The organism is Psychrobacter sp. H7-1, from assembly GCF_904846585.1.
In the GTDB taxonomy this organism is placed as follows: Bacteria; Pseudomonadota; Gammaproteobacteria; order Pseudomonadales; family Moraxellaceae; genus Psychrobacter; species Psychrobacter raelei.
Genome location: NZ_CAJHBH010000026.1, coordinates 1 through 41,931, shown reverse-complemented (window position 1 = coordinate 41,931; position 41,931 = coordinate 1). Strand labels below are relative to the sequence as shown.

34 protein-coding genes and 3 pseudogenes are annotated in these 41,931 nt (G+C 43.2%); 24 read left to right on the top strand and 13 right to left on the bottom strand.

What is annotated here, in order from left to right; translation table 11 throughout:
• Positions 1 to 52: 52 nt before the first annotated feature.
• Positions 53 to 2,284 (bottom strand): TonB-dependent receptor, encoded by a 2,232-nt coding sequence (locus JMX92_RS08855; protein WP_227675325.1) that lies wholly within the window; start codon positions 2,282 to 2,284, stop codon positions 53 to 55.
• Positions 2,285 to 2,439: 155 nt separating this feature from the next.
• Between JMX92_RS08855 and JMX92_RS08850 the strand changes: the two genes are divergently transcribed.
• The gene (locus tag JMX92_RS08850; protein WP_201545251.1) at positions 2,440 to 4,833 is read left to right on the top strand and encodes a TonB-dependent receptor plug domain-containing protein; all 2,394 of its coding nucleotides are present in this window, start codon (positions 2,440 to 2,442) and stop codon (positions 4,831 to 4,833) included.
• 53 nt (positions 4,834 to 4,886) lie between these two features.
• On the opposite strand, the gene recG is transcribed toward JMX92_RS08850, so the two are convergent.
• Positions 4,887 to 7,130: an ATP-dependent DNA helicase RecG gene (recG, locus tag JMX92_RS08845; RefSeq protein ID WP_201545249.1), complete on the bottom strand. Its 2,244-nt coding sequence runs from the start codon at positions 7,128 to 7,130 to the stop codon at positions 4,887 to 4,889.
• A gap of 298 nt (positions 7,131 to 7,428) precedes the next feature.
• Here recG and lnt point away from each other — a divergent pair, with 298 nt between their 5' ends.
• The 4 genes from lnt to JMX92_RS08825 all read left to right on the top strand — a co-directional run bounded on the left by lnt (position 7,429) and on the right by JMX92_RS08825 (position 13,524).
• Complete coding sequence (gene lnt, locus JMX92_RS08840; RefSeq protein ID WP_155587259.1) at positions 7,429 to 9,000, top strand: apolipoprotein N-acyltransferase; 1,572 nt, start codon at positions 7,429 to 7,431, stop codon at positions 8,998 to 9,000.
• Between the two features lie 277 nt (positions 9,001 to 9,277).
• Entirely contained in the window at positions 9,278 to 9,682 is a 405-nt protein-coding gene (locus JMX92_RS08835) for a hypothetical protein (RefSeq protein WP_201545254.1), read from the top strand.
• A 286-nt stretch (positions 9,683 to 9,968) separates the two neighbouring features.
• Positions 9,969 to 11,543 (top strand): peptide MFS transporter, encoded by a 1,575-nt coding sequence (locus JMX92_RS08830; RefSeq protein WP_201545246.1) that lies wholly within the window; start codon positions 9,969 to 9,971, stop codon positions 11,541 to 11,543.
• A 157-nt stretch (positions 11,544 to 11,700) separates the two neighbouring features.
• On the top strand, positions 11,701 to 13,524 hold the full coding sequence (locus JMX92_RS08825) for an aminopeptidase P family protein (RefSeq protein WP_201545244.1): 1,824 nt from the start codon (positions 11,701 to 11,703) through the stop codon (positions 13,522 to 13,524).
• Between the two features lie 134 nt (positions 13,525 to 13,658).
• Here JMX92_RS08825 and JMX92_RS08820 read toward each other — a convergent pair whose 3' ends face one another.
• The 6 genes and pseudogenes from JMX92_RS08820 to JMX92_RS08795 all read right to left on the bottom strand — a co-directional run bounded on the left by JMX92_RS08820 (position 13,659) and on the right by JMX92_RS08795 (position 19,099).
• Entirely contained in the window at positions 13,659 to 15,203 is a 1,545-nt protein-coding gene (locus tag JMX92_RS08820; protein WP_227675324.1) for a phospholipase D family protein, read from the bottom strand.
• A 152-nt stretch (positions 15,204 to 15,355) separates the two neighbouring features.
• Positions 15,356 to 15,937, bottom strand: a complete 582-nt coding sequence (locus JMX92_RS08815; protein WP_201545242.1) for a dihydrofolate reductase — start codon at positions 15,935 to 15,937, stop codon at positions 15,356 to 15,358.
• Between the two features lie 109 nt (positions 15,938 to 16,046).
• On the bottom strand, positions 16,047 to 16,334 hold the full coding sequence (thyA, locus tag JMX92_RS08810) for a thymidylate synthase (RefSeq protein ID WP_320157750.1): 288 nt from the start codon (positions 16,332 to 16,334) through the stop codon (positions 16,047 to 16,049).
• Between the two features lie 206 nt (positions 16,335 to 16,540).
• A pseudogene (locus JMX92_RS08805) lies at positions 16,541 to 16,720 on the bottom strand (restriction endonuclease subunit S); the annotation flags it as partial.
• A gap of 119 nt (positions 16,721 to 16,839) precedes the next feature.
• Positions 16,840 to 18,375 (bottom strand): ATP-binding protein, encoded by a 1,536-nt coding sequence (locus JMX92_RS08800; RefSeq protein ID WP_201545238.1) that lies wholly within the window; start codon positions 18,373 to 18,375, stop codon positions 16,840 to 16,842.
• Positions 18,365 to 19,099, bottom strand: coding sequence for a heavy metal response regulator transcription factor (locus JMX92_RS08795; RefSeq protein ID WP_201545236.1), 735 nt, complete (start codon positions 19,097 to 19,099; stop codon positions 18,365 to 18,367). The genes JMX92_RS08800 and JMX92_RS08795 overlap by 11 nt, the downstream gene beginning before the upstream one ends.
• Before the next feature lie 227 nt (positions 19,100 to 19,326).
• Between JMX92_RS08795 and JMX92_RS08790 the strand changes: the two genes are divergently transcribed.
• From JMX92_RS08790 to JMX92_RS08715, 17 genes and pseudogenes are all read left to right on the top strand, one after another.
• The gene (locus tag JMX92_RS08790; RefSeq protein WP_105244298.1) at positions 19,327 to 19,653 is read left to right on the top strand and encodes a hypothetical protein; all 327 of its coding nucleotides are present in this window, start codon (positions 19,327 to 19,329) and stop codon (positions 19,651 to 19,653) included.
• A gap of 134 nt (positions 19,654 to 19,787) precedes the next feature.
• Positions 19,788 to 20,066 (top strand): hypothetical protein, encoded by a 279-nt coding sequence (locus tag JMX92_RS08785; protein ID WP_093068416.1) that lies wholly within the window; start codon positions 19,788 to 19,790, stop codon positions 20,064 to 20,066.
• A 61-nt stretch (positions 20,067 to 20,127) separates the two neighbouring features.
• The gene (locus JMX92_RS08780) at positions 20,128 to 20,721 is read left to right on the top strand and encodes a c-type cytochrome (RefSeq protein ID WP_105244297.1); all 594 of its coding nucleotides are present in this window, start codon (positions 20,128 to 20,130) and stop codon (positions 20,719 to 20,721) included.
• A gap of 165 nt (positions 20,722 to 20,886) precedes the next feature.
• Positions 20,887 to 21,525 carry a DUF411 domain-containing protein gene (locus JMX92_RS08775; RefSeq protein ID WP_105244296.1) on the top strand — a complete coding sequence of 213 codons (639 nt, stop codon included), beginning with the start codon at positions 20,887 to 20,889 and terminating at the stop codon, positions 21,523 to 21,525.
• Positions 21,526 to 21,619: 94 nt separating this feature from the next.
• Positions 21,620 to 23,326: a copper resistance system multicopper oxidase gene (locus tag JMX92_RS08770; RefSeq protein WP_201545234.1), complete on the top strand. Its 1,707-nt coding sequence runs from the start codon at positions 21,620 to 21,622 to the stop codon at positions 23,324 to 23,326.
• Between the two features lie 25 nt (positions 23,327 to 23,351).
• A complete protein-coding gene (locus tag JMX92_RS08765) occupies positions 23,352 to 24,458 on the top strand; it encodes a copper resistance protein B (protein WP_201545224.1) in 1,107 nt (368 codons plus the stop codon).
• A gap of 95 nt (positions 24,459 to 24,553) precedes the next feature.
• Positions 24,554 to 25,030: a DUF305 domain-containing protein gene (locus JMX92_RS08760; protein ID WP_037059145.1), complete on the top strand. Its 477-nt coding sequence runs from the start codon at positions 24,554 to 24,556 to the stop codon at positions 25,028 to 25,030.
• 145 nt (positions 25,031 to 25,175) lie between these two features.
• Positions 25,176 to 26,519 carry an APC family permease gene (locus JMX92_RS08755; protein WP_227697516.1) on the top strand — a complete coding sequence of 448 codons (1,344 nt, stop codon included), beginning with the start codon at positions 25,176 to 25,178 and terminating at the stop codon, positions 26,517 to 26,519.
• A 129-nt stretch (positions 26,520 to 26,648) separates the two neighbouring features.
• On the top strand, positions 26,649 to 27,302 hold the full coding sequence (locus JMX92_RS08750; RefSeq protein WP_201545222.1) for a methyltransferase family protein: 654 nt from the start codon (positions 26,649 to 26,651) through the stop codon (positions 27,300 to 27,302).
• 112 nt (positions 27,303 to 27,414) lie between these two features.
• Positions 27,415 to 27,693, top strand: coding sequence for a DUF5676 family membrane protein (locus tag JMX92_RS13735; protein WP_223334650.1), 279 nt, complete (start codon positions 27,415 to 27,417; stop codon positions 27,691 to 27,693).
• A 98-nt stretch (positions 27,694 to 27,791) separates the two neighbouring features.
• On the top strand, positions 27,792 to 27,947 hold the full coding sequence (locus JMX92_RS08745; protein ID WP_156770962.1) for a hypothetical protein: 156 nt from the start codon (positions 27,792 to 27,794) through the stop codon (positions 27,945 to 27,947).
• Between the two features lie 138 nt (positions 27,948 to 28,085).
• A complete protein-coding gene (locus tag JMX92_RS08740) occupies positions 28,086 to 30,695 on the top strand; it encodes a copper-transporting P-type ATPase (protein ID WP_201545220.1) in 2,610 nt (869 codons plus the stop codon).
• A gap of 80 nt (positions 30,696 to 30,775) precedes the next feature.
• Positions 30,776 to 31,060, top strand: a complete 285-nt coding sequence (tatA, locus tag JMX92_RS08735) for a Sec-independent protein translocase subunit TatA (protein WP_011959992.1) — start codon at positions 30,776 to 30,778, stop codon at positions 31,058 to 31,060.
• 55 nt (positions 31,061 to 31,115) lie between these two features.
• Positions 31,116 to 31,502, top strand: coding sequence for a Sec-independent protein translocase protein TatB (gene tatB / locus JMX92_RS08730; protein ID WP_036599454.1), 387 nt, complete (start codon positions 31,116 to 31,118; stop codon positions 31,500 to 31,502).
• Positions 31,499 to 32,368, top strand: coding sequence for a twin-arginine translocase subunit TatC (gene tatC / locus JMX92_RS08725; RefSeq protein ID WP_011959994.1), 870 nt, complete (start codon positions 31,499 to 31,501; stop codon positions 32,366 to 32,368). Before tatB ends, tatC begins: the two co-directional genes overlap by 4 nt.
• A gap of 303 nt (positions 32,369 to 32,671) precedes the next feature.
• Positions 32,672 to 33,748, top strand: a complete 1,077-nt coding sequence (locus tag JMX92_RS08720) for a hypothetical protein (protein WP_102076315.1) — start codon at positions 32,672 to 32,674, stop codon at positions 33,746 to 33,748.
• A gap of 188 nt (positions 33,749 to 33,936) precedes the next feature.
• Positions 33,937 to 34,032 (top strand): annotated as a pseudogene (locus tag JMX92_RS08715) (antibiotic biosynthesis monooxygenase); the annotation flags it as partial.
• 137 nt (positions 34,033 to 34,169) lie between these two features.
• Here JMX92_RS08715 and JMX92_RS08710 read toward each other — a convergent pair.
• Together JMX92_RS08710 and JMX92_RS08705 are read right to left on the bottom strand one after the other, a co-directional pair.
• Complete coding sequence (locus JMX92_RS08710) at positions 34,170 to 34,760, bottom strand: recombinase family protein (protein ID WP_189586930.1); 591 nt, start codon at positions 34,758 to 34,760, stop codon at positions 34,170 to 34,172.
• Between the two features lie 267 nt (positions 34,761 to 35,027).
• A pseudogene (locus JMX92_RS08705) lies at positions 35,028 to 35,102 on the bottom strand (IS1 family transposase); the annotation flags it as partial.
• A 76-nt stretch (positions 35,103 to 35,178) separates the two neighbouring features.
• Between JMX92_RS08705 and JMX92_RS08700 the strand changes: the two are divergent.
• Both JMX92_RS08700 and JMX92_RS08695 read left to right on the top strand, forming a co-directional pair.
• Positions 35,179 to 36,009 (top strand): cation transporter, encoded by an 831-nt coding sequence (locus JMX92_RS08700; protein WP_087814222.1) that lies wholly within the window; start codon positions 35,179 to 35,181, stop codon positions 36,007 to 36,009.
• Between the two features lie 549 nt (positions 36,010 to 36,558).
• Positions 36,559 to 37,410, top strand: a complete 852-nt coding sequence (locus JMX92_RS08695; protein ID WP_201545216.1) for a thymidylate synthase — start codon at positions 36,559 to 36,561, stop codon at positions 37,408 to 37,410.
• A 171-nt stretch (positions 37,411 to 37,581) separates the two neighbouring features.
• Here the strand turns inward: JMX92_RS08695 and JMX92_RS08690 are convergent, their stop codons facing one another.
• From JMX92_RS08690 to JMX92_RS08680, 3 genes are read right to left on the bottom strand one after another with little or no spacing between them, the layout of a single operon-like run.
• The gene (locus JMX92_RS08690) at positions 37,582 to 38,094 is read right to left on the bottom strand and encodes a hypothetical protein (protein WP_201545214.1); all 513 of its coding nucleotides are present in this window, start codon (positions 38,092 to 38,094) and stop codon (positions 37,582 to 37,584) included.
• Positions 38,091 to 40,199 (bottom strand): site-specific integrase, encoded by a 2,109-nt coding sequence (locus tag JMX92_RS08685; RefSeq protein ID WP_201545212.1) that lies wholly within the window; start codon positions 40,197 to 40,199, stop codon positions 38,091 to 38,093. The genes JMX92_RS08690 and JMX92_RS08685 overlap by 4 nt, the downstream gene beginning before the upstream one ends.
• Positions 40,199 to 41,704: a tyrosine-type recombinase/integrase gene (locus JMX92_RS08680; RefSeq protein ID WP_227675323.1), complete on the bottom strand. Its 1,506-nt coding sequence runs from the start codon at positions 41,702 to 41,704 to the stop codon at positions 40,199 to 40,201. The genes JMX92_RS08685 and JMX92_RS08680 overlap by 1 nt, the downstream gene beginning before the upstream one ends.
• Positions 41,705 to 41,931: the final 227 nt, after the last annotated feature.

Below are 41,931 nucleotides of genomic sequence, written 5' to 3'. Positions count from 1 at the left end.
GACAGTTATGAGGCTATTGTCGATGCCACTTGCTTGGCTTGGAATAATTTGCTTAAACAGCCACAAAGAATTCGGTCGTTAACTGCTCGTGCTTGGGCGCAACTTTAATTGTTGGGTTTGGTATAATATAATCATTTAGATAATAGCGTGCTTTAATCTCACCGCCATAGTGTTTGGCATCTGATTGATGATAATCAACCAACCTAAAGCCTTTCGACTCCCCTTCGGTCACTAAGTCTTGAGTTTTTGCATAGATATAGTCGTCTGTATCGTTATAAAACACAGAGGTACTCAGGTCAAAGTTTTTATTATTGTCATAGCGCAGGCTAAGCTCGATACCATCGGTAGACTCTTTATCCAGCTGTAGATTACCACGCTCCCAAGTATTGGTAGCCAAGTGAGCACCATTGGCATACAGCTCTTGTGAGGCAGGCAATCGTTCAGAGTGGCTAACGCGAGCGGAGATTTGGGTCGTCGGTGTCAGGTAACGCCCAGCTTCTAAACTCAAAGAGTGTGCGCTATCAGATTTGGAGATATTGTTATCCATATCTTCGATTTTTTGAATATCTTGACGGCCGCCAAACTGTACATACCATAAGTCTTTACCCTGCTTTGCAAGCTTGGCAGCGGTACTGTCGGTAGGCAGAGTGCTGCTGCCGTGATTATGACCCAGATGATCTTGCTGTGTCTTAGAAGATTGGGCACCTAATCTGCCGGCGTCATTAATTTGGGCACCAGAATAAGTCGGTGTTAAACGCTCAATAATATAAGTGTCTAGTTGATTGCGTCTGGTCTTTGGTAAATAGGCTTCTAGCCCCTCTGCGGAGAATTTGCTATTGGCATAATCGACACCAATGATTCCTTTCATATAACCTAAATTACCGACCTGATGGGTGGCATGAGTGGCCTGAACGGTCGCCCCAAAGGCCTTGTTTTTGAATGTGGTACCGACAACCCCTTCATCAATTTCATCATGCTGATAATCGGTATAACTAAACTTTGTTGCCAGTTTATCAATACCGGTTAAGGGTACCAAATGCTCGGTTTGAATCTGATACACATCGGATTTTAATTTAACGTAAGGCAGCTCGCCATGTTCATGGTGATGCTCATGCTCGTCATGGTCATGGTCATGGTCGTGTTCGTCATGTTCGTGTTCATGTTCTTGGTGTTCATGCTCTTCATGTCCATGTTCGTCATGGCCGTGTTCATGTTCGTCATGTCCATGTTCGTGCTCTGTATGCCCATGTGCTTCGTGTCCGTGCTCTTCATGGTCATGATCGTGATGCTCATGCGCCCCATGCTCGTGCTCATCTAAGCCGCACGTCAGTCTATTTATACGGTGCTCATCTGGCTGACAGTGGTTATGCACATGAAACGGCAGACCATAGTCTGAGTCTTGACGCTGATAAGAGAAGCCAACATAGTCAAGCTCATCCACATAGGTAAAGCCAATACTGGCATTGTCTTGCTTATACCAGCTGTTCTCGACTTTGTCATAACGTGACTTGGGTACTTTCACATCATCTAAATCGGTCTTTTGAAAACGCCCCGTCCACTGCCAATTGTCATTTAGCTGACCATTTAACTGGGCGTAGCCTAGATAGCCGTCTGTGGCTTGCTGCCCAATCAAGCCAAATTGGCCACTGACTGTGTCATTCATCGGCTCGGAGGGGATGGTGTCATCGACCACATTGACCACACCGCCAATAGCACCGCCGCCATACATTAGGGCAGAGCTGCCTTTGATTACCTCAATCTGTTTGGCGCCAAGCACAGGCACAGAGACTTGGTGATCGGGTGATATTTGTGACGCATCTTGTACCAGCATGCCATTTTGAGCCACTTGTACTCTAGGTGCAGTTTGACCTCGGATGATAGGGCGTGTGGCACCTTGACCAAAGGTATCTGAGTTGACACCGGGCTCATTTGCTAGTGCATCGCCCAAGGTGGATTTGCCTTGCTGCATAATCTGTGACTGGGTGATGACGCTGGTTGCGGTCGCCATATCCCCCGCTTGTGGCTCAAACGCACTGGCGGTAACCACAACGGGCGCCAGCTCAACCGAAGGCTTATCTTCTGCTAATGCCGCTGTGCTATAGGCGCCCAGTGCTGCTAATGTGGCTGCTTGGAGCAAATACGGCAGCTTGGCAGATGCAGCGGGCAACTTACTGTTTTGGATACAGATCGCTTGGGTATATAGACGGATACTCATCATTAGTGGCGATAAAGGGCGGTTGGTTCGGTTTTGTTGGCATTGGTGGTTTTGATAGTTTGTGAGCATGGGCTTACCTAAACAATAAAAATGAATGCCGCTAGGCAGGTTAGAGTACATTTCGGTAAAAATGTTATGTTATACTATAACATAACGTTTAAAAAGGTAACAATAACTTACACCGTCTATTCGCCCCATTATTGTTTTTAAGGTACCCACTAACCATGCAATACCGTTATCTATCCTTGATGATTTTAGTTATTTCTCACTCTTCTTTCGCACAAGATGACATGCCTCACACACCGCCTATTAGCGATAACGACATCACTCACCCCGAAGTCGTACTGCCGACCATCACCGTAAAATCAGCAGCCAGTCCAGTCTCTACCCACACGGTCACAATACAGGATCAACAGATTGATACGCATACATTAGGCGAGGCGTTAGAGAAGATATCAGGGGTTCACTCTGGCAGCTTTGGCCCACACTCAGGCTCGCCTATTATTCGCGGGTTACAAGGCAATCGCGTTAGTATCAATGAAGATGGTACGAACGTTAATGGGCTCAATGCCATCAGTCCGGCGACCAACTTGCTGTTTGATCCGGTCTTTAGTCACCAGATTACAGTGAATAAAAACAATTCAGTGATCGAATCAGGCGGGCGTGCCATCGGCGGCAGTGTGGACATTGACAGTGGATTAATCTCACGGCAAATAGAGGACAAACCTCAAAATCTCACGTTGGCTATTAAAGATGGAACCAATGCCCCTCGCTCACAGGGCATAAAAGCCAATATGAATAACGAGGACAACCTAAGCATTAATCTGTTGTACTCGGCGCAGCGTCAAGGGCATTACGATATTGCTGGTGATAGCAAGGCGAAGGTCTGTCAAACAGACTTGGTTCGCAGCAATGAATACGGCTTGGGGGTAAATACAGTATTAGCAGACGCCTGCCAAAAGCATGTCGAAAAAACCACCACCTTTAATCCCAAATCGAGACAGTATTTTTATACCGATTATGTTGACCCGAGCACGCTTGAATATACGCAGACCTATTATGACTATGGTTTATCGCCAGGGGATGTTTATACCAATTATGGCGGCTATGGTACGGCAGAGAACCCACAATACGAGCCAGATCAGCCCGAATATGCAGAGCGCATTAGCAAGATTAGCGATGTGACAGAGAATTATCATAATAAGCTTGGGAATAGCCATTTAGACAATCGCCGCTTGGGGATATCGGGTAGTTATTTTTTTGATAATGGCTATATTGCTGCTGCTTTGGATAACAAAACCAGCCGTTACGGCTTGCCTGGGTTCTCAATGTCCAATCTAAATTACAATCAAGATTACACCGCAAATGTCCCGGTGCAAATCGATGCGGAGCAGACGAAGTATTTGCTAGAGTCGCAAGTTGATTTGACGTATGACTGGTTCAATCAGCTTAATGTGAATATGGCCCATATCAAGGAGCGTAATGAGGAGCTGCTGGGTGATGATGTCGCCAATCATTATGACTTTGATACTTATAATGCCACTGTAGTCACTCAGCATCAGCCAAGTCTAGGTAAGCTTGGCGTGCTATCTGGAAAGCTGGGCGCTGATTTGTCGTATCGTGATATTAGGGGTAGGGGCGAGCAGCGTTATTTGCCCGATGTCGATACCCAAAAGCAGGCACTGTTTGTCAAAGAAAGTCTGCCGTTAGATTATCTGACATTAGGGGCAGGCTACCGCTATGAGAAAGTGACACACAAGATTCAAGGCAGCGATTTTAAACCCTCTAGCAAGTCACCGAATTATGAAAAACTGCTCGATACGAATTTTAATCTAAATAGTTATGAGCTGTCCGCCAAGCTGGATGTTAATGACTATTTGGCATTTAATCTGCGTTATACCAACTCTGAGAGAGCCCCTGAGGTGAATGAGCTGTATGCCAGTCAGGCGCACTTTAGCAGTATGGCGCATGAAGAGGGTAATCAGACACTAGATTCAGAAAAGGTCGCCAGTACCGAGCTTAGTGCACTGATTAACTATCAAGATATCGACGTTGTCGCCACTGCGTATCAACATGATTTTGATGGTTATTATTCGCTTAGACCCTCAGGGACGACCTTTTTGGCCAATCGGTTGCCTTTAAAGTATTGGCAACAAATAGACACTAAGGTGAGCGGCTTTGAGATTGATGCAAGCAAGCGCTTTGATTTTGATCAGTATGGTGATGTGACGGCGCATCTTTTTGCTGATTTGGTGAAGAATAAGCCCAAAGACGGTGAGACAAATGGCGAGTATCTCACCAATATCCCAACCGACCGTTATGGCATTGGTCTTAATTGGCAAAACAACAGCTGGGAGAGTGAGATAAACTTTGTGCACTACGCTAAGCCCAAGTATTTAGGGAAAGAGATTAACACTGAGGTGGCGCTGCCCAGCTATAACATGATGGATGTGAGTATCGCCAAAACCATTAATGGTTGGGCCGATTCTAGGGTTAAGCTTTTTGCTAATGCCAGTAACTTATTGGATGAAGAGGCCAGACCGCACGCATCGCCTCTAAGATACATTGCTCCATTACCAGGGCGCAGTATCAATGCCGGCATTACGGTTGATTTTTAGGGTTTGGCTAAGTTGGCTAAGTGCTTTAAACCAAGCGCATTAAAGCAAGCCAGCTACACATTGGTATATTTGCTCGCCTCAGGCATCCAGCGGTGAATCAGCTGGGTGACCTCCGCCTTACGATTGTCATCATTAATTAGGCGTTTAGCCAAATGACTGGCGATCATCAATAGGTTTTCATCACGGGTCAAATCGGACACATAATAGCCAATATTACCGGTTTGACGCTTGCCAAGCAGCTCACCTGGGCCACGCAATTGTAAGTCTTTTTGAGCAATCACAAAGCCATCATTACTGTCACGCAGTACATTGAGACGCTCGATGCCAGTTTCTGATAATGGGGTTTGGTATAGCAGCACACAGAAGCTTTTGGTCGAGCCACGCCCAACACGGCCACGCAGCTGATGCAGCTGTGATAACCCCAAACGCTCGGCGTTTTCTATCACCATCAATGAAGCGTTAGGCACATCGACGCCGACCTCAATCACGGTCGTTGCGACCAATAAATCAAGCTCGGCGTTCTTAAATGCAGCCATAATCTCTTGCTTTTCTTTTGATTTCATTTTGCCGTGTACCATGCCGATACGGATATCCAAACGCTCGCTTAAATCGGCAAAAGTGGCTTCAGCCGCTTGCGCATTTAAGGTACTTGAATCATCAACCAGTGGGCAGACCCAGTACGCTTGCTTGCCCTCTTTACAGTTAGCGGCGATGCGCTCAATCACCTCATCACGGCGGGCACGGTCAATGGTAACCGTGGTAATCGGGGTACGCCCTGGCGGCAGCTCATCAATAATAGAGGTGTCCATATCGCCATAGGCACTCATCGCCAGCGTACGCGGAATCGGAGTGGCTGTCATAATCAGCTGGTGCGGGGTGCTATTGGCCACGCCTTTGTTGGTCAATGCCATACGCTGCTCAACCCCAAAGCGGTGCTGCTCATCAATAATCGCCAGTCCCAATTTGGCAAATACCACCGCATCTTGAAACAGTGCATGGGTACCGACCACAATCTGAACCTCATTCTCGGCGACATCAGCCAGTGCTTCACGGCGCTGCTTAGCGGTTTGCTTGCCAGCCAGCCAACCCACACCGATGCCTAATGGCTCAAACCAAGCCTTAAAGTTAATCAGATGCTGCTCGGCTAAAATCTCAGTGGGCGCCATGACCGCCACCTGCCAGCCACTATCAAGGGCATAACAGGCTGCCAATGCCGCGACTAAAGTTTTACCAGCACCGACATCACCTTGTACCAAGCGCAGCATTGGAATGGAGGTCGCCATATCACTGGTAATCTCCTTAATCACTCGGTCTTGCGCACCGGTTAAGCTAAAGGGCAGGTTGGCTAGCAGCTTCTCAGCCAGTGGGCTATCACCATCACATTTAGGCGCTTTGTGTTGATGCAGCTGCTTACGGCGATATAGCATGCTTAATTGGTGTGCGGTCAGCTCCTCCACAATCAGTCGCTGGCAGGCAGGGTGAGTGCGCGCTTTTAACTGCTCAAGCTGCGCCGCTTGCAACGTAATATCGGTATGCATCGGCGGGGTATGGATTAAGGTCAATGCCTCAAACAACGTTAAATGCTGCCAACTTGGGGCGCTGTTGGGTGATGGGCTGGTTTGCTGAGATGCTGCCGAGCTAGGCAGGCCATAGCTATTGGTCGGTAGCGGTGCTGGCAAGTGATTAACGGCTTGCCAGTCGGCCTCATCAAACACTGTTAAAGGCAGGCCTTGCTGATGAACGGTCTGTAGTGCCAGTTTGACCAAGGTACGTAGTTTGTTTTGATGCAGCCCCTTAACCGCAGGATAAATGGGCTGTAGGCCGGTGTTTACCACAGGCGCACCGGCCGTCACCATATTGTATTCAGGGTGGGCCATCTGCATGCCGTAGCGGCTGATTTTGACTTCACCAAACAGCCTGAGCCGTGTGCCGAGCGTCATGGTCTGTACCAAGCTTGCATAGACCTTAAAAAAGCGCAGCTGAATGGCGCCAGTGGCATCTTCAATGACCACCGTCATACCGCCACGTTTGTTATCCACATAAGTGACTTGCCCTTCTATAAGCGCCGACTGCCCGTCTTGTAAGTCGCTGATATTGACCAAACGGCTGCGGTCTTCATAATCACGCGGCAGATGCAGTAGCAAATCAAACAAGCGTGACACACCCAGCTGCTCAAGCTGACCCTCAATTTTACTGCCCACACCAGCCAACACCTGAACAGGCAAGTCGACAGCGGTTTGTCTTTGGTTCACGGGTGTGTGCGAGGCGGGCGTATGAGTGTTTGAGGGGATTGGCATAGTGCGTCTCTCGATTGGCAAAATTTAAGAGCTATTGATTAAAAATGGGGTAAATCTGTCGCCTTATAGCCCCTTTATCATAAGATTATAGAGGATATTTTACCGGTTCATCAGGGCTTATTATATATACTGTATCTGGGCTAAGATTTTTTGAGTCCAGACTGTTATCATACGCATATTATTGGCTTTATGAATAGTGGTTTTGATAAGCGCTGTTTTTTGCGTCCGCTTTGTGTGAGCTTACCATCTCAATCCGCCAGTTTTTCCCCTTATAAAGATACCCGTTACCGGAGCCGTCATGCGAGCCTCAACCCAACATGTGCAAGACAGATTAAACCAACCTTATGATCACCAGCGCAGCTCACAGTTGCCTATCGGTACAGCAGTGATTGTGGCTTGGCTGGCTGGGGCGATGTTTATGCTGTCTTTGGCGCCCTATGGCTACTGGATTATCGCACTGATTTCCCCCGCTTTACTGTATGCGCTACTGCTTGGTGATATGAGCAATAAGCGTGCTTTTATTATCGGTGAAGCGTATGGCATGGGGCTTTGGTGTGTGGGCGCATTCTGGCTATACACCTCGATCCATGATTATGGGGATGTGCCCATGCCGCTGGCCCTATTGGCCATTGCGGTGATGGGGCTGGGCATGGGGCTATTTCATGGTTTTATGGCGCTGATATTTAACCGCTTTGTCGGTAAGCAGCCGCTGGCCTTTGCTGCGCTTTGGGTGCTGCAAGAGTGGATGAAGACTTGGCTACTGACAGGTTTTCCTTGGCTATTTGTCGGATATGCTTTTACCGAGCAACACTGGTTGTCATCATTAGCGCCTGTGGCTGGTGTATTTGCCATCTCTTTTGTGGTTGTTTTACTGGCAGCAAGTTTAGTCGATTTGTTCCGCAAGCGCGGCGGTTATCTGCTGGTTTCGATACTATTTTTAGCGTTAAGTATTGGTTTGTGGTTGACAGATCCGGCGTGGACGCAGCCTAAGCCCAATACCCCCAATCTGAAAGTCTCCTTAGTACAAGGTAATATTCCTCAAGATTTAAAGTGGCTTACCGAATACCGCTATAAGACGCTTGAGATTTATGCCAAGCTAAGCAGTACGGAGTGGGACCAGGATATGGTGGTATGGCCAGAGTCCTCTATTCCTATGTTCCAGACAGAAGCTTGGCCATTTATTGCCGAGGTGGTCAAAGTCGCAAAAGACACGGACACCACTTGGGTCACTGGCATTCCTTACAAAGATGAGTCGGCTTATAATCCTGAAACGGACAAATACGCACCGTTTTATAACAGCGTGATTGCGCTTGGCGCTCAGGCTGATGGGCTATATAAAAAGCAAAATCTCGTACCCTTTGGTGAATACATCCCTTTTCAAGGGGCGCTGGATTTATTCCCCAATTTGGCCGGTAGCAATGAAGTATTAAGCTATAGCCGTGGTCCAAAAGACCAATTGCCTCTAAAAGTGCGCGGCCACAATCTTGGCGCTGCCGTGTGCTATGAAGTGGCCTATCCAGATACCACGCGCCGCAATGCGCAAAATACCGACTTTTTATTAACCATCTCCAATGATGCTTGGTTTGGTACTTCAGCGGGCCCCTTGCAGCATTTACAAATGGTGCAAATGCGCTCGCTTGAGACCGGCCGCTGGTTTATGCGTGCGACCAATACCGGAGTGACTGCCATTATTGACCATAAAGGTCGTATTGTGGCACAGGCTCCCCAGTTTGAGCGTACGGTGCTGCGTGGTGAGGTGCAGTCGCGTACCGGCATGACGCCCTATGTTCGCTTTGGTAATTATCCTATTTTGATACTTATTGGGCTGTTTTTAGTGTTAAGCTATCTGGCTAAGCGCGCGCAACAATAAGCGTTAATTAGGATGAATTAATACTTCAATCCTTGAGTGTGATGTGTAAAAATATACTGCTAATCCACAAATAGGATGGGGCGTTTTCACAAAAGGTAGCAAATTGCGATATAATAGCAAGAAACGTGACCGGTTCTGACGGTAATATGGCGCCATAGTCTAGAGATTACAGGGAGTTGACTCATATTAGAGCTTAGCTACTTAGTTTCAAAAAGTACCATATTACAGAGGAACTTACTCTCTTAAACCTTTATCAAATTATACAGATAGGTGACCTATGGCAGATGCAAGCCAAAATAAACCGAAGAAAGAATTTATGTATGCTCTAGTGGGCACTGCTGCTTTTTTGGCTATCGTACTTCTTATTGGTATCTCAGCCTTCTTACGCCCAGCAGGCCATCATGTGGCCCCTGAAGCTGCTGTAGAAGAAACCACTGAAGAAGCCGCGGCACCTGAAGCTGCTGCAGCACCTGCCACAGAAGCCGAAGCTACTGCTGAGGCCGACCCTGCTACTGCCGAGACCGCTACTGCTGAAGCGCCTGCCGCTGGTACCGAAGCTGCACCTGCTGCAGATACCGCTACTACCTCAGACACTAACGCTGAAGCTGAAGCTGCTGCGCCTACAGCTACTGATGCCGCTGAACCTGCTACTGATACAGACACACAAAAGACTGCTCAGTAATTTTTTTAGATAGCTGCTAAACCCTTATAGAACCAGCGTTAAAGCCCGTTCAGTCTTTATGACTGTACGGGCTTTTTTGGGTAGTATTAAAATTTTTTTTCTTTACCCTGCTGTAAGTCCATGAAACAATACTGCAGTTTTTTTTATGAAACTGAAAGTTATCTCCCTATTAACTTTTGATAACCTGAAGACATAAAATTACGCTAACTTCAAAACAGAGTGAGACGATGGCTCTCCCTGATTGTTAGAGTCAGCTTCTCTGTTATAGATCTAAGGAATAGAAATTATGAGTAGTGTAAACTCTCAAAACACAGAGTCTTCTGCTGAATTTAAGGGACTAGACAATGGCTTTATGGGGCATCCCCAGCCGCTACGTTCCTTATTCTTCACCGAAATGTGGGAGCGCTTTTCTTACTACAGTATCCGCCCTTTACTGGTGCTGTTTATGGTGGCCTCTATTAGTAATGGCGGCTTTGGATTCGATGATACCACTGCGACTGCCATATATGGTATTTTTGCCGGAACTTTGTATCTTGCTGCGGTACCAGGTGGCTGGCTTGCTGATAATTGGTTAGGTCAAGAGCGTGCCTTATGGTGGGGTAGTATCATCATTGCGCTGGGCCACTTATGTATCGCTTTGTCTGCCTTATTTGGCATGTCTATGTTTTTTATTGGTCTGGTCTGTATTGTGCTAGGTTCAGGCTTATTTAAAACCTGTATTTCAGTGATGGTCGGCGCTTTATATCCCAAGGGTGACTCGCGCCGTGACGGTGGTTTTACCCTGTTTTATATGGGCATTAACATTGGTGCCTTATTGGCTGCACTGATTGTTGGTGTGTTTAAAGAACAGCAAATGTGGCATGTTGGCTTTGGTGTCGGTGGTTTGGGTATGTTGGTGTCGTTATTGGTATACCGTTTTGCTGCCCGCAAAAACCTAAAGCGCTTTGCGAAAGCCAAAGGCATCACCCCTGAATGGGAAGTGGCCAACGATCAGTATCAAAATGTCGGCCGCTGGGTGGGTCTGTTTTTAGCGATTTTAATTGCGCTCATTGTGCTTGTGGCTACTGGTGTTATGCCTTTTAACCCCAGTCTGGTTGCCGAATACATGACCTATATTATTGCCGCCACTGTGCTGCTGTATTTTGGTTATATGTTTGTCTCCCCTAAGCTTGATAAGACCGATAAGCTGCGTTTGCTGATTTGTTTTATTTTAATCATCGGCTCAACGTTATTCTGGTCAAGCTTTGAGCAGCAGCCCACTTCATTTAACTTGTTTGCCGATCGTTATACCGATCTTAATGTCATGGGCTTTGATGTACCAAGCATTTGGTTCCAGTCATTAAACCCCATCTTTATCCTAATGCTGGCGCCCATTGTGAGTATCATTTGGGTGTGGTTAGGTAAGCGTAATCTTGAACCTAACAGTATGGCCAAGTTCTCTTTGGGTATGCTATTGGCGGCAGCAGGGTTTGGTTTGATGACGATGGCCTCTAAACTGGTGGTCGCTAATCCAGACACTCTAGTATCGCCTTTGTGGCTCACAGGCAGTTTGTTGTTATTAACTTTGGGTGAGTTGGCATTAAGTCCTGTCGGTTTATCTTCAATGACTAAGCTTGCGCCAAAAGGCATGCAAGGTCAAATGATGGGTCTGTTCTTCACTTCTGTGGCCATGGGTAACTTAGTTGCTGCCTTCTTTGGCGGTCATGTGTCAGCAGATACCATTGATGGCTTGCCTGGCCTGTTCACCACCATGACCATCTTCTTGGTAGTGACCGCTTTAATCTTGCTGGCTTTATCAAAACCGGTCAGAGCCATGTTAGACCGCAGTGAAGCGGAAGATGAACGCCGCAATGCTGTTTAAATAAGCTTTAGATTCATGGTAAGCTTTTAAGCTGCTTACTAACTGAAAACGGTTCAACAAATCAAACGTGTTACCATAATCTGGTAGCACGTTTTTCACATTTGAAATTGGCAAAAAAACCACAATAAAAAACACACCATTTATCCCGAGGAACATTATGAGTAAGTCTGTCATCCAAGAGCGTATCCATCAATTACGCCAAGTTCTAAAAAATAACGAAATCAGCGCCCTGATCATCCCATCGGCTGATCCTCATTTATCTGAGTATCTGCCTGAGTATTGGCAGGGTCGTCAGTGGCTATCGGGCTTTACAGGCTCTGTGGGTACTTTGGTTGTGACTCATGACTTTGCAGGTCTGTGGGCGGACAGCCGTTATTGGGTACAAGCAGCGGCACAATTAGAGGGGACTGGTATTACCCTACAAAAACTACAACCAGGCTCTCCTAATCACGCCCAGTGGCTGGGTGAGTATTTAAAGGCCGGCGATAGTGTGGCCATCGACGGCAATGTGTTGTCACTGGCTGAACAAGATCGCCTGTTAGATGCTTTCGATGAGGCGGCTGAAAGTGAAGAGGAGGGTATCCGTCTGGTCACTGAGCTGGATTTATTAGGCGAGATTTGGCAAGACCGTCCGGCGCTGCCTGTGGCTCAGCTTTATCCCCATGATACGCAGTTTGTGTCACAGTCGGCGCAAGAGAAGCTGGCCGAAGTGCGGGCGCATATGGCGCAAATTGGCGCCACCCATCACCTCATCTCAAGCTTAGATGATATCGCATGGCTGACCAACTTACGTGGCAGTGATGTCGATTACAACCCTGTATTTTTGGCACACATGATAGTCACTGCAGATAAGGCAACGCTTTATATTGACAATGCCAAAGTGGGCGAGGATATCGCCAAATTATTAAGTGACGCCGGTATTAGCGTGGCAGATTATGATCAAGTTCAAGGTGCTTTAAGTGAGCTAACGCCAGAGGATTTATTGTTATTAGATCCCAATAAGGTGGCAGTAGGCACCTTAAATGACTTAGGCGATGACATTGCTATGATTGAGCAAGTTGCGCCAAGCACATTGCTAAAATCCGTCAAGTCTAAAGAGGATATCGAGCATGTGCGTGAGGCCATGCGTCAAGATGGTGCGGCATTGTGTGAGTTCTTTAGCGAGTTTGAAGCACGTTTACATCAAGGCGAACGCTTAAGCGAGCTTGATGTGGACAGTATGTTGATTGATGTGCGTAGCAAACAGCCGCACTATGTATCACCAAGCTTCCCAACCATTGCCGGCTTCAATGAAAATGGGGCGCTGCCACATTACCGTGCCACAGAAGATAAATTTAGCTACCTTGACGGTGATGGACTGTTATTAATTGACTCTGGTGCTCAGTACCAAAACGGCACCACCGACATTACCCGTGTGATTGGTATTGGCCAAGTTAATGAGACGCAAAAACGTGACTTTAGCATGGTGTTAAAAGCACACATTGCCTTAGCCAAAGCCTGTTTCCCAGATGGGATTGCTTCACCACTGATTGATGCGATTTGCCGTGCACCACTGTGGCAAGCCCAAATGGATTACGGTCATGGTACCGGCCATGGTGTTGGCTATTTCTTAAATGTGCATGAAGGCCCGCAGGTCATTGCTTATGCGGCGAGCAACCCACCAGAGCGTGCCATGAAGGTGGGTATGATCTCAAGTAATGAGCCTGGTTTGTACCGTGAAGGCCGCTGGGGGATTCGCATCGAAAACCTAGTGGTGAACCAGCCTGTGCCAACACCGCAAGAGACTGAGTTTGGTCATTATCTAAACTTTGAAACGGTTACGTTATGCCCAATTGATACCCGTTTGGTAGAGCCAAGCTTGCTTAACCAAGACGAAATAGAGTGGTTGAACGACTACCACAGCCACGTATTCAATGAGCTAAAAGACCGTGTTTCAGGGGCGGCTTTGGCGTGGCTGACTGAGCGCACAAAAGCCATCTAACCCCTCACTTCATTTAAGGCTGTGGCGTATTGACGTCACGGGATGTATAAAGTAAAAAATCCGCCCAACTTATGTGTTGGGCGGATTTTTTAGGGCTTGTCTTTTGCTTCAAGGCTTCAGCCGGTATGTAAGCCCTACAATAGCCACTCAATAGGCAGCAAAGAGCACACCCAAACGCCAAGTCGAGAAAATAGGCTACTGTGTGGCTCGTTATCATACTCGACAGTATTACCGTTATCTAAGGTCTGCCAGTGTAATTTACCTTGCGGGGTTTTGCTCACCTTATAACTGTACTCCATTTGTTTTTGCTTCATATTGTCTGCCAGATAACTTGCCATCTGCTCGCTATCAAACACCAAGCCCATTTCTGTATTTAATGCAGCAGAACGAGGGTCCATATTAAAAGAGCCCACAAACAGCGTTTTATTATCAATAATAAAGGTCTTAGCATGTAAGCTGGCACCACTGCTTTTGAGAATACCGCCATGATTTTTGGTGATGACTGTGGCCTGCGGTTTAAGCTCATATAAGGCGATGCCGGCGCGTAACAGTGGTTTGCGATATTTGGCATAGCCGGCATGTACCGGAATAACATCGGTTGCGGCTAGAGAATTGGTGAGGACGGCGACTTGTTTGCCCTGTTTGGCCAGGCGCTGAAACAGAGCAGTACCTTGCTTGGCGGGTACGAAATAGGGAGAGATTATCAGTAGCTCCTCACGGGTGCCCTGCATTAAGGGAACAAGATGAGCCAGTACCGAGTCCGCCTCTTTCGATTTTTGTAATCCCTTTGCAGGATCATCACTAATCAGCCGTACCTGAGTCCAAATTAGCGGCAATGAGCCTTCACGAAGTTGTTTGACAAAGCTGGACTCTCCCAGCTCTTTTAAGAAAATCTGCGTTTGTTTATCGGTTGCAGGTGTGGTATCAAAAGGCGCGGGGGCGTGTTGCTTAATGATGCTTTGGAGCGGATAAGCAGACTGACTTGCCCAGTAGCGGTCAAAGTCTTGCTCCACATCTTCGGCCACGGGTCCAACAGCCGCCATGTCTAAATCTGCAAACATTACCCCGCTACCAAAGCCAAAATATTCATCACCGACGTTACGCCCGCCCGCTATGGTCACCAGACCATCTGCTGTAAAAGACTTATTGTGCATGCGCCGATTTAGCCTAAAGAAGTCACTAAGATAGCCCAAAGGCCGAAGGGTACGCTGCATAAAGGGGTTAAATAGCCGCACCTCAATATTGGGATGCGCATCGATGCTGGCCAGCAGCGGATCCATGCCGCCAGTGTTATTGTCATCGAGCAACAAACGCACCTGAACTCCGCGCTCAGCGGCTTGGTACAAGCTTTGCATGAGCAAGTGACCTGTGGTGTCATCATGCCAGATGTAATATTGCACATCTAAGGTGTCTTGTGCAGACGCTGCCAATGCCAATCGGGCCAAAAAGGCCTCGTGGCTATCATCCAACAAATAAATGCCACTTAAGCCCGGATGCTGCTGCAATAAAGGCAGTAGCCGCTGTGCCAAAAAGCTACTAGGGTCGACAGCTAAATGGCGAGAGGCGGTGTGTGACTGATGGTCAGGCAAGCTTTGATGAGTCACTAGTGCCAAAAGGCTCAAGAGCGCAATGAAACCCACACTAAATAGCAAGATTGTTTTTAACGCCTTTATTAACATAAGGTGGCTCTTTTGGGATAACAGACAGTGTGGTGTGATAAAAGAAGCGGGGCTTGAGTCATAATAGCAAAAGGGTGGTCATAAAAAAGCCCGCTAGAGCATAGCGGGCTTCAGACAATAGCTGTCTTTAGAAGCAAACAACTAAAGAAGGGTTAGCCCTTTTTGACCATATAAGTCATAAACTTATAGCTCAGGCCACTTTTTTCATCAGTAAATGACTCAGATTCTTGAGTGAGTTCAAAGTCTTCGGGTATCTGTGGGTAAAACGCATCGCCGTCTTCAATGTCGGTATCGACAACCGTTAGCTCAATGCGGTCGGTGAACATCATGGCACGTTTAAACACACGCTCGCCGCCGATAACCCAAATAGTTTCAAACTTTAAGCCATGAGCGACGTTGGCTGCATGGGTTAAAGCATCATCCAAGTTATGCACCACATGCACATCTTTAAGACCTTCTAGCCCTTTTTGCTGCGCATAGTCCATTTGAGTGGTGACAATGAAGTTCACTCGTTTTGGCAGCGGCTTTGAGCCCATCGATTCAAAAGTTTTACGGCCCATAATGACAATACCTTTTAGGCCTGTATCTACATAAGCATCGGTCTCAGCGGTGGTCATGGCCTTAAAGTGTTTTAAATCATTGGGGATATGCCAAGGCAAATCGTTGCCCTTGCCGATACAGCGGTTGCGGCTAATGGCCACAATTTGGGCAATTTGAGTGTGGGCGTAGCTCATACAAATATCCTTAATCAATAATAACCAATTGTCTGATAAACGGCTTGGCGTATAGCGGCTAAGCTATCTATTTATGCTGTAACTATCTATTGATGCCGCGACGGGCTATTTATACCGCGACGGGTGCTTTAATCGCTGGATGCGACTGATAGCCCTCAACTCGGATATCATCAAAAGTAAAATCAAAAATATCCTTGATTTCAGGGTTGAGCCATAATTTAGGTAACTCATAAGCCTCGCGAGACAGCTGTTCATTGACCTGCTCAATATGGTTTTGATACAAGTGACAATCACCACCTGTCCAAATAAACTCACCCACCTCTAGGTCACAAACTTGAGCAATCATATGTGTTAATAAAGAGTAGCTGGCAATGTTAAAAGGCACCCCTAAAAACATTATAACCCCTAATTTATGCACAAGACGCCTAATAACATAGCCTTAACAGCTATAATAGCATTGTGCACTTTTAATTCTGCACAATATGGGTTATACATACAAGGTTATTATACCTGATTTTAAAATATCACTGCTAATAGAAGGTATTGTTTATTTCTTTTAGTTGTACTAAGGCATATAAAACGTGATTGCTCCAACATTAAAACTCACCCTAAAGCCCTATCAATCAACGCATCGGTAAGCTGAACCTGTGTCTCTTGAGACTGCTGTAGCTTAACTTTTAACTGATCGCAAATAGCCATTAGTTCATCGACTTTAGCAACGATACGGTGTTGTTCAGCTAGAGGAGGTATAGGAATTAAAAATTTTGATATATTTCCCATGCTAAGATTAGCTCTTGCATTGTCGAGCCTTTCCTAAAAAGTGTGTAACTATCATTTAGATTGTAGAAGTACTTACACGAAATTTAGGAAAGGCTCGTTCATAGACAGTATGAAGGTATTTACTACCTGGCAATCAACAACTTTACAGCAACCTCAAAAAGACACTCATCTTTGATAGTAATACTAACTTTGCCATTATGAGCATTGGCGATAGCTTGCACAATAGATAAGCCTAAGCCTGTTCCTGAATGCATCGTATTCGTTTTATCATGACGATAGAATCGCTCAAACAGTTTATCGGCTTCAATCTGATTTAATGGTTTGTCTAGACGGTTGGTCATAGTTATTCTTAACCAGAGCTGCTCTGGGGATTGAATATCGTCTTTTGGCGCATTAAGCGAGGTGCTTGAAGTGAGGACAGTAGCGGATATCATAATAGTGCTATTACTAGCCGCATAATGAATCGCATTTGACATCAGGTTGGCAAACAGCCGTTGCAATAAGCCTTTATCACCTAGTACTGTTTTAAAATCACCCGATTTTTCAAAGATTATCTCACGATCCTCAGCAATCATCTCATAATAATCTATAAGCTTTGTGATCAAGCTCTCTATATCGACATGACTGATTTGCGAATCACTCAGCTCTTTTTGAGTTTTTGCCAGTAATAACATATCGTTAATCATGGCGGATAACTGCTTTAACGTATCATGCTGATGATGCAATTGCTCAATGTATTCGTCGCTTTCTCTTGGCTTAGTTAACATGACTTGCGTTTGCGTAATCAGCGTCGCTATTGGCGTGCGTAGCTCATGCGCGATATTGTCTGAAAATCGCGACAACGACTCAAAATTGCTTTCAAGCTTAGCCATCATCGAGTTATAGGATTCTGCTAAAGGTCTTAGCTCTAATGGCATATCACTAACTATTACTCTTTCGCTCAATCTTTCAGGATGAATACCTTTCATCCTTTTCACGATAGTGGATAAAGGGGCAAAACCCCAATACACGCTTAAGGCTGCTATTGAAACCAACAGTAGTGTGATGGCAAATAGGATCAGACTAAGTTGACGGTTAAACTGTAATAAATACTGATGATGCACGTCAATGGGTAAGGCGATAAGGGCAAGCATGTCATCGTTTCCAATAACCATAGCTCGATAACGTCTGTCTTTAATATTTATTACAAACTGTCTGTCATCATGATTTTGCTGTAATGATAATAGGTTAAAGTCGGCACTTAATTCATTAGCAAAGTTTTTGGGAGTACTAGATAGCAATCGCCCCTCTTTATCAGCAATGATAGTTTTTAGATCGTAATCTAGCGCTGATGAATGCAGGTGATCATCATTTTCTGTGGCTATTGTAGGAAGTAGATTTGAAGAAGCTTTCGAGCTTAGCGGTTGTTGAGTGTTTGATGGACTTTGAGGCTTAGGTAGTGTCTGAGAGGCTATTTGGTTATCCGCCTCTGTTACGCGCTTACGTAGATTAAAGGCTGCGTGGGTAATGATTTCAGCATCCATTTGCTCAAAATGGCCTTTAACAGAGTGCTGTACCCAGATATAGATTATCAACTGCGATAAAACGACAAATATCGTCAATAAAAACACAGTTCGCCATAGTAAGGGTAAGCGTCGATTGTCCAATCTATTTATCATATTGGCTATCTTCCGTTTCGCTGGCAGCTTTATTACTAGCTGAAACGTCGACAGCATCTAATCGGTAGCCCATGCCACGCACAGTATGAATTAGCTTGGTATCAAACTCATCGTCTATTTTTATACGCAGACGTCTTATTGCCACATCAATCACATTAGTATCGTTATCAAAGTTCATATCCCATACTTGTGAAGCAATGATTGAGCGTGGTAATACTTCACCGCGGCGCTCTAATAGAAACTGTAATAGGGAGAACTCTTTTGCGGTTAGTTTAATGGGCGTGTCTCCTCTATGTACAGTGCGCTTGGCAATGTCCATTTTGAGATCCGCTATTTGCATGAGCGTACTTTTATAGTCGGCTTGATTGGCGCGTCGTAATAAGCTTTTTATCCTGACTATTAACTCTGCAAAGGCAAAAGGTTTGGTCAGATAATCATCACCGCCAATCTCAATCCCCTTGATTTTGTCATTTAAATCATCTTTTGCGGTTAGAAATAACACTGGCGTATGCTTGCCAGCCGCTCGGTAATTACGTACTAGCTCAAAACCGCTAACATCAGGCAGCATAACATCCATGAGTATCACGCTAAACTCTTCAGTCATCATAGCATGGTAGCCATCTAAACCTGTCAGCTGATGATCAACAATGAAGCCTGCTTCACTTAAGCCTTTTTTTACATATTCGCCGAGTTTTAATTCATCTTCTACTAGTAGTACTTTCATAGTAATCCTTCAATATAACTATGATTTTATAATACCCAAATCAATATAAATGACAAAACGGACTGGTATCTGACAAAGATGTCATGCGCTCGTCATCAAATGGTCAGTCTTCGTTTGTTAATCTATACCTATAGTACATAGCGGCTCATTCTTGATACGAGTAGCTACTATGAATTATTACTACAGGTAATTAGTTTCAATATTTAATAATTTATTAAGGATGTTATATGAAAAGCTATCGTTCATTAAAAAAAGCAGCTTTGCTTTCAGTATCGATGTTAGTGGGCATGTCAGCGGCCAATGCGCATACCACAAACTTAGATGCTTCTGTTCTCGGTAATTGTGATGCGCTCACTAGTTTTGCAAGAAACGCAGATCATAATGATGCACAAATGTCCAAAGAGCAAAAGAAAAGTTATGTCGACGCCAGAGTGGCTTGTCAGGTTCAACATCAAGATCAACATTTGCAGTCTGAAAAGTATTTTGTGAAAAAATATGGTAACGATCGTGATAGCAATGCTGAAGCCATATTAAATGAATATATCGCGCATTAAAATATAAAAGTAGCAAGATGACAATATTGTCATCTTGCTGTCATCTCTCTGTCAGAATCAATAAGTTATGCTTTAGACTGAATTAATATCCTAAAGCTTTATGTACCCTCAACTAAATCAATTAAGGATTAACCATGTCACTCTTTAAATCAAAGTCTTTACCTAAAGCAATCGTAGCCACTGCCGTCGCTCTAGTCGTTTCAACCTCAGCTCTAGCACATGACCCTAAAATGCATGCTGAAAAAGATCAAATGAACTGTGAAAAAATGCAAAAGCATATGGATATGATGGGAAAAATGGATCATAGTAAGATGGACATGAGCGATCCTGCCATGAAAGCGATGATGGCTAACATGGGTAAAATGAAGCAAATGTACCAAAAACACTGCGTTACTAACGACAGTAAATCTTAAAAATTTTAGCTCTGTTAAATAGCAGTCAACACTTAACGGAAATAAATTGTTAGGAAAACATATGAAATTTTTATTGGGTGCGCTCTTTACCGTATTTGTGGCAATCGTTAGCGTGTTTGCGGTTGTTACTAGTGGCGTTGTCAATGTGGGAGCTGACCAAGAGCATAGCCCAATGATGTTTAGCTTTTTAGAAACTGCTCGCAATCGTTCCATAGAAAATGCCAGTAAAGATATTGTGGTACCAGATTTAGAGAAGGCTGAGCTAATCAGTTCTGGTGGCGCGGACTATAAGGATATGTGTGCAGGCTGTCACTTGTCTCCGGGAGTGGCACAAACTGACTTTAGTGAGGGCTTATATCCAAAGCCGCCCAACTTTACCAAGGCTGATATTGTCAAACGTTATCAAACAGAAGACGGTGCAAAGCAAGGCTTTTGGGCAATCAAGCACGGTATTATGGCATCTGGAATGCCTGCGTGGGGCGCGTCCCATGATGACGGTAGAATGTGGGCAATGGTAGCCTTCATTAGATCGTTACCTGAATTAGATGAAAGCCAATACACGATGCTAACCACTAGGATAGATGGCGATATGATGGACATGTCATTTGACGGTGATATGAATATGTCGGATGATGGATCTGGAATGCAGCATTAATACTTTCTAGATATGAAAGCCTCCTAACTCACGGTTGTCGCTATTAATAATGCAGTACTGAACAGTGTTGCATTTAATGTTTTTAGTTAAGTACATAAGAATTCAAATATAGGGTGTAAGTTTTTAGAATATCGAGCATAACAATAGACGTTTAGGAGTAATTTAATGAGACATTACACACATGTGCTTTCTAATGGACATAGCTGGTTATCCAGTCGTGTCCTTTTATTGGTGGTGACATCGTCACTCTCGTTAACGCTAGCCGCTTGCAGCCAATCTAATACCAGTGGCTCTGATTCTCAACCAGTAAAGGTTGAACAGTCTGCTACCCAGAATGCACAAGTACAAAATGAAAGTTCTGCTCCTACAAATGCTCCCGTTAACAGCTCGTCATCATTACTCAAAAACGTCTCAGCCACGGTTTATAAAGATGCCAACTGCGGCTGCTGTAAAGAATGGGTAGGCTATGCCGAAGGTCATGGTCTAAGCGCAACTGCGCAAGACGTTACAGATTTATCTTTATTTAAAGAGCGTTATGGCGTACCACAGCAAATGCGCTCTTGTCATACCACCGTTACCACCGACGGTTTTGTCTTTGAAGGGCATGTCCCTGCTAAACACATGGCTGAATTCTTAGCAAATCCTCCTGCACAAGCTATTGGACTTGCCGTACCGAGTATGCCGGTTGGTAGCCCCGGTATGGAGTATGAAGGTAAATTCATGCCTTATAAGGTAATGCAGCTTAATAAAGACGGCACCACAGAAGTCTATGCTGCTATTGAGTCTCCTCAGCAGCAGCTGTAGTGTTGGCTTAGATGTGAATAGATTCTGTTAAATATCGAAAATGTTATAACTATAAGCTTAACCACCATCTCTCAAATTAAATCAGGTTATCATTATGAATAAAAAGAACATACTGAACCGCCGACGTTTTTTAACCGGATCCTCTGCTGTCCTTGGTGCCTCCTTGATGCCGACTATTGCTAGTAGCGCATTGGGACAATCGAGTCGCTCAGGCAGTCAGGGCGCTACTATTAACAGTGATAAACCCGATCATAAAGTACCCATACTGACAGGCAAAGAGTTTGATCTTTATGTCAGCAAAAAACCCATCATTGTTGATGGCAAGTCAAGCACGGCGACGCTCATTAATGACTCATTACCAGCGCCAACGCTAAAAATGCGCGAGGGCGATACGGTAGTGATACGCGTCCATAACCAAATGAATGAGTCGACCTCTATTCATTGGCATGGTCTACTAGTACCGTTTGAGATGGATGGCGTGCCCGGCATTAGTTTTGATGGTATACCAGCAAATAGCACCTTTACGTATAAATTTACGCTGAAACAATCTGGCACTTATTGGTATCACTCGCACACTGGATTCCAAGAACAAACCGGTATGCGCGGGGCCATCGTCATTGAGCCGAAAGGGCGCGAACGTCATCCTATCGAGGAAGACCATGTCATTTTGCTCAGTGATTGGACGCACCGTGACCCGCACAACTTGGTTAAACTATTAAAGCAACGCGCAGACTTTGATAATTATCATTTACCAGATTTTAAAAAGCTACTGTCCGATATTGCCGCAACAGATCTAAAAGCTGCTTTTGATAAGCGCAAAATGTGGAATCAGATGCGCATGATGCCGACAGACTTTACTGATCTGTCTGGTGAAAAAACCTTTACCTATCTGATGAATGGTAAAACCACAGCGGCTAACTGGACGCAACTTGTCAAGGCTGGACAGCCTGTCAAACTACGTTTTATTAATGGTTCAGCGCAGACGATATTTGATGTACGCATCCCCGGCCTAAAAATGAAAGTCGTCGCGACGGATGGGATTGATGTCAGTCCCGTCGATATCGATGATTTCCGTATTGGGGTGGCCGAGACTTATGATGTCATCGTGACGCCCACTAAAGACGCGCATACCATATTTGCTCAAAACATAGATCGGACAGGCTATGTTGCGACAACGCTTGCTACCAAAAAAGGTGCTCGTCCTGCGATACCTGCTATGGACAAAGTCGAATGGCTGACGATGGCCGACATGATGGGCGCCATGGGATCGAATGGCTATAACGCTAAACATGCCAAAACAGAATATGACTTTAAGTCCGATATGCGTGTGGACAGTCCGCGTATGAACCTTGATGACCCTGGTATTAATCTACGTAACATTGATAGAAAGGTTTTGAATTATAGTCAGTTGCGCTCTGTCGGCGATGAGATAATGGCAGAGCAGCGCAAACCCACCAGAGAGATTGAAATACATCTGACGGGAAACATGGAGCGCTATATTTGGGCTCTAGACGGGGTTATGTTCAAAGATGCCGCACCGGTCAATATTAAGCCGGGTGAGCGCGTACGTATTACCTTAGTCAATGACACCATGATGAATCATCCCATGCATTTGCATGGTATGTGGAGCGATCTGCGGATGCCTTCAGGTGAGTTTCAAGTACGTAAGCATACGATAATGGTACAGCCTGCACAAAAGATAAGCTTTGATGTCACCGGAGAAGCTGGCAGATGGGCATGGCATTGCCACTTGCTCTATCACATGGAAGCAGGGATGTTTAGAGAAGTTGCCGTTGTTTAATAAACCTTCGAATATGAGCCTTATTATGAAAATATATAAAGTAGGTCTACCGTTTATTGGCATGTCATCTTTGATGCTACTAATGTCACCTTTAGCAAACGCTGCTGAGATGTCGAACATGGATCATGGCAGTATGGACATGTCTGGTATGGATATGTCAGATATGGATCACAGCAGCATGGACATGTCTGGTATGGATATGTCAGATATGGATCACAGCAGCATGGATATGTCGGGCAATATGTCAGATATGGACCATAGTGGCATGGATATGTCAGGCGATATGTCGGATATGGATCATAGTGGCATGGATATGTCAGGCATGGACCATGGCAGTATGGATATGTCAGGCATGGACCATGGCAGTATGGATATGTCAGGCATGGATCATGGCAGTATGGATATGTCAGGTATGCAAGGTGGCGAAGCACCAGCCGATGCTCGAAGCCCTGACTACTCGAACGGTGTTCCCTATGGTCGCTTTGGTAAGCCTGTGATGATGGATAGCTTACCGTTATGGGGCGTATCAGTAGACGATTTGGGCTATCAATTTGACGATGATCAAATCAATTATGAGTTTGATACGTGGTACGGTACAGACAGCAACCGCGTAACGCTACGTAGCGAAGGTAGTATCCAAACTAAAGATGATAAAGAAATTGATAGCTTAACCTCACTATCTTACTGGAAGCCACTTAGTATTTTTTGGAATGGGGAAGCCGGTGTTGCTTATGATACCGAAAATGATAAATCTGCCGTGATGGCTGGTATTGCAGGCACTGCACCTTACTTCATCGAAACCGATGCTAGAGCTTATTTATATACTGATGGGCAAGTTCGTCTAGATCTAGGTGCGGAGTATGAGTGGCGCTTAGATCAACATTGGGTAGTGATTCCAGAAGTAGAGCTGACGGCATTTAGCAAAGATGATACAGATAACCATATTACTAAAGGCTTTAATGAGTTTGGGGCTGACGTTAGGCTTACTTACGAGATGTTAAGTCGTCAGCTCGCGCCTTATGTGGGTATCAGCTATGAGACCGCTTTAGGCAACGCAAGAGATTTGCGACGTCAAGAAGACGAAGCTGTTGATTCTAGTAGCGTTACAGCTGGTGTGAAATTTTGGTTCTAGTGTTAACCATGTAAGTAACAACAGTTTATAACACTAGCTCTAAACAAAGGCACCTCTTTATTTAGGTGCCTTTTTACTAAATTAAGGACAAGAATATGAATAACCATATGGATAATAAACAGAAGCAAATGAACCCTTATGTAAAGTTCACAATCATGATTTTAACATCGACAGTCGTGATGTTTATCATGATGTATTTTAATACTTATCAATGGGATCACGTTTATTTTAGCGAAACCAGAGCTTATATGGCGTTATATATGGGCGCTATGATGGCTATTATTATGCTCGCCTTTATGACCAATATGTATAAAAAGACTAAGGTCAATCTAATGGTTTATGGGATTAGTGTCGTGCTATTTGCCTTTGGTTTATGGGGCGTTAGATCACAACAAACGGTCGATCAAGTGGATTGGATGCAGGCGATGATACCGCATCACTCGATTGCTATTTTGACCAGTTCGCGTGCTGATATCGAAGATCCACGTGTACGTCAGCTTGCTGATGACATTATCGAAGCACAAAAGCGTGAAATCGGTGAGATGCAAGCACTTATTGATGAGTTGGAATAATATATTATGATACCAATAAGTAAGCTCTTCTTTAAAAACTATTTACTATATCGCGTCTTTTAATTCTAACTATACCTACTCCTTACTTCAAAAATAACCTGTAAAACTGAAGTTCTACGAAGAAATAGATTAAGGTCGAATAAGTATGAAGCAAGATAGAACGACTCGCTATCAGAAGGATAGTTTGACATTATCAGGAACAGTTATGCTAGGTACCGGTGTCATGATCGGTGCTGGTATTTTCGCTCTGACCGGTCAGATGGCTCAGATGACGGGTTCGCTTTTCCCACTTGCTTTTCTAGCCGCCGCAATCGTTGTTTCTTTTAGTGCCTATTCTTATATCAAAATCTCTAACGCTTACCCGTCGGCTGGCGGTGTTGCAATGTACCTGCATCAGGCATACGGAGATCGTTTACCGACTGGATTTAATGCCCTGCTGATGTATTTCTCCATGGTTATAGCGCAGAGCTTTTTGGCCCGGACGTTCGGGTCATACACTATGCAGTTATTCGGTGGCGATGACAGCGGTCGCATGGTATCCATCCTTGGCGCCGCGCTTATTCTTGCTGCGTTCTTTATCAATTTACTTGGTAATCGTTGGATTCAGGGGGTTGCATCGGTTATCGGTATTATAAAAATTGTCGGTATTCTTATATTCGGGTTGGTTGGTATCTGGCTAGCTGATAGCTTTGCAGTTGATTCTTCTACATTAGGTGACACTAATACTGTTGGTGACTTTCTTGGCGCAACGGCGCTAGGCATACTGGCATTTAAAGGCTTTACCACGATTACCAACAGTGGCTCGGAAGTAAAAAATCCTCATCGCAACGTCGGCCGTGCCATTGTAATATCAATCGCAATATGCGTAGTTATTTACACTCTAGTCGGTTTAGCGGTGTCTAGTAATCTATCTCTTGCCGAAATCATCGAAACTAAAGATTACTCCTTGGCTGCCGCCGCACGCCCAGCACTTGGCGACTATGGTCTATGGTTCACAGTTGCAATCGCAATGGTAGCTACCGCTGGCGGCCTCCTTGCTAGCATCTTCGCAGTCTCTCGTATGCTTGCTATGTTGACTGAGATGAAGCTGGTGCCTCATCGTCATTTGGGAATGCCGGGAAGCGTTCAAAAACATACGTTGGTCTATACTGTGGTGTTGGGTTTAGCTTTTACGACGTTATTTGACTTATCACGAATTGCAGCGCTTGGCATTGTTTTCTATCTAATTATGGATATCGCCATTCATTGGGGTGTTTTGCGATACCTTCGTCAGGATATAAAGGCGGTGATGTGGGTGCCTATAGTGGCCATACTTCTTGACCTGTTGGTTCTCGGCGGTTTTGTCTGGATTAAACTAAACTCAGATCCATTCGTACTTGGCGTAGCAGTCGTCACTATTGTAGTGATTGCTGTGGCTGAGCAGGTTTACCTGAAATCTTCAGCGAGGAAAAAAGCTATCGAAAAAGATACGCTTGCAGACCATCATTGACAGTAACATCAAAGAGTTTACAGAAAATTGTTTGGTTAAAAATTGCATAGATTTAAGCGTCTGCTTACTATCTTCAAGAATTGATTTCATGCAATACGATATTCATAAAGACAACAGGGAAAGTAAGCTATGAATGAGTCATTTAATCACGCTGGAACTTGGGGTCTCGCACTAATTGTTATTGTTCTGATTTCTTGGTTCTTTTACCGTTATTTCGTACCAAAGAACTGGCGTGAATGGGCGGGTGCTGGTGTAGTTCAGGCTTTCATTATTGCACTTTACGCAGAAATGTATGGCTTTCCGCTCACTATATATTTATTAGTACGGTTTTTTGGTTTGGACAGCCAATATGTCAGCGCTAGCTTATGGTCGACCCTTGTTGGTTTAGGTGAGACAGGCATGATGATCTCAATGCTACTCGGCTATGCTATTGCATTTTTAGGAGTCGGTCTTTTTGCTCAAGGTTGGCGCCAAGTCCACAAAGCACGAGGGGAAAATCGTTTAGTAACTGATGGACTCTATGCCTACGTACGTCATCCTCAGTACACCGGGTTGTTTATTGCACTGTTCGGTGAGGGTGTGGTGCATTGGCCAACTCTGTTTTCAATCGGTCTGTTTCCAGTGATTGTGCTTGTATACACATGGTTAGCTCGACGTGAGGAACGGCATATGTTTGAAGAGTTTGGTAAAGACTACCTTACTTACAAACAGCAAGTGCCAATGTTTATTCCTCAATGGGGTCAATGGCGTCAACTTGCCGCCGCCGCACGAGTTAAAAAGTAATATCAATACAGGATAAAGCTTTAATTCATACAAATCCTTAGAGTTAGCATGGTTAGATACGATTGGTTATCTTGAGCTTGAACCACATCATACAATAGTGAGGATTACTAAGATGGTCAAATCAAACTTAACAACAAGTACTTTAAGGATTGCCCCTGTTGGCAACAGTGTATCGTTGTTTCTACTCATTAGTTACCTGTTATGCATAGGCTTTGGCTTACTTGCACCCGAACAGATAGCGATGCACGAAGCTTGGGCACCTCTACTACCTGGCTTTGAGTGGTTGACGTGGACAGGTTTTCTAATTGGGTTTGTCGAATCGTATCTTTACGGTTGGTATTTCGCAATCTTATTCGTGCCATTATACCGTTGGTTCGCCAAAGTGCGCTAAAGATATTGATATATTAACAGTCAGTAAACCTCTTCGGTTCGAGTAAAAATTAATTGAAGAGTTGGAGTGATCACAGTTTAGACTGAGGAGAAATCATAATGAATGGGTCAATGCATGGCATGATGAACGGCTCAATGATGTATGGCATGGGCTGGGTTATGATGCTTATCTGTTTGTTATTCACCCTACTATTTTTCGCAGTACTAGTACTAACAATCATGGCACTGCTCAAGTATTTGCGTGATAAAAACTAAATTCCAATTGAAAAGTATAGAAATTATTTTTTAGAGGTTTTTAGATTAATGATTAGATGAATAGCAATCGAGGATTGATGATAGTGCTTTAATAGTTGTACTTATTATCAATATTTATTGTCTTCAAGGAGTGGTTTTATGAAACATATTGCCGATGAAAAATCTATCAAAGGTGGTCAGTACGATAAAGTACCGGAAAATTATAGCGGTACGGTCTATATTTGTCCTATGCATCCAGAAGTAAGAGATGTTGAAAAAAGTGACTGCCCAATATGTGGCATGTTTCTTAAACCTGAAGACGAGGTTGCTGAATCCAACAACCATGAAGATAGTCATGCGCATTGTCATGGAGCGGATGCTAATAATAGTAATGAGGTAAATTCTGTCGAAGACGATAAGTACGACAAGATACCGGAAAATTATAGCGGTACGGTCTATATTTGTCCTATGCATCCAGAAGTAAGAGATGTTGAAAAAAGTGACTGCCCAATATGTGGCATGTTTCTTAAACCTGAAGACGAAGTTGCTAAAGATGATAGTCACGCTAGCTGTCATGGAAAGGATACTGATAGTAGCGGAGTAAAATCTGTTAAAGGCGGTAAATACGATAAAGTACCTGCTGATTACGATGGCACGGTATATACCTGTCCTATGCATCCTGAAGTGAGAGACGTTAGAAATAGCGGTTGTCCGATATGTGGTATGGCGCTTGAGCCCGAAACGCTTACTATCGGTGAAGAGGACACCTCAGAGCTTGACGACATGACTCGTCGTTTTTGGATATGTACCGTGTTGACTGTACCGCTATTAATATATGTGATGAGCGGTATGTTTGGAGTTGACTTTAGTCAGTATGGTATACCTTCACAGGTTTTACAATGGGCTGAGTTAGTGCTCGCGACCCCTGTAGTGCTTTGGGGCGCCGCCCCGTTTTTCGTTCGTGGCTGGCAGTCTATAAAAAGCCGCAATCTAAATATGTTTACTTTGATTGCGATAGGCGTAGGCGCTGCTTATATTTTTAGTATTGTCGCGACCTTTTTTCCCGATATTTTCCCAGACAGTTTCAGAGATGCCTCTGGTCAAGTCGGAGTCTACTATGAAGCAGCAGCTGTCATTGTAACCTTGGTGCTACTGGGTCAAGTATTAGAGCTCAAAGCCAGAAGCCAAACTTCAGGTGCGATTAGAGCTTTGCTTGAGCTCGCACCACCAACCGCAAGACGTGTCGATGAAAACGGTGAAGAAGTCGAAGTCTCGCTTGATGAGGTCGTCACTGGCGATAAGCTACGGGTTAAACCAGGTGAGAAACTACCCGTAGATGGTACAGTGATCGATGGTAATAGTAGTGTTGATGAATCAATGGTGACGGGTGAGCCAATCCCTGTATCAAAAGTAGCAGGAGATACAGTGACTGGTGGTACGGTAAATGGCACCGGAACGCTATTAGTCGAAGCGGTCAATGTTGGAGCAGATTCAGTATTATCTAAAATTGTACAAATGGTTGCTGAAGCCCAGCGTAGCCGCGCGCCTATCCAGCGCTTGGTAGATCAAGTGGCGGGTTGGTTCGTACCTATTGTTATTGTCAGCTCTATCATAACCTTTATTGTCTGGGCGATATTCGGCCCTGAGCCCGCTATGGCCTATGCCTTGGTTAACGCGATTGCGGTACTGATTATTGCTTGTCCTTGTGCCCTTGGTCTAGCGACGCCGATGTCCATTATGGTTGGTACCGGCAAAGGCGCGCAAAACGGCGTCCTCATCAAAAATGCTGAAGCGTTAGAGAGTATGGAAAAAGTCGATACCATTGTCGTCGACAAGACCGGAACACTAACCGCTGGTAAGCCCGAGCTTACCGCAATTGATGCGCAGGTAGGTCAAGATGAAGACGAGTTCCTCGCATTGGTAGCCTCAGTAGAAAGCGCTAGCGAGCATCCTTTAGCAGAAGCTATCGTTAGAGCAGCTCAAGAAAGATCACTCATTATTCCTAAAGCTACTGACTTTAATTCGACTACTGGCGAAGGCGTACAAGCCGTGGTCGATGGTAAGAAAGTCGCTATTGGTAACTCTAAGCTTATGGAAAGCCTAAATAGTTTTGATAATGAGCTGTCCACTAAAGCTGATGTCCGTAGAAAAGACGGTGAAACGGTAATGTTTGTGGCTATAGACGGTAAAGCTGCTGGTATTATTTCAGTTGCTGACCCTATTAAACCAAGCACTAAAGAGGCTATTTCACTGCTTCATGACGCAGGTTTAAAAGTTGTGATGCTAACCGGTGACAACGAAAAAACCGCGCAGGCAGTCGCCAATAAACTAGGTATTGATGAAGTTCATGCGGATGTCTCACCAGAGGATAAAAACCGTATCGTCAAAGAAATGCAAGACAGCGGTAAATTGGTCGCTATGGCGGGTGATGGTATCAACGACGCACCAGCGCTAGCGCAAGCTAATGTTGGTATCGCTATGGGAACCGGTACCGATGTGGCGATGGAGAGTGCGGGCATTACCCTGCTAAAAGGTGATTTAATGGGCATTGCCAAAGCTTATAAGCTTAGCCACGCCACCATGCGCAATATCAGACAGAATCTGTTTTTTGCCTTTATCTACAATGCACTTGGTGTTCCTATTGCCGCAGGTGTGCTCTATCCCATATTTGGGCTTCTGCTCAGTCCGATGATAGCAGCGGCAGCGATGAGCTTGTCGTCATTCTCGGTGATTGCTAACGCGCTGCGATTGCGCCGTTTGAAACTATAATTCTGGTACGGTAAAAAGTGTTCTAAAGCACACTGACACATACTGGTCTAAACAAGATCACAAAATATAAGGATACCGTTATGGGCAGCTTTTCTATTACACATTGGCTGATTTTATTGGTCGTAGTGGTGGTCGTATTTGGTACTGCCAAGCTTAAAAATGCAGGTAAAGATTTAGGCGGTGCGGTGAAGGGTTTTAAAGAAGCGGTCAAAGATGAAGAACCCGAGAATGCTCGCAAAAATCATGTGCTTAGCCATGAAAATAGTACGCCAGCTGCAAGTAATGATTTAAATACGCGTGTAGGTAATCAGGCTGATGATATGGAAATCAGCCCTATTTCCACTGATGACCAGCCTAAAGTATGAAGCGCGCCGCTTATAAATAGCGGCACTAAGTAGTCTATTAATATATGTGACTGTTATGTTTGATATTGGGTTTTCCGAATTACTCTTGTTTGGCGTCATTGCTTTAATCGTATTGGGCCCAGAAAAACTGCCGCAAGCCGCACGTACCGCTGGGCAATGGTATGCCAAACTGCGCCGTACAGTATCCACTCTACAATCTGAAATAGAAGCTGAGCTTGATCTAGCTGAAACACGTCAACAAATGCAAAATGAACTTGCGAAAATCCGTCAGACCGAGTCGGATATGAAGCGCGAATTAGCAGAAATGCGTGGCAGTATGCAAAAGTTTGAGCAGTCACAGAACCAAAGCCTAGACGCTTCACATCAGTCAATCACCCCTTATGATAAAGACCATCAACAGAATACTACCTCCTCGTTCATTAAACAGGAGGCGGATCAGTGAGCCTATTTAAACGGCAAAAAAGCCGACAAGAAAAAATAACAGATATAGAGTTTGAGGCGCCAACAGATACAACACAGAATAGTGAGTCTGGAGATACGTTAGGTACGCTTGGCGATATGCCTATTACCGGACATTTAATCGAGCTGCGTACGCACTTAATAAGAATATGCGTGGTCGTCTTAATTATATTCTTAGTATTGGTGGGATTTTCACGCGAGCTTTATAATCTTTTATCAGACCCATTAGTGGCGCAGTTACCCATCAATTCGACCATGATTGCCACTGATATAACGTCAAACTTTATGGCACCCATTCGCTTAACGATATTCGTCGCCGCATTTTTAGCAATGCCTTATATCCTGTATCAAATTTGGTCATTTGTAGCTTCCGGCTTATATAAAAAAGAGAAGAAAATTGCCATTCCTGTACTGCTATCTTCGATATTTCTATTTTATGCTGGTGTTGCTTTTTCCTACTTTGTCGTACTCAAAGGGGTATTGAAATTTTTTATTATGTTCGCTCCGCAGAACGTTATACCAATGACCGATATTGACAGTTATCTGAGCTTTGCCCTCAAGCTATTTATGGTGTTTGGACTGACTTTTGAGATTCCAGTGGTTACCTTATTGCTGATAATGGCCGGAATCGTTTCTACTCAAATTTTAGAAGATAAGCGTCGTTATATCATAGTCGGCTGTTTTGGGATCGCCGCGGTAGTGACACCGCCTGATGGTGTATCAATGCTGTTGTTGGCGATTCCTATGTGGCTATTATTTGAGCTGGGTTTACTCTTAGCAAAGATATTAATTAAAAATGAACGAAATAATGATTTAGTCTCAGGGAATGAAACATTAGAAAGTAGCTAGCACTACTTAAACACGCCAAGAACCTTTTTTACTTTTTACTTTTTACTAGAGTATGTCAGCGTGAGTACTCTACTTAGCGACGGACTCTAAATGGAACACCCAACTAATAACAACGAAAAAAATGACGGTCTTGCAAATCGACTTAACCAAGAGTGCTACTGCATTACCCTTGATCGTAAAGCGCTTAATACAAGCCTTCAAGATCAATTGGTAGAAACTAGAAACAATCCAATAGGAGCGAACGAGCTTAATAAGCTTTTTTCAACAACACCCGTGTTCGTTCCCAAAACAGAGATAGAGGCGATGGAGCGAATCGTCAGGGCTATCGAGTCAGCTGCCGAACTGCCATTGTATCAAGAGCAAGTGCTGTCGTGGGCACCAGAAATAGCTGCTTTCGACCCAGGCCCAATAGGGGCCCTCATGGGTTATGACTTTCACTTGGGTAGCGATGGACCTCAGCTCATCGAGGTCAATACTAATGCCGGTGGCGCATTTCTGAATGTGTTGCTCGCTCGCGCACAAAAACGCTGTTGCAACCCCTCAGAGCAAAGCGCTGCAACCAATCAAATGCTAGATAGGTTCGAGGAAGCAGTGTTTGACATGTTCAAACAGGAATGGCAGCGACAGTCCGCTGTTGCTATGCCCAATCGGATAGCCATTGTGGACAATGACCCCGAGAGTCAGTTCATGTTCTTAGAGTTTGAGTTAGCCTGTCAACTGCTCCAAGCTAGAGGTATTGATACTGTGATACTTGATCCCTCTGAACTCGAGTATATCGACGGTACGTTAACAGCCCATGGCCAGAAAATCGATATGATTTACAATCGGCTTGTCGACTTTGCATTTGAGGACCCTGACCATGTATTGCTTAAGCAGGCTTATTTAGAGGGTGCTGTGGTAGTGACACCCAATCCCCGCGTACATGCTATGTTGGCCAATAAGCAAAACCTGACATTGCTATCAGACTCCCAAATATTGCGCTCTTGGGGTCTGGATGAGGCTGCAGTGGAGTGCCTCGAAAGGTCTGTACCGAGGACTAAGATTGTATCAAGAGACGATGCAGCAGAGTTGTGGCTTACTCGGCGGCAACTGTTTTTTAAGCCAGTTGCTGGTCATGGAAGCAAAGGCGTTTATCGCGGTAGCAAACTGACTCGACGCGTCTTCGAAAATATTCTGGATGAAGATTATATCGCACAGACCTTTGTCCCTGCAGGAGAGAGATCACTCAAAATTGATGACATCGTAACAACAAGAAAGGTAGATATACGTCTTTATACGTATGGCGGAAAACTGTTACTACCTGCTGCGCGTGTGTATCAAGGTCAGGTGACTAACTTCCGTACGCCAGGCGGTGGATTCGCGCCTGTCTTTCAGGTGTGATCGTCTAGGTCTTATTTAGATGGCATTAGGCTGTTATAAGTCCGGTTAACTAATTGGTGGTGTGTCAAAAAGTATGCTGATTAAAACTTGAACAATTTTTGAAGCCTTGAAAGCCCTATAGAATCAGAGAACTTAGCATAGATTTCTTATTGACTTCTATCACCAGCATACTTTTTAGAACACCACCAGATATCCATATAGCGTCTGATTATATTCAAAGTTTATTTGGTAATATCCAATCGCTAATTGAATCAAATGATATTGTAGAAATCAAAAAAATATAGCTGTATTCGGACGTTATGATGAAGTATTCTTCAAATTAACATAGAGACTTAGAAAGCTAACATAAAAATGGGAGCTCTAAGCTCCTATTTTTTGAGTGAACCGTACCGGGTTTGGAGACCCTCCGACATAGTGTCGTCTAGCCCTGCTTTAACACCCGATAAACCGTAGCTACCCCAACACCAACCGCCTTAGCGATCTCCTCTTTTGTCATATTGTTTTGACTGGCTAATTCTTTAATACGATTGTGTTTCGTTGTATTAGGCTTCTTACCAGTGGGCTTATAACCACTGTTCGCCAACCCCTGCTTAATACGCTCTCTACGCTTATCGTTATCAAGCTTTGCCATCGTTGCTAATAAGTCGATCAGCATATGGTTAATCACTGTTAGGATCTCACCTGTCATGCCTTTACTTACCGTATGCGTAGTTGGTAGATCAGCCACCACCAATCGCAAGCCTTTGTCTTTGATGCGCTGCTTTAGAATTGCAAAATCATCTTGAGATAGCCTGCTTAATCTATCCACACTTTCGACCAACAGAATATCGCCTTCCTCAGCGTCATTGAGTAACAGAGTGAGTACTGGTCTATCAAGCTTCGTACCACTGAAATGCTCAACGTACTCAACATGCTTATCATCATAGCTTTGGCTAAAGCTAATCAAGTCAGACAAGGCTCTCTTAGCGTCTTGATCCTTAGTACTGGCTCTCACATAAATACGAACAGTCATAACGCCACCCCTATCACTTAGACTTAATAATTAATGTTCATTGATAATAGACAGATATTACTATCATTTAATATTAGAAACAAGTCTACTGATAGATAAATTATCGTTTAGAGGATTTACGTTTTAGGTATAGGCTAATGATAGGAAAAAAGCACAGCAGCCAGTCTTATAATTCAAAAGTCTGTTATAGATGGTTCCATGCTAACAGTCTGCTTTAAGTAGTCTGTTAATATGTTTGAAGGGTGAGATAGCTGGTTCCGCTAAGGTATAGCTTTTGAAACCATTTTTCTTTATATTGTCACTTAGACAGGCTGGGCATTTGATGTATAGTGTCATTTGCATTTCACTATTTATCAATTTCTCAGCCTGTTTTTTTTCAGCCTACTTTTTGAACCACCACCCGGATATAAATGTAGCTATGAATAAAACAACTTTTAAAATATCGAAGATGGACTGCCCTTCGGAGGAAAACCTAATCCGAATGAAATTAGAGGGCCACTCGAATATTGAACATCTTGAGTTCGACATTCCTAACCGTCAATTAACTGTGTTTCATCATGACAATATAGAAGGGATAGAGACTGCTATTCATGACCTAAAATTAGGAGACACCCTACTCTCGACCGAAACCATTGACCCCTCTGATCCCAACAATAATTTTAAAATTGATGCTGACTCTAGTCACAAAAAAGATGCTGAGCAAAGAAAGCTACTATGGATAGTGCTGGTCATTAACTTTGCTTTCTTTATTATTGAAATGAGCACGGGACTGATTTCTCGTTCGATGGGGTTGGTCGCCGACAGCTTAGATATGTTAGCAGATAGCTTCGTGTACGGAATTAGCTTATTTGCGGTCGGTGGAACGGTCATTAAGAAAAAACGGATTGCTAGAATTGCCGGATATTTTCAAATTACGCTAGCGATTCTTGGTTTTTTAGAAGTACTAAGACGTTTCTTTGGCAATGAGCAGTTACCTGACTTTTCTACCATGATAGTCATATCGATTCTTGCGCTAATTGCAAACTCGATTTGCCTCTATTTACTACAAAAATCGAAAAGCAAAGAAGAAGCCCATATGCAAGCCAGTATGATTTTCACTTCAAACGATGTGATTATCAATTTAGGGGTAATTGTTGCAGGGATTTTGGTTAATTGGTTACACTCTAGTACGCCTGATTTGATTATTGGTAGCATCGTATTTGCTTTAGTTATTCAGGGCGCCTTTAGAATATTGAAGTTGAGTAAGTAGCCAAGCCTAATAACTGAAGCAAATAGCTCAAGTAAGTAGCTTAATTAAACCGCTAAGTGTAAAGTAACTGGGTTTGAAGCAAATAAACATCATAAGGATATGAGACCTCAAGCAATGATTGAACAAACTTTAAATCTAGTCACCACCAAAGACCATCAGCAAGTTGCCGTTTGGCGAATAATAGATGATGAAGTCTTTGATAAGAATCTGGGAGACCTTCCTAAATTTTGTGTAAGTATTTAATCTAAACGTCAGTTACACAGAATCTGGGATGGTCTCTTCAAGTCCTCACTAGGGAACCGCGCATTCTGCGCATAAAGGTACATTATGGTAAATGGTTTTAGATAGAATGATTCGGTTTCATTGGATCCATTGGGGCATAGCCTGTTGATAAGTTATTAAGACAATTAGTTGTTACGAACAGGTTTGTACAATTGAGCCTTGAAACTTTATAATGCTCAATGAAATCATGAGGTAAAATGTGTTGTGATCACGGGCAATAAGAAATTACCTCACGAGAAAAGTATACAGTCCAATTAAGGTTATTGAATGAAACAATATCTAGATTTATGTCAACGTATAGTTGATGAGGGTGTATGGGTCGAGAATGAACGGACTGGAAAACGCTGCTTAACCGTTATTAATGCTGATTTAAACTACAATGTAGGCGCTAATGAGTTTCCTTTAGTGACTACTCGAAAAAGCTATTGGAAAACGGCTATAGCAGAGTTATTGGGGTATCTACGTGGTTATGATAGCGCAGCTCAGTTTCGAGCTATTGGATGCAATACATGGAGTGCCAATGCCAATGAAAATGAAGCTTGGTTAGCTAATCCTTATCGTAAAGGTGAGGATGATATGGGCCGAGTATATGGTGTACAGGGCCGCAGGTGGCGTAATTCAGTAGGAGAGGAGTTTGACCAGCTTCGTAAGATTTATGATAACTTGCGGAATGGTATTGATGATCGAGGTGAAATCCTAACTTTCTATAATCCAGGTGAGTTTCATATGGGATGTTTGCGTCCTTGTATGCATACCCATACGTTTTCATTGTTAGGAGGAAAGCTATATCTAACTTCATCCCAACGTTCCTGTGATGTGCCATTAGGTCAAAATTTCAATCAAGTCCAGGTTTTTACTTTACTGGCTTTAATGGCTCAAATTACGGGCCACGAGGCCGGAAAAGCTTATCATAAGATCGTAAATGCACATATTTATGAAGATCAATTACAATTAATGCGTGACGTGCAATTAAAACGCGAACCGTATCCAGCCCCTAAACTTCACATTAACCCTGAAATTAAGTCTCTCGAAGATATTGAGACATGGGTAACATTGGACGATTTTGAAGTGGAAGGGTATCAGTATCATGAGTCTATCGCGTATCCATTCTCAGTTTGATACAAATATAAATTAAAAGTTAAGAAAGATGATAAATTTCTGTTAGGCATAAAGTATTAATATATGTGATTTATGCTATAAGGTATATATTTGTTAGCTAAGCTCTTGCTAGCTTTTAAGTACAAGGAAATTAAGTTTATACTTTTTATAGCATAGGTAGTTTTCGATAGATTAGTGCATCAGCTGGTTCGGTGTTGCATCTTTTAAAGCTAACATTTGTCTCAGTTTTTTAATCTCCTGTCTAGCTTCTAATAACGACCTTTTATCTGTATCAGATTGTGTTTTATAAAAATCTCGTGACTCTCTCATTTTTTGTAACCGTTTATCTGAGTGTTGAGCGACTCTTTTTATATCTTGATATTCATTAAACCAGTAGATAACCTCATTTTGTGCTTGAATCATTTTTGCTTCAAGCGCATTCTTAACATCAGCGTTATCTATAGCTTTTTTTTCTTTACGCGATTTCTCTTCAGCTTTTCTGATATCTTTGATCTGATTTAGCTTTTGGACAGGCCAACCACGGTTTGTAATAGTATTTCGATGAATACCAGTCATCTTCGAAAGTTGCGCTATAGTGGGTTTTAGTTTTTTATTATTTTCAAGATCTATTAGGGCAATATTTAGAGCAGAAGTTATTGCTTCATAGTCGTCATTATTTTTTTGATCATAAGCTTCATTACTCATAGTTCGATTGCCTCACCAAGATTTTCCAATACCATTTTGGCCTCGTTCATTGCTGATAGAATTTGCTCTCGATTGTCTGAATATTCTGGTTTATTGAGGTTGGTTTTATTTAACATGTAAACTTCACGCCATTTAGGAGCATGCTTAGTAGTTACAACGGCTTGTTTGCATCGAGCTGGGTTACAACGCAGTGAACCAATACATGGTAGGCTTGAGTCATACTCTTCTGCTCTACCACCATAGCAAAGCCCTTGTCCCATATAGACCATGGCAACCCCTTGATCTACCATAGCCTCATAAATCTCATCCTCTGTGTATCCTTCAGCCATATATCCACTAAACGTCTTGATCAGACCTTTTTTATGCTCACTCGCTTTACCACCATAATATGTACCATTTGGATTATGGGCAGTTTTAATAGCATCTAATTCAGCTGCTCGGCGCAGTGATTTCGTATCACCTTTTCGGTTGCCGTCTTTTGACAGCATCTCACCTATATCACCGTAGCCTAACGTAACTGACGAGGTGGCGCCAGTAGATGTGTACTTAGAGATGCTCTCTACAAAATGTTTCAATTGAAACGATATAAGAGGCAATCCAACTTCAGCCTTAAACAATTGATATGTTAATGTGTGTCTTAACATATATGGATTGAATTTTAGTTCTTTAGCAACTTTTTCGCCTAAGAGTTGGCTAATAAAGTTATTCATTTGATACACGATACCAGTACTAGTCATTGACTGGGGGGAGTTATCAGGTTTAACAGTATCTACATTAGAAATTAAGTAGGGCGACGCCTTAATTTTTGAGATATACGAAGCTGCTAATACTGCATCCTTAACAATTGGTATAGCTACCCATCTGTCGTCAAACAAACCTGTACTAACTTCATCTTTATGCTTTTTGACCGTACTTTCAATCAGCCAGACGGAGTCACTTTGAATTAAGCACGAACAATCCTGAACTCTTATTTCTGATAGTTCAGATGGTCTCATACCTGTATATTGACCCACTAAATACGCGCAGGCATACGCTACGAGGTTAAAGTATTCTCTAAGATTATCTAACTTGTAACCACGTTTTTTCAATGCGTTACGTAAAGTTCGTCCACCCATGACACTAGAGTCTTTTTTGAGCATCCAATCATAGGGTTCAATTATGTTTGTAATGAAACTTGAAGGATAGCCTTTAGTTCCTAATCTCATAGCAATATAAGCATTTAAAATTTCGTGGGTTACTCCTTCTTCGTTTGCCCATGAAACGTGGTTGCTTGTATTAAATCTTTCTAAGGAGTTAGGATCTGATATCTTTGCTGAAGCTCCTATAGCGTTTAAAAAGTCCACTATGATAAAGGAAGCCATTTTCGAGAGAGATTCAAATACCAGATCTGGCAGTACTTGTTCTTTTTTCGAAGTATTAGTATTAGCAAGTCTCTTCCATTTCAGGCTATTTAACTCTACATAAGCGATAGGTTTTTCAAATACATACTGAACCGACGCTGGACTGCGTAGATATTTGAAAAATTTATCTAGCTCTACACCTTTTACGCGATCATAGTTTTCAGCAGCTTTGGAATACAGTTCGGGTGTTATATCGGAGAGTGTTCTGATTTTTTCCTGAACAAACTCATAGCCTAGCTCATGAGATGCCTGTTTAAATATTTCATTAATAAACGTTAATCCATTTTCAAAAATTGTAATTAAAGTGTTTGCTTTTAAGACTTTTTTTGTTCGACTTTGGCCTTCCTTACTTTGAAGCTTGAAAATCGAATTGTTTAGCAGAGCCAACTCCAATATAACTTTAATTTCTGTTAAAACGAATATTGGGATCTCTGTATACTTTGAAAAATTAATGCGGAGCTTTGCTCCCTGGACATTTTGTGCAGCATTAGGATAGTCGTTATTAAAATTCCAACACATGTCAGAAAACTTTGATAATTTCGATACAGGTTTGTCCATAAGGTACGTCACATACTCTATGTCATCTGTGTAATTATTTTGAAGGTGTCTCTTCTTTTGAACTGTAGCATGGTCTAGAGCATCTAAAACATATAAACGATGTTCTGCAAAACCTGTTAATACATTCAGCTTTTTTTCATAGTCCATTAGATTACTCCATCAACTAGTGTGGTCGTTTCAATGTATTCTGCTAAACGCCGTCCATTTTCTAATTCTTCTAAGGAAAAATTAGATAGTTCAGGTTCTGTAATACCTTTTATCAGTTCTAAATTCTCTGAAATAACATGCCCATAGGGTGTATCCATGACACGGGAGTGCTCTTTCAAAAGCGTATAGTCACGCTTCATTGCAAAAATTTCAGGCAGATTCTTAGCTGTAATAATGACATTGTCACAACCCAAACATTTGTTATATTGTGAGCATGGAGTACCAGGTATGTAGGATGAAAGATTTTTTACAAAATCTGGTGGGTCAAAAATATTTCTGCATTCAGCTAGAGGAGTATGAAAGGTTGTTACCAACTCATCATTTTTTTTGGACTCTATATCTTCTGGCACTTTCTCAACTTTTTTATCCAGAGTCGATTGATGTATCTCTTCTAATTCATCATTTATCTTCATTCTACTCATGGAGTTAAAATCTAGAGAATCTATATAACCGAGAGTTGTTTGGAGTGAGGAGTGACCCAACATGAGTTGAATTTCACGTACAGTTACGCCATTTCTAAGCATCTCACTAACAAATGTTGGTCTAAACCGACTTATTGTAAGAGTTAGGGGATCTCCTGCATCATTTTTTAAATTATATTTCTTAACAAACCTGGACAAACTAGCTCCCAATGCTTTTGCATTTTTTTCTTTGTTTCCTAATAGTGGAGATACTCTGCCGTGCTTTTTTGTACTATTCGACTGATAGATGAACAACCTATCTTTAAAGGCATCATCTTCAATATCTTGTCGAAAACTACTCGTCAATTGGACTAATTCTTCAAAAATAATTTTTATAGACTTAGCTTGAGATGACGTAAGCCATGTCAGTTCTGCATTAAAAAGATCGAGGTGGTATTCTTTATGACCATCAGACCTTTCTTTCCAATATCTAAGACAAGGCCGCGATGTTGCCGGATGGGAATCTACATAATCGTTTATATCAAGAGAAAGTAAAGGATTTGCATTTAAACCAGTAATTTGAGCAAGCCTTAAAACGTAAGGCGTTAGTGTATCCATATTTATCATTGGGGTAATGCCCCAGTCGTTGTATACCTCTATCAAACCCTTATCTGAATCATTAATAATTCTTAAGAAAGACTTCTCAATAGGTGATTTAGCTGTATTGTAATGAACTGGCTTACACATTAAGCGGTTTTCAAAGAGCCATCGCGCATTCTCTAGTGTCGAAAGGCCTCTAATGACTGAACCCTTTTCGTCCAAAGGATTGCTGCCTAAACCCGTTTTCTTATAAGGTTTGAGGGCTTTTCTAGATTCGCTCAATCCTTTTTCAATAGCCTCTAATATTCGAAGTCGCTCGTTCATTGTAAATGGCTTTTTAACATCTGTTTCTCTAGTTGTAGCAAATCCATTTATATTGAAAAAGCTATATTCTATATCGCGTACTTGAGTCAGCCGATTCAATGTTATACGGACTGAACTCAAAACTGTATTTGCATGATGACTTGATATTTCTTTATTTATTACCTTGCCCTCTAAATATTTCCGATATCTAGATAATAGGTGTTCATCAAAAGTTGTTACGTGAACCGCCCCGGGATTGTCGGAGACTCATTTATCTGAGAGAATACGACAATGAAAACACGAAACTATACCCCCGAAATGAAAGAGCGCGCCGTCCGTATGCTAATTGAAGCTAAAGACGACTACCC

What these genes read in the sequence shown, in the direction of transcription:
- JMX92_RS08855 (WP_227675325.1), bottom strand. Translation starts at nt 2,284, where the DNA reads ATGCTCACAAACTATCAAAACCACCAATGCCAACAAAACCGAACCAAC.
- JMX92_RS08850 (WP_201545251.1), top strand. Translation starts at nt 2,440, where the DNA reads ATGCAATACCGTTATCTATCCTTGATGATTTTAGTTATTTCTCACTCT.
- recG (WP_201545249.1), bottom strand. Translation starts at nt 7,130, where the DNA reads ATGCCAATCCCCTCAAACACTCATACGCCCGCCTCGCACACACCCGTG.
- lnt (WP_155587259.1), top strand. Translation starts at nt 7,429, where the DNA reads ATGCGAGCCTCAACCCAACATGTGCAAGACAGATTAAACCAACCTTAT.
- JMX92_RS08835 (WP_201545254.1), top strand. Translation starts at nt 9,278, where the DNA reads ATGGCAGATGCAAGCCAAAATAAACCGAAGAAAGAATTTATGTATGCT.
- JMX92_RS08830 (WP_201545246.1), top strand. Translation starts at nt 9,969, where the DNA reads ATGAGTAGTGTAAACTCTCAAAACACAGAGTCTTCTGCTGAATTTAAG.
- JMX92_RS08825 (WP_201545244.1), top strand. Translation starts at nt 11,701, where the DNA reads ATGAGTAAGTCTGTCATCCAAGAGCGTATCCATCAATTACGCCAAGTT.
- JMX92_RS08820 (WP_227675324.1), bottom strand. Translation starts at nt 15,203, where the DNA reads ATGTTAATAAAGGCGTTAAAAACAATCTTGCTATTTAGTGTGGGTTTC.
- JMX92_RS08815 (WP_201545242.1), bottom strand. Translation starts at nt 15,937, where the DNA reads ATGAGCTACGCCCACACTCAAATTGCCCAAATTGTGGCCATTAGCCGC.
- thyA (WP_320157750.1), bottom strand. Translation starts at nt 16,334, where the DNA reads ATGTTTTTAGGGGTGCCTTTTAACATTGCCAGCTACTCTTTATTAACA.
- JMX92_RS08800 (WP_201545238.1), bottom strand. Translation starts at nt 18,375, where the DNA reads ATGATAAATAGATTGGACAATCGACGCTTACCCTTACTATGGCGAACT.
- JMX92_RS08795 (WP_201545236.1), bottom strand. Translation starts at nt 19,099, where the DNA reads ATGAAAGTACTACTAGTAGAAGATGAATTAAAACTCGGCGAATATGTA.
- JMX92_RS08790 (WP_105244298.1), top strand. Translation starts at nt 19,327, where the DNA reads ATGAAAAGCTATCGTTCATTAAAAAAAGCAGCTTTGCTTTCAGTATCG.
- JMX92_RS08785 (WP_093068416.1), top strand. Translation starts at nt 19,788, where the DNA reads ATGTCACTCTTTAAATCAAAGTCTTTACCTAAAGCAATCGTAGCCACT.
- JMX92_RS08780 (WP_105244297.1), top strand. Translation starts at nt 20,128, where the DNA reads ATGAAATTTTTATTGGGTGCGCTCTTTACCGTATTTGTGGCAATCGTT.
- JMX92_RS08775 (WP_105244296.1), top strand. Translation starts at nt 20,887, where the DNA reads ATGAGACATTACACACATGTGCTTTCTAATGGACATAGCTGGTTATCC.
- JMX92_RS08770 (WP_201545234.1), top strand. Translation starts at nt 21,620, where the DNA reads ATGAATAAAAAGAACATACTGAACCGCCGACGTTTTTTAACCGGATCC.
- JMX92_RS08765 (WP_201545224.1), top strand. Translation starts at nt 23,352, where the DNA reads ATGAAAATATATAAAGTAGGTCTACCGTTTATTGGCATGTCATCTTTG.
- JMX92_RS08760 (WP_037059145.1), top strand. Translation starts at nt 24,554, where the DNA reads ATGAATAACCATATGGATAATAAACAGAAGCAAATGAACCCTTATGTA.
- JMX92_RS08755 (WP_227697516.1), top strand. Translation starts at nt 25,176, where the DNA reads ATGAAGCAAGATAGAACGACTCGCTATCAGAAGGATAGTTTGACATTA.
- JMX92_RS08750 (WP_201545222.1), top strand. Translation starts at nt 26,649, where the DNA reads ATGAATGAGTCATTTAATCACGCTGGAACTTGGGGTCTCGCACTAATT.
- JMX92_RS13735 (WP_223334650.1), top strand. Translation starts at nt 27,415, where the DNA reads ATGGTCAAATCAAACTTAACAACAAGTACTTTAAGGATTGCCCCTGTT.
- JMX92_RS08745 (WP_156770962.1), top strand. Translation starts at nt 27,792, where the DNA reads ATGAATGGGTCAATGCATGGCATGATGAACGGCTCAATGATGTATGGC.
- JMX92_RS08740 (WP_201545220.1), top strand. Translation starts at nt 28,086, where the DNA reads ATGAAACATATTGCCGATGAAAAATCTATCAAAGGTGGTCAGTACGAT.
- tatA (WP_011959992.1), top strand. Translation starts at nt 30,776, where the DNA reads ATGGGCAGCTTTTCTATTACACATTGGCTGATTTTATTGGTCGTAGTG.
- tatB (WP_036599454.1), top strand. Translation starts at nt 31,116, where the DNA reads ATGTTTGATATTGGGTTTTCCGAATTACTCTTGTTTGGCGTCATTGCT.
- JMX92_RS08720 (WP_102076315.1), top strand. Translation starts at nt 32,672, where the DNA reads ATGGAGCGAATCGTCAGGGCTATCGAGTCAGCTGCCGAACTGCCATTG.
- JMX92_RS08710 (WP_189586930.1), bottom strand. Translation starts at nt 34,760, where the DNA reads ATGACTGTTCGTATTTATGTGAGAGCCAGTACTAAGGATCAAGACGCT.
- JMX92_RS08700 (WP_087814222.1), top strand. Translation starts at nt 35,179, where the DNA reads ATGAATAAAACAACTTTTAAAATATCGAAGATGGACTGCCCTTCGGAG.
- JMX92_RS08695 (WP_201545216.1), top strand. Translation starts at nt 36,559, where the DNA reads ATGAAACAATATCTAGATTTATGTCAACGTATAGTTGATGAGGGTGTA.
- JMX92_RS08690 (WP_201545214.1), bottom strand. Translation starts at nt 38,094, where the DNA reads ATGAGTAATGAAGCTTATGATCAAAAAAATAATGACGACTATGAAGCA.
- JMX92_RS08685 (WP_201545212.1), bottom strand. Translation starts at nt 40,199, where the DNA reads ATGGACTATGAAAAAAAGCTGAATGTATTAACAGGTTTTGCAGAACAT.